Below are 47473 nucleotides of genomic sequence, written 5' to 3'. Positions count from 1 at the left end.
TCCAGCCCCCCCCCCCGCCCCCACCACCCTCACAGGAACAGAAGGAACTCGACCGGCAGCGCGCCGCGGCGGTGCTGAACAGCGCGGCGCGTGACGAACGCGACGTGCAGACGCGCCGGCAGCGGGACGGACGCCGGCGTGACGCGCCGGTGGGACGGGACTGGTGAGCATCACCGTCGGGGTCCTGCTGCAGATCGCCGTCTCGGCACAGGTGCCGGACACGATCCCTGCACGCGCGGCCGTGCCGTTCGTGCTGCGCGCCACGGTGCAGGGCAACACGGCGCCGCAGCTCAGCGCCCCCTCCGTGCCCGGCGCCACCATCCAGCTCGTCACCGACGTGACGCGGCTCGGCGGTGGGTTCGGGCAGGCGGTGGCGACGCGCGAGATGCGGTACGTGCTGCGGGCGACGGCCCCCGGCGTGCTGCAGTTCGGCGCGGTGGTGGCCACGCTCGGCACGCAGCGCGCAGCGAGCACCCCGAAGCAGGTGGTGGTGCTGCCGCCACCGACGAACGCCGTGCCCGCGATCGTCAGCCGGGCCGCGCTCACGCGGGCGACGCTGGTGAACTTCCACTCGCTCGTGACGCCCGACACCGTCTGGGCGGGCGAGCAGGTCACGCTGCAGGTGGGCGTGTTCATCGACGACGAACTGCGCGCACAGCTGCAGCGGAACCCGGAGTACATCGCGCCGTCGGTCGATGGTGCCGTCGCGTACGAACTGCCGGTGCTCAACGACGAGCTGCCCTCACGCGACGTGGACGGTGTGCGCTACCGACCGTTCGTGTTCGCGCGCGCGCTCTTCCCGCTGCGCGCCGGCGTGCTGCCGATCCCGCCCGCGCGCCTCGTCTACACGCTCGGCGGGGCGGGCACGATGTTCGGCCGCCAGGACCGCAAGGCTGCGGTGACGCCGGCCCGCAGCGTGGTGGTCCGTGAGCTGCCGGTCGCGGGCCGGCTGGCCTCGTTCGCGGGTGCCGTCGGCGTCTACACCGTCCGTGCGCAGCTCGAGCGACCCACCGGTCGCGTTGGTGATGCCGTGTTGCTCTCCGTGCGCGTGGACGGCACCGGGAACGTGAAGCTCCTGCCGCCGCCGGTGCTGGACATCCCGGGTGCGATCGTCAGCCCGTCGGGCGAGACGATCGCGGTGGACAGCAGTGACCTCATCGTGCGCGGCAGCAAGACGTTCCGCTACCTCGTCACCCCACGCACGGAAGGGTTGCTCGACCTCGGTGTCGTGCGGTACCCGTACTTCAACCCGGTGCAGGGCCGCTACGAGGAGGCGACCGCACCGGCGGGCGCACTGCGAGTGGCGGCAGGCGCGGCGCCCGAGGTGGATGACGAGGAGCCCGCCGCCGATGCGCTGCCGCTGCTGCGCTGGCAGGTGGTGGACGATCGCGATGTCACGGCGACCTGGTGGTATCGCGCGCTGGCCGTGGGGCTCGGGCTCCCCTGGCTTGCGCTCGTGGTGCGCCGCGCCTGGCACCGCGTTCGCCGCCGCCGCCACACCGGTGCATCGCGGGGGCCGCAGGCCGCAGGGCACGTCGCTGACGATGGCCTGGCCGGCCTCCGTCGACGCTACCTCGACGTGCTCGCGCCGATGGTGCTGCTGCGGCGCGATGAACCCTTCGAGGTGGTCGAGGTGGTGCGGCGCCTCCGCCGCGCAGGGGTCACGACCGACGCATCCGAGGCAGCGGGTGCGCTGCTCCTGCGACTCGACCTGCTCACATTCGGTCGCAGCGGCCCCATCGACGCGGCAGTGTTGCGTGACCTCGATCGCGAGGTGACGTCGGTGGCGGAGCAGCTCCGGCGCGAGATCTCGGCCTCGGGCCAGCGGCGCCTCGCTGCGATCTCCGGGGCGCTGCTGGTCGTGGCGCTGCTGCTGCCGGCCACCGGGCTGCATGCGCAGCCGTCGTCCTTCGCGAGCGGGCTCGCGGCCTACCGGCACCGGGATTTCGCGGCCGCCGTCGCGGCATTCGCGCGCGCCGCTGCGGACGAACCACGCAGTGTCGCGGCGTGGACGAACCTCGGCGCTGCGCACTGGATGCGCGCCGACACGGCAGGAGCGATCGTGGCCTGGCAGCGGAGCGTGCGACTGGCGCCGTCCGGCGGCCGTGCCCGCGAGTGGCTCGCACCGTACACCGCCGGCGGTGAGCTGCGCACCGCGATCGTGCCGGTGGCACCTGGCACGGCGTGGCTCGTGCTGCTCGGCGTTGGGGCGTTGCTCTCACTTGGTGGCGCGCTGTGGCGGTGGAGCAACCGGCGCATCTCGAATCGCGCGCTGCTGGGCGCCACGTTCGTGGTGTGCGGGTGCGCCCTCCTCTGCCTGGCCGCGGAACGGTCGGCCGAGGCCGCGGGGCTGGTGGTGATCCGTCGCGAGGTGGCGCTGCGTTCCGAACCCGCGCTCGCGGGCGAGACGGGCGCCCGCGCGCGGGGCGGTGAGCTCGCCACGGTGACGGATTCCAGCGAGACCTGGCGCCGACTCTCGCTCGCCGGGGGACGGTCGGGCTGGGTCGAGGTCGACGCGCTGCGCTCGCTCGCCGCGCGTGACGCGCGCGATGTCGCGCGTGCCGAGGCGCGGACGGCGGACGGGCCGGTTCCGTAGCACACCCGGACTAACTTTCCGGCATGTCCCGCATCGCCGTCCTTGCCTCCGCCGTCGCGGACCAGATCGCCGCCGGCGAAGTCGTCGAGCGGCCGGCGTCGATCGTGAAGGAACTGGTCGAGAACGCCCTCGATGCCGGCGCCACCGAGATCGGCGTGGAGGTCGAGGATGGAGGGCGAGGACTGATCCGGATCCGGGACGACGGCGTCGGCATGTCGCCAGCCGAGGCGGCGCTGGCTCTGGCGCGCCACGCCACGTCGAAGATCCGGGTGGCGGATGACCTCGTGGGCGTCGCCACGTTCGGCTTTCGCGGCGAGGCGCTGCCGGCGATCGCGTCCGTCTCGCACCTCGTGCTGGAGACGGCGGAAGCCGACGGCGAGGGCACGCGGGTGACCGTCTCGCAGGGCATCATGGGCGGGTCGGAAGCGGTCGCACGGCGCCGCGGCACGACGATCAGCGTCACCGAGCTGTTTCACGCGGTGCCCGCACGCCGGAAGTTCCTCAAGAGTGCGCGCGGCGAGTGGCGGGCGATCGCAGAGCTGCTGGCGACCATCGCGCTGGTGCGACGCGACGTGCGCATCACGGCGACGCACGACGGCAAGCTGGCGTTCACCGCGGTGCCGGCCCGGTCGTGGCGCGAGCGGCTTGCCGCCGTCTGGACCGGGATGGCGCCGGCCTCCCTGCTCGACGTGGATGACGTGCAGGGGCCCGTGCACGTGCGCGGCATGGTGGAACAGCCGTCCAGCGTGGGGCTCGCCGCGCGACGCGTCTTCCTGATGGTGAACGGTCGCGCCATCCGCGACCCCGGCCTGGTGCGCGCGGCGGAGGCAGCGTACCACTCCACCATCCCGGCCGGTGCACGCCCATCGCTGGCGCTCGACATCCGCCTGCCGGGTGATGCCGTCGACGTCAACGTGCATCCGGCGAAGGCGGAGGTGCGTTTCCACGATCGGTGGTCCATCGAGCGCGTGGTGGAGACCGCGGTGCGACGCGCACTCGGCGTGGCGGCTGCGGCGCCACTGCAACACGCGCGGTTCGGCGGAGAGCGGACCTGGGCCCCGTCGTCCCACACGCCCGACGTGGCGATGCTGCGTGCCACACCCGATGCGGCACCGTGGTTCGGCACCGCGGCGGACGATGGTGCGTCGGCGACGCCGGAGGCGGTGATCTCGCCGGCACCGGCTGGCGACGCGCCCGCCGACGTGGTGGAGATCCCGCCATTGCTGCAGCTGCGACGCACCTACCTGCTGTTCGAGCGCGAGGATGGCGTGGTCCTCATCGACCAGCACTCGGCGCACGAACGGGTGCTCTACGAGCGGCTGATGGTGAAGATGCAGGGCGGGGGCGCCGTCGTGCAGACACTGCTCTTCCCGCTCACGCTGCACCTCACGCCGGCCGAGGCCGACGCCTTCGAGGCGCACCGCGATGCCTTCGATGCGCTCGGATTCGGCATCGAGGGCTTCGGTGGACAGACACTGGTCGTGCAGAGCGTGCCGATGCCGCATCCCCGCTTCGATGCCGAGCGGGCGCTGCGCGAGACGCTCGCGTCGCTCGCCGGCGATCGCATCGCGAGCACGGCCACGCGGCACGAGCGCCTGGCCATGACCGTGGCCTGCAAGGCCGCGATCAAGGCAGGCGAACCGCTGTCGGCGGCGGAGATGCGTGCGCTCTATGCCGACCTCGCACGGACCACGCTGCCGGCGCACGACGTGCATGGCCGCGCGACCATCGTGCAGCTGAGCTGGGACGAGCTGGAGCGGCGGTTCGGGCGTGCGTGATGTCGCGATCATCTGCGGCCCGACCGCAGCGGGGAAGTCCGCGATCGCACTGGCGCTGGCGGCGCGCACCGGCGCGACGCTGCTCAGCGCCGACTCGCGCCAGGTCTACCGGCGATTCGACATCGGCACCGCCAAGCCGTCGGCCGCGGATGTTGCCGCCGTGCCGCATCGCGGCCTCGACCTGGTGGAACCCACGCAGCGCTACTCGGCGGCGGCGTGGGCGGCGGCGGCGCTCGGCTGGCTGGCCGAACCGGGGATCCGCCGCGACGGTGCGATCATCGTGGGTGGCACCGGCTTCTACCTGCATGCGCTGACCTCGCCGCTGTTCGAGGCGCCACCACTCGATCCGCAGCAGCGCGCCGCCGTGCTCGCGGCACTCGAGGCCGAGGCCACGGCAACGCTGCGCGAGCGCTGCCAGGTCATCGACCCGGCCCGCGCGCACCTCGGCCGCACGCAGCTCCTGCGGGCCATCGAGGTGTTCGAGCTCACCGGCCGTCCGCTCAGCGAGTGGCAGCGCGAGCGGGCGCGGCCGTCCCAGGTGCGCGCGCACTACCTGCTGGTCGATCCAGGCGACGTGCTGCGCGACCGGATCGCAGCCCGCGTGGCCGCGATGCTCGACGCCGGCTGGCTCACCGAGGTCGAGTCACTGGCTGCGGACGTGCCCGACGCCGCACCGGCCTGGAACGCCTGCGGCTACGCGCTGCTCCGTACCGCGCTGCGGGGCGGGATGCCGCTGCAGCAGGCGGTGGAGCGTACTATCATCGACACCCGGCAGTACGCCAAGCGGCAGCGCACCTGGTTCAGGCACCAACTGCCCGCCGAGCGCGTCACGCTGCTGGACCCCGGAGCGCCGGATGCGATCGGCCGCGCCATGTTGTGGCTGGAATCCGTTTCACGCCCGGAGCACCCGTGAAGATCGGCATCACCTGTTATCCCACGTACGGCGGCTCCGGGGCGATGGCCACCGAGCTTGGCATCGCGCTCGCCGCCCGCGGGCACGAGGTGCACTTCATCACCTATGCGCAGCCCTTCCGGCTGCCGGCGTTCCTGCCGCGGGTCTTCTTCCACGAGGTGGACGTGGGCCGGTACCCGCTCTTCGAGTACCCGCCGTACGACCTGGCCCTGGCGGTCCGCATGCACGAGGTGGTGCGCTCGGCGCACCTGGACGTGCTGCACTGCCACTATGCCATTCCCCACGCCACCAGCGCCTGGATCGCGCGCGAGATGCTGCGCGAGACCGGCGACGACGTGGCGCTCGTGACCACGCTGCACGGCACCGACATCACCATCGTCGGCCAGGACCCGTCGTACTGGGCCATCACGAAGTTCTCGATCGAGAAGTCCGATCGCATCACGGCCGTCTCGAAGGACCTGCAGCGTGAGACGGTCGACGCCTTCGGCTGCGCCGGCTGCGCGGTGGAGGTCATCCACAACTTCATCGACCCGGTGGTCTACGACCGCGCGCGGTACCCCGGGGCGCTCGGGGGCCTGGCCGCGGCGCCGGGCAAGGTGCTGATGCACATCAGCAACTTCCGCCCGGTGAAGCGCACGGTGGACGTGGTGCGCACCTTCGCGCACGTGGCGGACGCCATGCCGGCCACGCTGGTGATGGTCGGCGACGGCCCCGATCGCGGGCTGGCGCAGGACGAGGCACGCGCCCTCGGCATCGCCGACCGCGTCCAGTTTCTCGGACGCATCGACACCGTCGCGCCGCTGCTCGCCGGCGCGGACCTGTTCCTGCTGCCGTCGGAGAACGAGTCGTTCGGCCTCTCGGCGCTCGAGGCGCTGGCGTGCGGGGTGCCGGTGGTGGCCTCCGGGGCGGGCGGCATCCCGGAAGTCATCCAGGATGGGGTGACCGGCGCCCTCAGGCCGGTCGGCGACACCGCGGCGATGGGTGCCGCCGCCATCGACATCCTCCGGGACGACTCGCGCTGGGCGCGGATGAGCGCGGCGGCGGCGGCCGACGCGAGGGCCCGGTTCAGCGAGGATCGCATCATCGGCCAGTACGAGGCCACCTACGAGGATGCTCTGGCCGTCGCCGCGTCCCGCCGGCGCGCCAACGCGGGTGGGGCCTGAACGAGTGCCCTCTCCCGTGGGCCGCTAGTCTTCCCCGGGTGCCGCACGCTGCGGCATCACCCGGCGTCCTCCAGTCTTCCCAATGAACGTCTTCCAAGCACTCGTCCTCGGCATCCTGCAGGGCCTCGCGGAGTTCCTCCCGATCAGCTCGTCCGCACACCTCAGCCTCGCGCCGGTCATCTTCGGCTGGCAGGATCCCGGACTCGCCTTCGACGTCGCACTGCATCTCGGCACCCTGGCCGCCGTGCTCTGGTACTTCCGCGCCGAGTGGATCGCCCTCTGCAGGGCCGGCATCGAGATCCTGCGGACACGACGCGTGGAGGGTGAGGTCCAGTGGCGTGCCGTCTTCATCGTGATCGCCACCATCCCCGGTGCGATCGGCGGCCTGCTGCTCGAGGAGTATGCCGAGACCGTGTTCCGGGATCCGCGGCTGACCGCCGTGGCGCTGATCGTCATGGGCACGCTGCTCTGGGCCGCCGACCGGTTCGCGAAGCAGGAGCGCCCGCTGAGCGGCATCCGCTGGACGGACGCGCTGCTGATCGGGCTGGCCCAGGTCTGTGCGCTGATCCCCGGCGTGTCGCGCAGCGGCTCGACGATGACGGCGGGACGTGCGCTGGGCATCGATCGCACCGGCGCCGCGACCTTCAGCTTCCTGATGTCGATGCCGATCACCGCCGCCGCCGCGGTGCTGAAGGTGCCGGAGGCGGTGCGCGAGGGTGTGACGCTGCCGATCATCGTCGGCATCCTCGCCTCCGGGATCAGTGGCTGGCTCGCCATCTCGGTGCTGCTCAAGTACATCTCGACGCGGAGCTTCGGGATCTTCGCGCTCTACCGGTGGGTGCTCGGCATCGGGGTGCTGGTCCTGCTGTACTCGCGCAACGGGTGATGCCGGTCCCGGCGTCGCTCGCGTCGTACGATGGGGTTGCGTGCGACGTGATCCTGGGTCGGAGCGGCGCGACGTCGCTGCTGGTCGTGGACCGGTGTCGCAGCACGATGGATCTCTGCCACGCACTTGCCGCTGACGGCGCGCCGCACGGCAGCGTGGTGGTGGCAGGGGCTCAGGCCGCGGGCCGCGGACGCAGCGGAAAGGCATGGGTGTCCGGCGAGGCGGCGGGGGTCTGGGCGAGTGTGCTGCTTCGCCGGTCCGATGGAGCGCCCCCGGGCGTGTTGCCGCTGCGGGTGGGAATCGCACTCGCGGATGGACTCGAGCGGCTGGCCGACGTCCGCATCGGGCTCAAGTGGCCGAACGACCTGTTCGCTGGCGGCGGCAAGCTGGCCGGTGTGCTCACCGAGGCGCGGTGGCGTGGCGATTCGCTCGAGTGGATGGTGGTGGGCGTCGGCGTCAACGTCACCGCACCCACGCCGCACGGCGACGGTCTCGTCACGGCGAGCCTGGGCCCGCAGGTGACGCGGGCGGATGTGCTGGTGGCCGTGGTGCGCGCGGTGCTGGGTGCGGCGGCGCGAGACGGTGCGCTGGACGCCGCCGAACTGGCGACGTATGCGGCACGGGATGTCGCGACCGGTCGGCGGGTGTCGTCGCCGCTGGCGGGTGTCGTGGCCGGGATCACACCGTCGGGTGGCCTCCGGGTGCATGACGGTGCGGGGGAGTCTGTCGCCGTGGCGGGATCGCTGGTGTTCGTGGACAACACGGAGGGGTGATCGATGCTGCTCGTCGTCGACGTCGGGAACACCGAGACCACCATCGGCCTGGCCGATGCGCATCACGTGACCACGCACTGGCGTGTGGTGACGAGCACCGCGCGGACGCCGCATGAACACGCGGTGCTGCTGCGGTCCCTCCTCGCACTCGCCGAGGTGCCGCCGGCGGCCGTGACGGGTGCCGCAGTGGGCTCGGTGGTGCCGGCCGTTACGGCGGCTCTGCTCGAGGGGATCGCGATCGCCTTCGCGGTGGACGCCGTGACGGTGGATGCGACGAGCCCGTTGCCGATCACGCTCGACGTGGACGAGCCGCAGACCGTCGGCGCCGACCGCATCATCAACACGCTGGCCGCGAGCCGTCTCTATGACCGCGACTGCATCGTGGTGGACCTCGGCACGGCGACGACCTATGACTGCATCACGCGCGATGGCGTGTTCCTGGGCGGGGTGATCGCGCCGGGGGTCGTCACGTCGCTGGAGACGCTCACGCGCCGCACCTCCAAGCTGCCGGCGACGGAGTTGCGCACGCCGAAGCGGGTGATCGGGCGCCGGACGGAGGAGTGCATCCGCTCGGGGGTGGTCTACGGTGCGGTGGAGTCGATCAGCGGGATCGTGACGCGGATCCGCGCCGAGTGGCCCACGGCCCGCGAGCCGCTCGTGATCGGGACGGGTGGGCTGGCCGCGATGCTGGCGCCGATCTGTCCCGCGCTGGAGGTGGTGGACCCCGATCTGACGCTCCGCGGGCTGCTGCTGGCGTACCGGATCCTCCGGTCGGACGCGATCGAGTAGGTCGGGCGGCGCGCGTGCGGCCGGGGCCGGCGGGTTCGCGTCCGGCAACCGAGCACGGCCGCATCTCGTTGTCGTGTAACGACTTGCGGCGGTTGTCGGGTTCTCGTCCCGGAGGCAGTCCGCCGGCTTGACCTCTCGGTGGCGGTGACTAGGTTTCCGGCCTTAGCAGTCAACCACTGCGACTGCTAACAAAGCGCGCGTGCCCTGATCCGCGCGCTCATCCACTGTCACACGTCAGGTCTGGAGGAAGGACGATGACCACCAACAGTGCCATCGGCGCCAAGGTCACCCCGTTGGCCGATCGCGTTGTCGTGAAGCCGCTCGAAGAGGCGGAACAGATGCGCGGCGGTCTGTACATCCCCGACACGGCCAAGGAAAAGCCCCAGCAGGGCGAGATCGTCGCCGTTGGCCCGGGCAAGTACGAGGACGGCAAGCTGGCCCCGATGACTGTCAAGGTCGGCGACCGGGTGCTGTACGGGAAGTACAGCGGCACCGAAGTCACGATCGAAGGCGAGAATGTGCTCATTCTCCGCGAGTCGGATGTACTCGCGGTCCTCGCCTAATCGCCACACGAGGATAGAAACCGATGGCTGCCAAGGAACTGCATTTCAACGTGGACGCGCGCGCGGCCCTGAAGCGCGGCGTCGACCAGCTGGCTGACGCTGTCAAGGTGACCCTCGGCCCCAAGGGCCGGAACGTCGTCATCGACAAGAAGTTCGGCGCCCCGACCGTGACCAAGGACGGCGTCACCGTCGCCAAGGAGATCGAGCTCTCCGATCCGCTCGAGAACATGGGCGCGCAGATGGTGAAGGAAGTCGCGACGAAGACCAGCGACAACGCCGGCGACGGCACCACCACTGCCACCGTGCTGGCGCAGGCGATCTATCGCGAGGGCCTGAAGAACGTGACGGCCGGCGTGAACCCGATGGCCCTCAAGCGCGGCATCGACCGCGCCGTGACGGCCGTCGTCGAGGAGCTGAAGCGCATCTCCGTGCCCACCAACGGCAAGAAGGAGATCGCCCAGGTCGCGACCATCTCCGCGAACAACGACAAGGAGATCGGTGACCTGATCGCCGACGCGATGGAGAAGGTCGGCAAGGACGGCGTGATCACGGTCGAGGAGGCCAAGGGCCTCGAGACCACGCTCGAGACCGTGGACGGCATGCAGTTCGACCGCGGCTACGTCTCGCCGTACTTCGTCACGGATCCGGAGAAGATGGAGGCGGCCCTCGAGGACGCGTTCATCCTGATCCACGACAAGAAGATCAGCGCCATGAAGGAGCTCCTCCCGGTGCTCGAGAAGGTCGCCCAGACGGGCAAGCCGCTCATGATCATCGCCGAGGACATCGAGGGCGAGGCCCTCGCCACGCTGGTCGTCAACAAGCTCCGTGGCACGCTGAAGATCGCCGCCGTCAAGGCGCCGGGCTTCGGTGACCGCCGCAAGGCGATGCTGCAGGACATCGCGATCCTGACCGCCGGCAACGTCATCTCCGACGAAGTGGGCTTCAAGCTCGAGAACGCGACCCTCGCCGACCTCGGCCGCGCCAAGCGCGTCGTCATCGACAAGGACAACACGACCATCATCGATGGCGCTGGCGACAGCGAGAACATCAAGGGCCGTGAGAAGGAGATCCGCGCCGCGATCGAGAAGAGCACCTCCGATTACGACAAGGAGAAGCTCCAGGAGCGTCTGGCGAAGCTCTCCGGTGGCGTGGCCGTCGTGAATGTCGGCGCCGCAACGGAAGCCGAGATGAAGGAGAAGAAGGCCCGCGTCGAGGACGCGCTGCACGCCACGCGTGCCGCCGTCGAGGAAGGCATCGTCCCGGGCGGCGGTGTCGCCCTGATCCGTGCCCAGCGCGCGCTGGTCGGCCTCAAGTTCGACGATGCCGAGGAGAACATCGGCGTCGCGATCATCCGCCGTGCCATCGAGGAGCCGATCCGCATGATCGTCCAGAATGCCGGCGGTGAAGGCTCGATCGTCGTCGAGAAGGTGAAGGCCGCCGAGTCGAACACGTTCGGCTACAACGCCCTCACCGACACCTACGAGGACCTCGTGCAGGCCGGCGTCATCGACCCGACCAAGGTCACCCGGACCGCGCTGCAGAACGCCGCGTCGATCTCGGGCCTCCTGCTCACGACCGAGGCACTGATCGTCGAGAAGAAGGAAAATTCGCCGGCGCCGGCCGCTGGCGGGCCTGGTGGCGGCGGCATGGGCGGCATGTACTAGTCGTCCACGCTGGCGCAGTCACGAACGGGGCGGTGCATCTCACGATGCGCCGCCCCGCTTCGCGTTTCGGACGTGCTATTCGGGCGGCTGCGCGATCGCGGCCAGCTCGCGGTGCAGCGCCTGCAGTGCAGGCAAAGTGCCGGCCGCCAGCCCCGGCACCTGCGCCGCGAGGAACGCCGTCCGGCGCTCCAGCGTCTCGACGTCCGCCGTCGTGACCCAGAACTCCCCCCAGTCATCCTCGCCCTGGTCCTCGGCGAAGCCGGCCAGCCGGTCGGCCAGTGCCGCGAGGTCGAACATCGCGCCGCGGTCGGTGTCGTCGGCGCTGCCACGCCGCGCGGCACCCTGCCCGCGGAGCGCGCGCAGCGCGTCACGCAATGCCACGCTGCCGGCCGCCATGCGGGTGCGCCGCGTCGACGCCGTCACCGGCCTGCCGCGCGTGCTCAGCGGCGTGGTCCGGTGACACTTTCGTGCACCGCCGCCAGGCACCCACGCATCGCTGCCGTGAGCGTCACCTTGCGCCGGGCCATCACGCGCTCGGCCGTCTGCAGGAAGCGCTCGCGATCGTAGCGATCGCCGCGCGAGCCCCACGCGAAGGCGGGCACCACGCTCAGCACCACGTCGTCGCTGATCACGTTCGCGCCGGCACCGATCGAGCTGCCGGTGGTCAGGCGCGTCAGGATCCCGGTCTTGGCATGGTCGCCCAGGATCGAGCCGAGGAACTGCAGCCCGGTGTCCGCGCCCGCGAACGAGACGGTGCCGTATGTGTTCTTCAGGTTGGACGTGACGGTGCCGGCGCCGAGGTTCGTCCAGCGCCCGAGGTAGCTGTGCCCCACGAAGCCGTCGTGGCCCTTGTTCGCGTGGCCGCACATGATCGTGGTGGACATCTCGCCGTTCGCGCGGCAATGATCGCCGATCGAGACGGTCTGCCCGCTGCCCCCCATCCACTGCGAATGCCGGCCCAGCACGAACGGCCCGGCCAGTCGCGAGAAGCTGCGCACCAGCGTGTGCTCGCCGACCAGGATCGCCCCCTGCGTCGCATCGAGCACCACGAACGGCTCGATCACGGCGCTCTCCGCGATCCGCACCGGGTGCGAGCCGAGCACCCGAACGTCGGGGGGCAACGCGGCCGGCGCGGCCGACTCGTTCGCCAGGTGGAGCAGGTCGGCCCCCAGCATGGCCGGGAGCAGCCCGACCAGGTCCCACGGCTGCGTCAGCATCCAGCCGTCGATCGTGGTGGCCAGCCGGCCGGCGGCCACACCGGTGGCGCGGATCGCCCCCACCGTCGTGTTGCCGGCGAGCCGCGACGCGACCACGGTGCCGGCGTGTGTCCAGGTGTCGTGGGTCCCGTCGGCGACGGCCGCGAGCGAAGGCGCGAAGTGACTCAGCGCGACGATCGTTCCCGCGGCCAGCACCGTGTCGTCGGCCAGCACCGGCGCCGCCCCGGGCTCGTCGAAGCCGGCGAGTCGCCGCGCCGCCACCGTGCCGCTCACCGGCACGCCAAGGGCAGCCGCCCATCGCTCACGCACCAGGCACGCGCCGGCGCGAACCTCCGCCAGCGGCCGCGCGGTGCTCACCGGCGCGAGCAGGTCCGCCTCGGGCGCACCCGCCGCGTGGTCGAGCAGGACCAGCCTGGTCACTCGCGTGACCGCAGGCGGGCCGGAAGGGCGTCGATCAGCGTCTTCAGGTCGGCGGCGTGCTCCTGCGTCGTCACGACGGTAAGGCCGTCGATCGCCACCACCACGAGGTCGGAGACCCCGTACAGCACAACGCTCTGGTGGTCGGCGTGCACCACGTTGCCGGACGACATCACCGGGGTCACGTCGCCGTGGAGCGCGTTGCCGGCCGCGTCGCCCGGCCGCACGCGCCGGAGCGCGGCCCACGTGCCGACATCGTCCCACCCGAACGCGCCCGGCACCACGAACACGCGGTCGCTCCGCTCCAGCACCCCGACGTCCACGCTGATCGACTGCACCGCGCCGAAGAACCCCTCGAGCGTGCGCTCACCGCTGGCGCGGGACACCTCCGGGCAGTGCGTCTCGACCTCGGCAAGGAAGCGGGTGGCGCGCCAGACGAAGATACCGGAGTTCCAGAGGCAGCCGGCGGCGATCAGCTCGCGCGCGCGCACGCGGTCCGGCTTCTCGAGGAAACGCGACACGCGATACGCCACCTGGCCCGCCCGCTCGCCGGGCTCGATGTACCCGAAGCCGGGGTCAGGGCGCGTGGGCGTCACGCCGACGGTCACCAGGGCGTCGTTCGCCTCCGCCACGTTCGCGGCGCGCAGCAGGGCAGCGCGGAAGCCCTCCGGATCACCGATGGCCCAGTCGGCGTGCACGCTCAGCATGATCGCCGCCGGATCGCGCTCGGCGATGACGCGGGCCGCCCAGGCCAGCGCGGCGGCGGTGCCGGCGGGACGGGGTTCGCAGATCACGTTCGCGGCCGGCACCTCCGGCAGCAGCGCCGTGATCGCCGGCTCCAGCGTGGCATTCGTGAGGATCAGCATGCGCTCGCCGGGCACCAGGGGCAGCAGGCGATCCACCGCGTCGCGCAGCATGGGCTGGCCCGTGACCAGCGGCAGGAGCTGCTTCGGAAGGGCGGGCGTGCTGATGGGCCAGAATCGTGACCCGACGCCACCGGCAAGAATGACGGTCCAGAGCGACATGTGTGTGTGAGGGAGACAGTTGCTGCAGGGACGCTCCCCGTGGCCCCGAGGTATCAGGCCAGCGAGGCGATGTGCTGGCGCAGCCGGCGCAGGTCACCGAGGAGGATCGGCAGGGCCGCCGTGGGGCGGGCGAGCACGACCAGCAGGGCGTCCTCGCTCATCGCCGAGATGATGGCGATGGTGCCGGGGAACTCGAGCACGGCGGTCTGGAGCTGGCCGGCACGCGCCGCCTTGCCCAACGCGTCGGCGGCCGAGAACACCGCCGGCGAGTGCGCAGCGACCTGTTCGCCGTCCAGGTACGAGACGGTGTCACCATCGACGAGGAGGCCGTCGCGCCCCAGGACGATCGCCGCCTCGACGCCATCGCGGCGCCGCACGGCATCCACCAGATCACGGATACTTGCCATCGGGATGGTGTAGGGAAGGAGGAATTGGTCCAACTATCGGCGCCGCAATCGCTTGAACAGCCTCGCCCGAGCCGGTATTCTACCCTTCGCACCCTGCCGTGTCACCCCGCATCCAACCCTGCATGCCCCGCCTCTCCCGCGCGACGCTGTTCCTGGCGCTGACGCTGTGCGCCACCGTCGCCGCCGCCTGCGGGGATCCCTTCGCCGTCAAGGCGCCCTTCCAGACCGTCACCGACAGCTTCGCGATCTCGGCGCTGACCGGGACCCCGCCCACCGCCCGGGCACTCTGGCGCATCGGCCAGTTCACGCGGTACCGGCTGGACTCCGTCGGCGCCACGTTCGACCTCGGCTTCGATGTCGACGCCGCCGGCCGGATCACCGTCTATCCCGCCCGGACGATCGCCGTCCCGCCGCCCGGGACCGTCGTCACGCCGCCGCGGGTGGCGTTGCAGGCCTCGTCGGGCGCCTACGCCCAGGCCGACCGTGCCCCGGAGACCGGGTACACCGTGGACACCGCCGTCGTCGTCTCGCAGGGCCAGCTCGTCTTCGTGCGCAGCAACTCGGACTTCTGCCTGAACCAGGGCACCGGTGGCACCCTGCTGTTCGCGAAACTCGTCGTCGACAGCGTGAACACCACCACCCGCGTGCTGCACGTCCGCTCGACCATCCAGCCCAGCTGCAACTTCCGGTCGTTCGCGACCGGCGTCCCGACCTTCTGAGCCATGCACGATCTCCGGCTGGTCCGCGAGCAGATGTCCCTGCTGCGCGACGGGTTCGCCCGTCGCGGCTCGCTCGATGTCCTCGGCCCCATCCTCGACCGCCTCGACGGGCTCGAGAAGGAGCGGCGCGCGACGATCAACGCCGTCGAGGAGCGCAAGCAGGCGCGCAACGTCATCACGCAGGAGGTGGCGCGCCGCAAGCGCGCCGGCGAGGACGCCGAGGCGGAGATGGACGAGAGCCGGCGGCTCGGCGCCGAGATCGCGCGGCTCGAGGCCGACCTGACCGCCACCGAGAGCACGATCTCGGGCCTGATGCTGGAGCTGCCGAACATCCCGCACGAGTCGGTGCCCGATGGCGACGAGACGCACAACGCGGTGGTGCGCACGTGGGGCACGCCGCGTGAGGACGCGACGGTGCGGCCGCACTGGGACGTCGCCGGCGAGCTGGGGTTGCTCGACCTCGCGCGCGGCGCGAAGATCAGCGGCTCGGGCTTCATCGTGTACCGCGGTGCCGGCGCACGGCTGGTGCGCTCGCTGATCAACCTCATGCTCGACACCCACACCACGGAGCATGGCTACGAGGAGACGTGGGTGCCGCTGGTCGTGAACCGGGCGTCGATGACGGGTACCGGGCAGCTGCCGAAGTTCGAGGACGACATGTACGAGGTGCACGGTGAGGAGATGTTCCTCATCCCCACCGCCGAGGTGCCGGTCACGAACCTCTACCGCGACGAGCTGGTCGACGTCGCCGATCTCCCGCGCGCGCTCACGGCCTACAGCGCGTGCTTCCGCAAGGAGGCGGGGGCCGCCGGCAAGGACACGCGCGGGCTCCTGCGCGTGCACGAGTTCGACAAGGTCGAGATGGTGCGCTACTCCACGCCCGAGTCCTCGGACGAGCAGCTCGAGCTGCTCACGGGTCACGCCGAGGCGATCCTGCGCAAGCTGGAGCTGCCGTACCGCGTGCTGCTGCTGGCCGCCGGCGACACCGGCTTCTCGAGCCGCAAGACGTATGACCTCGAGGTCTGGGCCCCCGGCGTGGCGAAGTGGCTCGAGGTCTCGAGCTGCTCGAACTTCGGCGACTTCCAGGCGCGGCGCATGAACATCCGGTACCGCCCGGCTGCCGGCGAGAAGCCGCGCTTCGTGCACACGCTCAACGGGTCGGGGCTGGCCCTGCCGCGCATCATCGCGGCGCTGCTCGAGCACGGGCAGCAGCCGGACGGCAGCATCGCCATCCCGGCGGCGCTGCAGCCGTATCTGGGCACCGCACGGCTGGGCTGATGGGCGCGCGGCGCGTGGCGCCGGTGCTCTTCCTGGCCATCGGCGTCGTCGCGCTGCTGGTGTGGTGGCTGGTGTACACGCAGCGGGTGGTCACCGACCTGCGGCGCGAGGCGGCCCGTTCGAGCCAGATGTACGCGCGCGTCTACCAGGCGCTGAGCCAGGAAGGTGACGACGGCACCGCCGCGCTCCTCGACCTCTCGCGCTACATCCGGCAGGCCGGTGTGCCCGTCATCGTCACGAACGCCGATGGTGCGCCGACGGCCACCGTGAACCTGCCGTTCGAGGCCGCCGTCGAGTCGCCGAGGGTGCGCGAGTACGTGCGCGTGCTCGACCGCGCGAACGTGCCGATCAGCCAGCCGGGCGTGGGCACGGTGCACTTCGGCGACACGCCGCTGGTCGAGGGGCTGCGCGTGGTCCCGATCATCACGGTCGTGACACTGGGGTTGTTCCTGCTCGCCGGGACCTACGCCATCGTCACGCGCGGGCGTGCCGAGCGCGAGCGCGTCTTCGCCGGCATGGCCCGCGAGGCGGCGCACCAGCTCGGGACGCCGCTCACGGCGCTGGCCGGCTGGGTCGAGCTGCTCGACGAGCGCAAGGGCGACAGCGACACCACGATGCAGACCGCGGTCGGGCACATGCGCGGGGATCTCGACCGCCTCGAGCGGGTGGCGCACCGGTTCGAGCGCATCGGCCGGCCGGCGCAGCGCGACGCGGTGGACGTGCGTGAGATCGTCTTCCGCGTGGCCGCCTACTTCCGCGCCCGAGTCCCCACGCTCACGCACACGGTCGCCATCAGTGCCACGCTGCCCGATGACCCGCTGCGCGTGGAGGGGGACGCAGTGCTGCTGGAGTGGGCACTCGAGTCCCTCGTCCGCAATGCGATCGACGCCCTCGCGGGTCGTGGCGGGCGCGTGGACCTGGCCGTGGAGCCGCTGCCGGAGGGTGGGGCCCGGGTGCTCGTCGCGGACGACGGTCCCGGCGTGCCGCGTGAACTGCGCACCGAGATCTTCAAGGCCGGCTTCACCACCAAGCCGCGCGGGTGGGGCATCGGGCTCGCACTCGCGCGCCGTATCATCATGGACAACCACGGCGGCCGCCTCACGCTCCTGCCGACGGATCGGGGGGCGACCTTCGAGATTATGTTGGAGCGATGACCGAACCCACCGATTCGCCGCTCACCGGCCTGAACCGAGCCCAGTACGACGCGGTGATGCACACGCACGGGCCGCTGCTCGTGCTGGCCGGCGCAGGGTCCGGGAAGACACGCGTGCTGACGACCCGCATCGCGCGCCTCATCGAGGCCGAGCACGTCCCGCCACACCGGATCCTCGCGGTCACGTTCACCAACAAGGCCGCCGGCGAGATGCGCGACCGCATCGGCCGGCTGATCGGCGGCACCCCGCAGGGGATGTGGGTCGGCACCTTCCACGCCATCGGCGCCCGCCTCCTGCGGCGTGACGCCGACCGGGTGGGGCGCACGTCGCAGTTCACGATCTACGACGAGGATGACGCCCTCGGCGTGGTGAAGCGGCTGATGGAGGGCCTGCGGATCTCCACCAAGGAGTGGGCACCCAAGGCCATCCTCGGGCAGGTCTCGGACGCGAAGAACGCGCTGGTGGCACCGGCGGAGTACGCGCGGCTCGCGCGCGACCCGCTGTCGCAGGTGGTGGCGAAGGTCTATCCGCGCTACGACGACACGCTGCGCGCGCAGAACGCCGTCGGCTTCGATGACCTGCTCACCCTGCCGGTGCAGCTCCTCGAGGAGAACCCGGGCATCCTCGATGCGTACCGCGAGCGGTTCCGGTTCATCCTCGTCGACGAGTACCAGGACACGAACAAGGCGCAGTACAAGCTGATCTCGCTGCTCGCCGGCAGCGCGGGGAACGTGATGGTGGTGGGCGACGACGACCAGTCGATCTACGGCTGGCGTGGCGCCGACATCCGCAACATCCTGGACTTCGAGCGCGAGTTCGCCTCCGCCACGGTGGTGCGGCTCGAGGAGAACTACCGGTCCACGCCGGAGATCCTCGCGCTGGCCAACGTGGCCATTGCGCCGAACACGGAGCGGCGCGGCAAGACGCTGCGCGCCACGCGGCCGTCGGGCGTGCTGCCGCGCCGCGTGCGCTGCCTCGACGAGCGGGACGAGGCGGAGTACATCGCCGACGACATCGCGGATCGCCGCAGCCGGCGCACCGCCGACCTCCGCCAGGTCGCGATCCTCTACCGCACGAACTCGCAGAGCCGTGCCTTCGAGGATGCGATGCGGCGGCGCGGCTGGCCGTACCGCCTCATCGGTGCGGTGCGCTTCTACGACCGGCGCGAGATCCGCGACCTGATGGCGTACCTCAAGCTCATCGCGAATCCCGCCGACGACGAGGCGTTCCGGCGCGCCATCAGCGTGCCGCGCCGCGGCCTCGGTGACACCACCATCGAGCTGCTCGCCGCACAGGCGGCCGCCGCCGGGATCCCGCTACTGAAGGCCGCGGGCACGCCCACGCTGCTCGAGGGCCTGCGGACCGCCGCCCGCTCCGCGCTGGCGGAGTTCGCGTCGCTGCTCGGCGCGCTCCGCGAGATGGCCACCGAGTCGGCGGTGAACGAGGTGCTCGAGGCGCTGGTGGCCCGCATCGGCTACATCGACCTGCTGCGCGCGGAAGGGCAGGAGGGCCTCGACCGCATCGAGAACGTGCGCGAGCTGGTGAGCGGTGCCGCCGAGGCCCTCGCCGACGAGGATGGCGAGGTGGGCCTGACGCCGCTCGACCGGTTCCTGCAGAAGGCCATGCTGGTGGCGGGCGCCGATGCGCTCGACCCCACGGCGGATGCGATCACGATGATGACGCTGCACAACGCCAAGGGACTCGAGTATCCGGTGATCTACCTCACTGGCCTCGAGGACGGCCTCTTCCCGCTGGCGCGGGCCTACGACAACCCGTCGATGCTCGAGGAGGAGCGACGGCTGTTCTACGTCGGCATCACCCGCGCCGAGTCGGCGCTCGTGCTCTCGCACGCCGAGTCGCGCCGGCGCAACGGCGAGCTGATGGTCTCGCGGCCCTCGAGCTTCCTCGAGGCGTTGCCGCAGGCCCTGATGGAGACGGCCGTCACGCCGCGTGCGCGCAGCCAGGGCCGCAGCGCCTACGGCAGCGCGGGGGGCGAGGCCGGCGGCTGGGGCCGCAGCAGCAGTGGCGGCGCCGCCGGACGGTGGACGCCGCGCGAACCGAAGCCGGCGCCGATCGCCGATGCCGCCTTCGGCACCGTCACGGCCTCCGCCACCCGCTATACCGCCCGCCCCACCGCCTTCGACGACGCGCAGGCCGAGGCGGTGCAGGTGCTGCCGGGCGCACGGGTCCGGCATCGCAAGTTCGGCGTCGGCACGGTGGCCGAGGTCACCGGCGCGGGGCGCGACATGAAGGTGCGCATCGATTTCGATGACGAGGAGATCGGGCGCAAGACGCTCGTGGTGGCACAGGCGAATCTCGAACCGGAGCACGAATAGTGGCCGTATCTGACGCAGATGTCCTCCACGTCGCGGCGCTGGCGCGACTGTCGCTGCCCGCTGACAAGGTCCCGGGCCTCGTCCGCGAGCTGAACGGGATCCTCGGGCACATGGCCGTCCTCGAGACGGTGGACGTGTCGTCGGTCGGCGAGGAGACACGTGCCGCGATGCCGCGTCGTGACGATGCCGTCGGGCCGGTGCCGCTGGTGCGACCCCTCGCGTCCTTCGCCCCGGCCCCCCGCGACGGCTTCCTGCTCGTGCCGCGGCTCAGCACGCACAGCCAGCTCGGTGCCTCGGAGGGCGACGAGTGAGCGCGCCGGACGACGCACCGGATGCCGTCACCGCACTGGCCCGCGCGAACGCCGGCGCCAGGCTGAACGCCTTCGTCTCGCTCGCCACGGCGGCGGACGTGGCCGCGGCGGCCGCCGCCGCACCGGCCGGCGCCCTGCAGGGCGTGCCGGTGGTGGTCAAGGACAACATCGCGACCACCACCCTCACCACCAGCTGCGGATCGCGGATCCTCGAGGGGTGGGTGAGTCCGTACGAAGCCACTGCGGTGTCGAAGCTGCGGGCCGCCGGCGCGGTGATCATCGGCAAGTCGAACATGGACGAATTCGCGATGGGATCCTCCACCGAGAACTCGGCCTATGGCCCGACCCTCAATCCGCTCGATCACGCCCGCGTGCCCGGCGGCTCCAGCGGCGGATCGGCCGCGGCCGTGGCGGCGGGGATCTGCCGCATCTCGTACGGCTCGGAAACCGGCGGCTCCGTGCGCCAGCCTGCGGCGTTCTGCGGCATCGTCGGCGTGAAGCCGACGTACGGACGCGTCAGCCGCTTCGGCCTCGTGGCATTCGCCTCGTCACTCGACCACATCGGCGTCTTCGGGCGCACGGTCGACGACGCGGCCCTCGGGCTGGCCGTCATCGCCGGCCATGATCGCCAGGACGCCACGTCGGTCGAGACGCCCGTCGATGACTACCGGGCGGAGGCGGCACGGCCGCTGGCCGGTCTCGTCGTGGGTGTGCCGACCGAGTACTTCCCGGTCACACTCGACGAGCGGATCCGCGCACGCTGCCACCGCGCGATCGGCATCCTCCGCGAGCTCGGCGCCGAGGTGCGCCCGGTCTCGCTGCCGCACACTGACCTCGCGATCCCGGTGTACTACATCCTCGCCCCGGCCGAGGCCTCGTCCAACCTCGCCCGGTTCGATGGCGTGCGCTACGGACCACGCGCGGCGGCGGAGGACCTGCGCGGCATGTACGAGCGCACGCGCTCGGGCGGTTTCGGCCCGGAAGTCACGCGCCGGATCATCCTCGGCACCTACGTGCTCTCGCAGGGGCACTACGATGCCTACTACCGCAAGGCCATGCTCGTGCGGGAGAAGATCGCCCAGGACTTCGCAGCGGTCTTCGCCAGCGGGGTACACGTGCTGTTCACGCCGACGGCGCCGTCACCGGCCTTCGAGTTCGGCACCAAGAGCGACCCGCTCGAGATGTACCTGAGCGACATCTTCACCGCGACCGCGAACCTCGCGGGCGTGCCGGCCATGTCGCAGCCGATCGGCCTGGTGGACGGCATGCCGGTGGGGGGCCAGCTGCTCGCCGCACACTTCCGCGAGGCCGACATGTTCCGTGCGGCCTATGCGCTCGAGAAGGCCCTGGGATCGGAGGCATTGTCATGAGCACCGCCACCGCCGCGGACGTGACCGCCGGCTTCGAGATGGTCGTCGGCCTCGAGGTCCACGTGCAGCTCAAGACCGCCAGCAAGGCGTTCTGCGGCTGCTCGACGAACTTCGGCGCACCCCCGAATGCGAACACCTGCCCGGTGTGCCTGGCCCTGCCCGGGGCCCTCCCGGTGCTCAACGCCCGCGCCGTGGAGCTCGCGCTCCGCGTGGGCCTCGGCCTCGGCTTCACGATCAACGACCGATCCATCTTCGCACGGAAGAACTACTTCTATCCCGACCTACCGAAGGGCTACCAGATCTCCCAGCACGACCGGCCCATCGCTGAGCACGGCCACCTCGACATCGGACTCGTGGTGGATGGCGCGCCGCGCGTGATCGGCGTCACGCGGGCCCACATGGAGGAGGATGCGGGAAAGTCCATCCACGATCGCTACGATCGCGCCACCGCCGTGGACCTCAACCGGAGCGGCACGCCGCTGGTCGAGATCGTGAGTGAGCCCGACATGCGCTCACCGGAGGAGGCGGGTGCCTACCTGCGCACGCTGAAGCAGATCCTGCTCTACCTCGATGTCAGCGACTGCAACATGGAGGAGGGCAGCCTCCGCGTGGATGCCAACGTCAGCGCGCGCCCGTTCGGCCAGGTGACGCTCGGCACGAAGTGCGAGGTGAAGAACATGAACTCGTTCTCCGGCGTCGAGCGCGCGCTGGCCGCCGAGTTCCGCCGGCAGTGCGGCGTGCTGGCCGCGGGCGGCACGGTGCAACAGCAGACGTTGCTCTGGGATGGCGCCAACCAGGAGATCCGGCCTGCGCGCAGCAAGGAGGGGTCCAGCGACTATCGCTACTTCCCGGAACCCGACCTCCCGCCGCTCGTGATCACGGCCGCGGAACTGGAGCGCGTGCGCGCGTCGCTGCCGGAGCTGCCCGCGGCACGGCGTGCACGGTACGCCGCGATGAAGCTCTCGGACTATGACGTGCAGGAGCTCACCGCCGATCCCGCCACGGGACCGTACTTCGAGTCGGTGCTCGCGGTGCACCCCGATGCGAAGGCGGTCGCCAACTGGGTGAACGGGGAGGTGCGCGCGACGCTGAACGACACCGCGACGGCGTGGGATGCCGTGCCGGTCACGCCGGCCCGGCTCGGCGCACTCCTCGACCTGGTGCGGGACGGGGTGGTCGGCAGCAGCGCCGCCAAGAAGATCTACGGGATGCTGCTGTCGTCGGGTGACTCGCCGCGCGCCATCGCCGAGCGCGAAGGGCTGGTTCAGGTGCGGGATGACAACGCGCTGGCCGGCTGGGTGGACGAGGTGCTGGCGGAGCACCCCGCCGAGGCCGCGCGGTTCGCGGCGGGCGAGAAGAAGCTGCAGGGGTTGCTGGTCGGCCTGGTGATGAAGAAGTCGCAGGGCCGGGCCGACCCGAAGCTGGTGAATCAGTTGCTGTCGTCGCGCGCCGCGGGGTAGAGCGGGAGCTCGAGCTGCGTCGCGTGGCGCAGGGCACTGGCCGGGAGGCCGAAGTGACGCTCGGCCTCTTCACGCACGAACGGGTCACCGCCGCGCCGCATCGACACCCGACGCAGGCGCTTGGCCAGCCGCAAGGCCTCATCACCGCTGGGGTCGAACTGGTACGACTCCGAGCGATCGAGCCGGTCGAGCAGGTCCATCACGTAGTCGAATGACCGGACCAGGTGGACCTCGACCTCGGGGCGCGTCAGCCCCCAGCGGCTGTTCTCCGCCATGATGCGGTAGATGCGCTGCCAGCTCTCGCTGTCCGTCACGTGCACCATGCCGCGGAACAGCCGGCGGTTGGTGCTGGTGCTGAAGATCGTCGGGCTCAGGATGTCATCGAGGTGGGCATCCGCGCGGGAGTGGTCGAGCAGGATCACGTCGCGTGCGCGGCGCGCCGCGGCGTCGCCGAGGTGCGTCTCGAACCGGCTCTCCCAGTAGCTGTGCCCCAGCGCCGACGTGCTGCTGGTGACGGTCAGCTGCCGCGGCACGAAGAAGTTGTGCGCCACCACGTCGGCGGCCAGGTGCGAGAGGTAGCCAAGCGCGAAGGCACGCAGCGCCTCGTCACCGGCACGTTCATAGATCTCGAACCCGACGGCCCACGAGTGGCAGTGCCGTCCGGCCGGCGCGTACTTCTTCGCCATCGACGTGTCGGCGGCGATGCTGCCGTAGAGGAAGTCCTGCGGGAAGGTGCGCAGCAGCGCTGCGGTGCCGGCCGGCAGCAGGGCGAGCGACCGCAGCACGGCCTCGCCGAGGTGGATGTGCGTGCCAGGTGTCCAGGCGAGCAGGTCGGTCGGCGTGAGCGCGAGCCAGAGCAGGGTGAGTGCCAGGAGCCCGCCTCCCCGCACGACGTGCCGTCGGGCAGTGCGCCAGGTCACGCGCCGGAATCCCGGCGCAATCGGGGCCCGCCGCTGCGCGGGGCGTCAGGCTCGCGCCGTCCGCCGGTGTCGCGCGCGCGCTCACGCGCCTCGCCCCGGTCCCCGGCGTCATCCTCGTCCTCGTCATCCTCTTCGTCGTCGTCCTCTTCGTCCTCGTCCTCGTCGTCCTCGTCGTCAAAGTCCTCGTCGTCCTCGTCGTCCTCGTCGTCGTCCTCGTCGAAGTCGTCGATGGCCTCGTCCTCGTCCAGTTCCTCGTCGAGTGCGTCGTCGTCCTCGTCCTCGGGGGCGAGGTCGCCCCTCGCATCCGCAGCCTCCTCGTCCTCCTCGCCATCGTCGCCGACGGCGTAACGCCCGTGTTGCGGAAATGACCGGTCGTCCACGACATCGAGGCGGCGGGATTCCTCGTCGGCCTCGTCGTCCTGGTCGGCGAATGCCGCCTCCAGCGCGGCAAGGCGCGCGAGGATGTCGGCCTCCTCGGCCTGGAGCGCGGTCCGTTCGCCCGTGTCACGCGTGGCACGCCCGGTGCGCGGCGCGCGGCGCCCCGGGCGCGCGAACAGGCTCGAAGCGAGGCTGCCGGCACCGGCGCGCACGCCACGCATCATCCCCGTCGCCGACCCCACGACTGCCTGTGCCTCGTCCTGCACGGCGTCCACCAGAGTGCCGATCTGCGCGAGGCGCGACTCGCCGGCCACGATGGCATCACGCACCGCGTCATCCACGACGGCGATCGTTCCCGACAGGCGATGCAGGTCCTTCCGCGCCTCCGTCGTGACCTCCGACAGCTGCGTCGCGATCTGGTTCAGGTTGCGCACCAGGGGCAGCACTTCGTCGGTGAGCCCCTTCATGCTGCCACCCAGCCGCGATTCCGCTCCTTTCAGCGCCCGGGCCATGCCCAGCAAGGCCACTGCGATCCCGAGCAGCAGGAGCGTCACGACGATGCTCAGGACCCCGCTCGCGACGCTGTACCACGGAGTCGGGACGTCGACGGGCCGCACCAGGAGGGTGTCGGCCACCAGCGCGAGGAATGGGATCATCATCATGCAGGAAACTACCCGCCGGCGGAGGTGCGGCGCACCCCTGTGGCTTGACCTGCCGCCATGAGTCCGGCACCTTCACGCCCTTCACTGACCCCCCGTTCGGGAGCGTATGCATGGCAGGATTGCGGTATGTCGTGGAAGGCGGACATCAACTGTCGGGAACCATCACCCCCGCCGGCAACAAGAACGCGGCATTGCCGATCGTCGCCGCGGCGCTGTTGACCGAGGACGAGGTGATCCTCGAGAACGTGCCGCACATCCGCGACATCGAGACGCTCGTGCTCCTGCTGCGCTCGGTCGGTGCCGAGGCGGAGTGGACAGGCCCCAACACGCTGAAGATCCGCGCCCGGGACATCCATCCGGCCACCCTCGACCCGGTGCTCTGCGAGAAGATCCGCGCGTCGATCCTGCTCGCCGGTCCGCTGCTCGCGCGCTGCGGCAGTGTCACGCTCCCGCCGCCGGGTGGCGACGTCATCGGCCGGCGCCGGCTCGACACCCACTTCTTCGCGTTCGAACAGCTCGGCGCGACCTTCACGGCCGGCGAGCAGTTCGAGCTGCGTGCACGCGAGCTGCGCGGCCGCGACATCTTCCTCGACGAGCCCAGCGTCACCGGCACCGAGAACGCGATGTGCGCCGCCGCACTCGCGAAGGGCACCACGATCTTCCGCAACGCCGCCAGCGAGCCGCACGTGCAGGACCTGGCCCACTTCCTGGTGGGGATGGGCGCGCAGATCGAGGGCATCGGCACCAACACGCTCACGGTGCACGGCGTGGAGCGCCTGCACGGCTGCACCCATCGCATCGGACCCGATCACATCGAGGTCGGCAGCTTCATCGGGCTCGCCGCCGTGACCCGCTCCGAGCTGCGCATCGCGGACGCCGGCGTGGAACACCTGCGCTCGATCCTGCTCGGCTTCGAGCGGCTCGGGATCAGCTGCCGGATCGACGGGCGCGACCTCATCGTGCCGGCCGAGCAGTCCCGCCGCATCCGCGACGACCTCGGCGGACACGTCCCGAAGCTCGAGGACCAGCCGTGGCCGGCATTCCCGGCCGACGTGATGTCGATCGCGATCGTCACGGCGACGCAGTGTGACGGCATGATCCTCATGCACGAGAAGATGTTCGAGTCGCGCATGTTCTTCGTCGACAAGCTGATCTCGATGGGCGCGCGCATCGTGCTCTGCGACCCGCACCGGGCCCTCGTCTCGGGGCCGTCGCCGCTGCGCGCCGGCAACGTGGAAAGTCCCGACATCCGGGCCGGCATGGCCATGCTGCTGGCCGCGCTCTGCGCCACGGGCACGAGCACGATCATGAACGTGGGCCAGATCGAGCGCGGCTACGAGCGCATCGACGAGCGCCTGAACGCCCTTGGCGCGCGGATCACGCGCATCGAGGAGTGACCCTCCCCGAACGCCTCGTCATCCCCGACTTCGAGGAGTGGGGGATGACGGCGTTCACCACCGCGCGCGCCGCCGGAAGCTACGGCACTCACGCCGAGGAGCCGGTCTCGGCGGTGCTGGGACGCTGGCACGCCCTCGTCGGCGCAGTCGCCGCGCTCGGGGCCCCGCAGTTCGCGACCGCGGCCCAGGTGCATGGGGACCGGATCGTCGCGCACGGGAGCGGCTGGGAGGGCTGGCTGCGCGCACCGGCGGCGGACGGGCATGCCTGGCTCCATCGCGGCGTGGCGGCGGCCGTGACGGTGGCCGACTGCGTGCCGGTCTTCATCGGGCACCCGAGCGGGGCGGGGGCGCTGCTCCATTCCGGGTGGCGGGGGACGGTGGCCGGCATCACCGAGCAGGCCATTGCCTGGTTCGCGGGCCAGGGCCTCGCGCCCGGCGCGCTGCGGGTGCACCTCGGTCCGTCCATCTGCGGCGCGTGTTACGAAGTCAGCCCGGACGTCTACGCCCAGTTGACGGGCTCGACCGTTCAGCTGCCGACGCGGGTTGATCTCCGGGCGCTGATCGCGGACCGCTGCCGACGCCTCGGGGTCAGGGAGGTGGCGACCAGTGCCTGGTGCACCCGTTGCGCTCCAGCGGCGCTGTTCTCGCACCGCGGCGGCGACCCGGGTCGCCAGCTCGGGGTGCTGATCACCCCCGCCACACGCAAGTGACTGCCGGGCCGCAGCTTGAACGGGCCGGTGCGCCGGGTTATGATCCCTGAGCAATTCGGTACTGCACTGTGAAGTGTGGGGGCCTCCCCGCACTTTTTTGTTTCTGCCTGCTCGTTTGTTCCTGAAAGATCGCGTGTGAGAGGTCGGATCGTGGCGGCACCCATCGCAGCAGCTGTGCAGCAGGTCGTCGAGTCGGCAGTGACGCAGGCGGGCTTCGAGCTCTTCTCGCTCACTGGCGGCGGCACCCGTAACCGGCCGTTGCTCGAGGTGCGCATCGACCGCCCTGACGGCGCCAAGGTCACCATCGACGATTGCGCCGCTGTCTCCCGCGCGATCGAGGCCGTGCTCGATGGGAGCGGACTGGTCGCTGAGACGTACAGGTTGGAAGTGTCGTCACCGGGCATGGATCGCCCGCTGCGGCATGCTGCCGACTGGCGGCGCTTCGCGGGGCGGCGGGTCGCCGTCACGAGTGGCGCCCTCACGGGCAGCCGGGTCGAGGGCCTGCTGGTCGGGATCGACGAGGGGGCCGGCGTCGAGACGGGGATCGTGAAGGATGACCAGGGAACGGAACATCGGGTGGCACTCGCCGACGTGAAAAGCGCGCGGCTGGTTGTCACCTGGAATCGATAGCAGGAAGAGGCGATCGCGATGGATATTCTGAACGCAATCAAGGAACTCACCAACTCCAAGCAGATGGATCGCGAGGAGCTGCGTGCGCTGTTGCAGGATGGCATTCTCGCCGCGCTCGGCCGCAAGTACGGCCCGACCGTGGATGCGGAGGTCGAGATCGACGAGACGAAGGGCGAGATCCGCATCGTGCGCCTGCGCACGGTGTCGGCCGAGGTCACCGATCCGGTCCGCGAAGTCACGCTCGAGGAAGCCCGCTTCCTCGACGAGAGCTTCGAGGTCGGCGACGTGATGGAGACGCCCATCGAGTTCGCCGAGTTCGGCCGCACCGCGGTGCAGGCGGCGAAGCAGCGCATCCTGCAGCGCGTGCGTGAGGGCGAGCGCACCAAGATCAAGGACGAGTTCTCGGGTCGCGTCGGCGACCTCTTCTCGGGGGAGGTGCAGCAGATCGAGCGCGGCAAGCTCGTGCTCATGCTGAACCGCCACCGTGAGGCGGAGGCGATCATCCCGTACCGCGAGCAGAATCATCGCGAGCATTACCATCAGGGCGAGACGATCCGCGCCGTGCTGAAGAAGGTCGAGGACACGCCGAAGGGCCCGCGCCTCGTGTTCAGCCGGTCTGATCCCCTGTTCGTGCAGGCCCTGTTCAAGCTCGAGGTGCCGGAGATCCAGCAGTCGGTGGTCGAGATCCGCGCCGCGGCGCGTGAAGTCGGCAGCCGCACGAAGATCGCCGTGTTCTCGCGCGACGACGCGATCGACCCGGTCGGCGCCTGCGTGGGCCTGAAGGGCGCACGCGTCCAGGCCGTGGTGAACGAGCTGGGCGGCGAGCGCATCGACATCGTGCCCTGGTCCGCCGACCCGGAGCGCTTTGCCAAGCTGGCGCTCGCGCCGGCGAAGGTGGCACGCGTGTTCAGCGACCCGGCGACCAAGACCATCCAGGCCGTGGTGGACGAGGACCAGCTCTCGCTGGCGATCGGGCGGAATGGCCAGAACGTGCGCCTGGCGTCCGAGCTCACGGGGTGGAAGATCGACCTGTACTCGAGCCGGGAGTGGGTCGAGCGCACCGAGGGCGGGCCCGGCTTCGCGCCGCTCCCCGAGGAGCCGGTGGCCGACGTGCCGCTGTCGGCCCTCGAGGGGCTGTCGATGGCCACCGTCGCCGTGCTTGAGGCGGGCGGGTATCGCACGCTCAACGATATTATTGATCTCGAGCGCACCGACTTCCTGAAGCTCCCGGGGATCGCGCCCGCCGAGGCGGACCGGATCATGGGCATCCTCGACGAGCTCACCACCGATGACGCCACCGAGGAGGGTGGCGCAGCGGAAGGGGCTGAGGCCTGAACGACGACGCCGGACGGCGCAAGCTGCTCGCGTTGCTGGGGCTGGGCTACAGGGGACGGCTGGTGGTGGTCGGGGTCGAGCAGGTGCGTGTGGCGGTGAGGAAGGGCACGGTCCGACTGGCGGTCGTGGCGCAGGATGCGTCCCGGCACAGCAAGGAGAAGGTCGTGCCGCTGTTGCGGGCGAAGGGCGTCGACATCATCGAGGTGCTGTCGGCGGACGAGTTGGGCGCCGCGTTCGGGCGCGAGCAGACTGCAGCGGTCGGCATCACCGACGCAGGGTTGGCGCGGGGCGTTCGAGCCATCGGGCTCGACACCGGGCGCTCGGAGTGACTTTCGGAGGCTGGGTTTGAGCAAGTTGCGCGTGGTGGATATGGCTGGCGAATTCGAGATCAACGTGGACGAGGTCATCGCCATGTTGCGCTCGATGGATGTGCCGGTCCTGAGCCCGCAGAGCGGGCTGACCGATGACCAGGTGTCGCGGATCCGGGCGCGGTGGGAGCGCGAGAAGCGCGCCCGCCAGGCCAAGGCCGCCGCACCTGCGCCGGCGGCTGCGCGTCGCCGGAAGGGCGCAGCGGCCCCCGCTGCCGAGCCTGCCACGCCAGCCCCCGCCGTTGCGGCCGAAACCACCGACGGCCACGAGCACGGCGCGCCGGCGGTACGTCGCCGCAAGGCCGCCGATGTCGCGGCCCAGCAGGCCATCCATGACGCGGCTGCCGCAGCCGAGGCCGAGGCGGTGTCCGCCGCCGAAGCGGTGCAGCAGCAGGCGGCCGCCGCTGCCGCAGCACAGGCGCCAGCCCCGCCGGCCGAACCCGTCACCTACTCGTCGGAACCCGACGAGCCCGGGCAGCACGAGGCGGCGTACATCGCCCCCGTCGCGTCACCGACCCCTGAGTCGGCGCCGTCGCAGCTGCGACCGGCACCGGTCGCCAGTGCGTCGCCGTCCCAGCCGATGCCGGTCCCGTACGCCAGTGCCTCGCCGAGCGGCGCGCAGGGCGGACCGCCCTCGCGACCGCCGCTCCGTCCAGCGTCCGCCGGCCTGCCGGATCGCCCGCGCGCCGCCGGCGCCGGACTGCCCCCGCGCGGTCGTCCGGGCCAGGGCGGCAGCTTCGGTGGACCCCGCCCGATCGCCTCGGCCACGCCGTCCTTCGGCGGGCCGGCCGTACGCCCGCCCGGCGGTGGCGCGCCGCGCCCCGGCGGCGGTGCCCCCGGTGCCGGTGGACCGCCGCGTGCCGGCGGTGACCCGCGTCGCGGTGGCGGCAAGAAGGGCAAGCGCGGCTCGGTCGACCAGGCCGCCGTCGATGCGAACATCTCGAAGACGATGAGCGCCCTGCGCGGCCCGGCACGTCGCGGCCGCCGCTTCGATGACTCCGCGTCGCGTGAGGAGCTGGAGGCGTTCCGTGCCGCCGCGGCCGAGCGTGAGCGGACCACCGTGCGCGTCAACGAGTTCATCACCGTCTCCGAGCTGGCCCAGATCCTCAAGGTGCCGGCCACCGAGATCGTCGGTTTCGCGTTCAAGCACCTCGGGTTGATGGTCACCATCAACCAGCGCCTCGACTTCGACCAGATCGAGCTGATCGCCGGCGAGTTCGGCTTCCAGGCCGTGAAGGAGGAGGAATACGCGGTCGAGGAGGAAGCCGACAAGATCATCGACGCCGCCGAGGACCTCGTCTCGCGCCCGCCGGTCGTCACCATCATGGGGCACGTCGACCACGGCAAGACGTCGCTGCTCGACTACATCCGCAAGGCCAACGTGGTCGCCGGCGAGGCGGGCGGCATCACCCAGCACATCGGCGCCTACCACGTCACGCTGGCCGGTGGCAAGACGATCACGTTCCTCGACACGCCGGGCCACGAGGCCTTCACGGCCATGCGTGCGCGCGGTGCGCAGGTCACCGACATCGTCGTGCTGGTCGTCGCGGCCGACGACAAGGTCATGCCGCAGACCATCGAGGCGATCTCGCACGCCCGGAACGCCGGCGTGCCACTCGTCGTCGCGATCAACAAGATCGACGCACCGGGCGCGGATGCGGCCAAGGTGCGCCAGGACCTGCTGCAGCAGAACGTCATCCTCGAGGACTTCGGCGGCACCGTCCTGGCCAGCGACATCTCGGCCAAGAAGGGCACCAACGTCGACCAGCTCCTCGACCAGATCCTGCTGCAGTCGGAGATCCTCGACCTCAAGGCCAACCCGGCGCGCCGTGCGCAGGGTGCCGTGGTCGAGGCCCAGCTCGACCCGGGCAAGGGGCCGGTCGCCACGGTCCTGATCCAGAATGGGACCGTGCGCGTCGGCGACGACTTCATCTGCGGCGTCTTCTCGGGGCGCGTCCGTGCGCTGCTCGACGAGCGTGGCAAGATCGTGAAGTCCGCCGGCCCGGCGATCCCGGTGCAGGTGCTCGGCATGACCGGCGTCCCGATGGCCGGCGACCAGTTCGTCGTGGTCGAGGATGCCGCCGAGGCGCGCGAGATCGCGCAGCGGCGCGAGCGCCTGGAGCGCGAGGCCCGCAGCCGTCGCACCACCAAGTCGTCGGTGTCGCTGGCGGACTTCATGGCGGCCGCGAACTCGGGCGAGAAGCGCACGCTCAAGATGCTGATCAAGGCCGACCAGGGCGGCCCGGCGGAGGCACTCGCCGACGCCCTCCAGCAGCTGTCGAATGCCGAGGTCCAGGTCGAGGTCATCTCGCGCGGCGTCGGTGCCATCTCCGAGAGCGACATCCTGCTCGCGAAGGCGGCCGGTGCCATCATCGTCGGCTTCCACGTGCGCCCGGACAACAAGGCGCGTTCGGCGGCCGAGCGCGAGGGCGTGGACATCAAGCTGTACCGGATCATCTACGAGGCCGTCTCCGACGTGAAGTCCGCGCTCGAGGGCATGCTCCGGCCGGAACAGCGCGAGGTCATCTACGGCGAGGCCGAGGTGCGCGAGGTCTTCAAGGTGCCGAAGCTCGGCGCCATCGCCGGCTGCATCGTCCGCAGCGGCATGATGAACCGGCAGGGCAAGATGCGCGTGATCCGGGACGGGGTCGAGGTGTACGAAGGCAGCATCTCGTCGCTCCGGCGCTTCAAGGACGACGTGAAGGAAGTGAAGGAGGGGTACGAGTGCGGCATCGCGATCGAGAACTTCAACGACATCAAGGTCGGCGACGTGCTCGAGTGCTTCCGCACCGAGGAAATCGCGCGCACGCTCTGAGGCGCTGAATCCTTTGCGTGGCCCCCTCGGTGCTCGTGCACTGCGGGGGCCACTGCGTCAGGGACCCGCACGCGCGGGTGACCGCGCACAGGAGAGTTCCATGGCCGGCAACGAACGCCGCCCCGACCGGGTGGCCGCAGCGATAAAGGAAGAGGTGGCACGCGTGCTCTCGCGCGACGTGCAGGACCCGCGGATCACGGGCGCCTTCGTCACCGTCACCGGGTGCGAGGTGTCCCGCGACCTCCGCACGGCGAAGGTATACGTCAGCATCCTTGGCGATGACGACGCGAAACTGCGCGCGCGCGAGGGGCTCGGTGACCTCGCGCCGCAGCTCCGTGGGCCGATCGGGCGCGCCCTGCGGCTGCGCGCCGCCCCCGAGATCTTCTTCAAGGTGGACGAGAGCGTGGCCTACGCCGCACGGATCGAGACGTTGCTCGCGCAGATCAAGACGAGCGGGCCCGACGGGGCCGCAGCCGACGCGCCCGTCGAGACCACCAGCGCCGGTGACGATGACGACCGCGGCGACTGACGGGCTCCTCCTCCTCGACAAACCCGCCGGCATCTCCTCGCATGACGCCGTGCTCGCCGCCCGCCGGGCGCTGCACGAGAAGCGCATCGGCCACGCCGGCACGCTGGACCCGTTCGCGACCGGGCTGCTTGTGCTCCTCACCGGCCGCGCCACCCGCCTGCTGCCGTACCTGCCGGGTGAGCCGAAGGTGTACGAGGCCACCATCCAGTTCGGCCGCGAGACCGACACCGAGGACCTGCTGGGTGCCGTGACGCGCGAGGCGCCGCCACCGTCCGAGGCCGCCGTGCGGGCGGCGCTCCCGGCGCTCACCGGCGTGATCCAGCAGGTGCCGCCAGCCTACTCGGCCAAGCGCATCGACGGACAGCGCGCGTACGAGGCGGCGCGCGCCGGCGTCATGCTCGACCTCAAGCCCGTCAGCATCACCGTCCACTCGTGGGACCTGCTGGCGTGGCATGGCGACCGTTGTGACGTGCGGATCGTGTGCGGGGGAGGGACCTACGTCCGCTCGCTGGCCCGTGACCTGGCCCGCGCCGTGGGCAGTGCCGCCCACCTGTCTGCGCTGCGGCGCGTGGCAGCCGGTGCGTTCGCGGTCAGGGACGCACAGGCCGTGCTCGCGCTGCGAGACACACCGCCGCAACTCCGGCCGCCCCTCGACGCGGTCCCGCACCTGCCCCAGGTGCCACTCACGCACGACGAGGTGCACCGCATCCGGCGTGGCCTCGACATCGCGATCACTGCCGTGCCCGATCGCCCGGTCACGCATGTCGCACTCGTGTCGGCTGACCATGGCGGTCTCGTCGCGCTGGGTGAGCGCATCGGCGACCGCTGGCAGCCGCGCGTCGTGATGCGTGATGCCTGACGTCGCGGCGGGGTGCGGGCTGCCGGACACGGTGCACGCCAGCGCCGTGACGGTCGGCACGTTCGATGGCGTGCATCGCGGCCACTTCGATGTGTTGCAGCGGCTGGTGGCCACGGCGCGCGCCGGCGGCATGGCCAGCGTGCTGGTGACCTTCGCGCCGCACCCCACGGAGATCGTGCGCCCCGACGCCGTGCCGCTGCTGCTGACACCGGGGCTGGAGAAGCTCGAGGCGCTCGCGACCATCGGGATCGACTATTGCGCGGTGATGCCGTTCACCCGTCGCCTGTCGGCCCTCACGGCGGCCGAGTTCGTGCGGCTCGTGCTCCGGCCGCGCTTCCGCATGGCGTCGCTCCTCGTCGGCCACGACCACGGATTCGGGCGTGACCGGGCCGGCGGGCGCGACCAGTTGATGGCGCTGGGCGCCGCCGATGGCTTCGCGGTGGAGCAGGTCGCCCCGGTGTCGCTCCCGGACGGGACCGTGGTGTCGTCGTCCGGCATCCGGTCGGCCATCCGGGACCGCGACCTGGAGGCCGCCCGACGGGGGCTGGGGCGCCGGTACTCACTCACCGGCGTCGTCCGGCGTGGCGACCAGCGGGGACGGCTGATCGGCTTCCCCACGATCAACCTCGGGGAGCCAGACCCCCGCAAGCTCCTCCCGCCTGCCGGCGTCTATGCGGCGGTGGTCCAGACACCGGCCGGCGCGCACGGCGCGATGGTCAACCTGGGCAGCCGGCCCACCGTGTCCGACGCCAGGCTCACGGTCGAGGCGAACCTGTTCGAGTTCTCCGGGGACCTCTACGGCGCCCCGGTGCGGGTGGACCTGGTGGCCCCGATCCGGCCGATCCGGCGCTTCGCCGGCATCGCGGAACTGACCGGCCAGCTTGCCGCAGATCGTGAAGCAGCCCGGACTGCGTTGACCCGGTTCGCCTGAACCGGCTAGCTTAACCGGCTATCTGTATACCGTACGCCCCTTCCTTCTTCCGCTGCAGGGCATGAACAGTCTGCGGTCCCGCCTCCTGCTGATCGCCGCCGCCATCGGGCTTTCGGTCTTCGCCCTCTTCCCGCGCGCCACCACGGTGCGCGAGACGAAGCCTGACGGCACGTCCGTCAACACGATCAAGCGCCAGTTCCCGCTGAAGTACGGTCTCGACCTCCAGGGCGGCATGCACATGGCGCTCGAGATCGACGAGAGCAAGGGAACCGTGGCCGACAAGAAGGACGCGCTTGGCCGCGCCCTGAAGACGGTGCGCAACCGCATCGACCAGTTCGGCGTGTCCGAGCCGGTGGTGCAGCAGGCCGGCGACGATCGCATCATCGTCGAGCTGCCCGGCATCGACGACCAGCAGCGCGCGCAGGACGTGGTACAGCAGTCCGCGTTCCTGCAGTTCCAGATCACCGACGAGAGCAACGCCCTCGACAAGTCGCTGCCGCGCATGGATGCGGCGGTGCGCAGTCGCCGGCTGGATGTTGCGAGTGCGCCGGCGGGCACCACACCGGCGGCTGGGCCCTCGGCCGCGGCGCCGCTGAGTGGCCTGCTGAGCGGCGACACCGCGAAGAAGGCGACCACCGACACGGCCAAGGCGCCGGCACCGGACAGCGTCGCGAAGGACGCCAACGGCCCGATCACGAAGATGATCCAGGCCGGCGGCTTCCCGGGCCAGTACTACGTCCGCGAGAGCGACGTGCCGGCGCTCACGCGCTACCTCGCCGACACCGTCGTGCAGGCCGCGATCGCACCGGGCAAGGTCATCCGGTTCGGTGCCGACACGATCAGCGCACCGGGCCAGCCCACCGTTCGCGCGCTCTATGTGCTGGACGCCAAGCCGATCATCACCGGCGAGTACCTCACCGACGCGAAGCCGAACAACAACCCGCTCGAGGGTGGCTACATCGTCGAGTTCGAGTTCAACTCGGAAGGCGGGCGGATCTTCCGGCGTGAGACCGGCAAGCACGTGAAGGACAACATGGCCGTCGTGCTCGACGACCGCGTGATGACTGCGCCCACGATCAACAGTGCGATCGGCCGCAACGGCCAGATCACGCTCGGCGGCGCCGGGCTGCAGGAGGCGCAGGACCTCGCGCTGGTGCTGCGGGCCGGCGCGCTGCCGGTGCCGCTCAAGGTGGCCGAGATCCGGAACATCGGCGCCAGCCTCGGGCAGGACTCGATCGACAAGGGCAAGCTGGCCTTCGGCATTGCGATCCTGATGGTGATCGTGATCATGGTCGGCTACTACCGCTTCAGCGGGGCCATCGCCGTCGTTGCGCTCGCGCTGTACGTGTTCTTCACGCTGGCCGCGCTGGCGGCGTTCGGCGCCACGCTCACGCTGCCCGGCCTGGCCGGCCTCGTGCTCGGCGTCGGCATCGCGGTGGACGCGAACGTGCTGATCTTCGAGCGCATCCGCGAGGAGATGGACCGCGGCAAGTCGGCCCGCCTGTCCATCGAGGAAGGCTTCAAGCACGCGCTGAGCGCGATCGTCGACACCAGTGTCGCCACGATCCTCTCGGGTGCGGTGCTCTACCAGTACGGCACGGGACCGGTGCGCGGCTTCGCCGTGACGCTGGTGGTGGGTGTCGCCGCCTCGCTGTTCACGGCCATCTTCGTGACGCGGACCCTTCTCCTTGTCTGGCTCGACCGCACCGGCGGCACGAAGCCCCTGAGCATCTGATGCTGCGAATCTTTCACAACACCAAGTACGACTTCATCAAGTGGTGGAAGGTCGCCGCCATCGCCACCGGCGTCTTCATGCTGATCGGCGTGGCGTCCTTCGCCATCACCGGCCCGCTGAACAAGTCGGTGGAGTTCACCGGCGGGACGCTGGTCCAGCTGAAGTTCACGCAGTCGGGTGACGCGGCGAAGATCCGCGCGGCCCTCGATGCCGCCGGGATCCGCGGCGCCGAGGTGCAGCAGTACGGCGCCGCCGACGAGTTCACCGTGCGGGCCCAGGACAAGGCGCTCGTCGCCTCGCAGGCCGCCGGTGCCGAGAAGGTCGAGGACCAGATCCGCGCCGCGCTCTCGAAGTCGCTCGGCGCCGACACCTACAAGGTCGTCCGCACGGAGTCGATCGGGCCGAAAGTGGGCGAGGAACTGAGCCGCAACGCCATCATCGCGATGGTGCTCGTCTCGCTCGCCACGCTCATCTACCTCGCCTTCCGCTTCGAGTGGCGCTTCGGCGTGGCTGCGGTCGTGGCAACGCTGCACGACACGATCGTCACCCTCGCGTTCATCAAGCTCCTGCACCTCGAGGTCTCGCTGACGGTGGTGGCGGCGATCCTCACGCTGCTCGGCTACTCGATGAACGACACGATCATCATCTTCGACCGCGTCCGCGAGAACCTCAAGACGTCCGGCAAGACGGCACTCTACGACGTCCTGAACCGGTCGATCAACGACACGCTGCCGCGCTCGATCATGACGCACGCGACGACGTTTGCCGCCTCGCTGGCGCTGCTCCTGTTCGCGGGCGAGGTCATCCGCCCGTTCGCATGGGTGATGACGTTCGGCATCTTCGTCGCGACGTTCAGCTCCATCTACGTCGCCGGCCCGGTGCTGCTCTGGATCGAGCAGAAGTTCCCGCGGAAGTCCACCGCCGGTGCCGCACCGCGCGCGGCGGATGCGGCGGCCAAGCGTCCGGGCGCCGTCGCCACCCGGTGACGCACCGGCGTCCCGCGCTGCACCGACAGACCGCCGCCCTGCGCGGCGGTCTTGTCGTTCGGGCCACCGCGGCATGCTGATCGACAGCCACGCCCACCTCGCCGGCGATCGCTTCGACGCCGACCGCGCAGCCGTCCTCGAGCGGGCGTGGGCGGCCGGCCTCACGCACGTCGTCGTGATCGGCGAGACCACGCCCGCGGCGCGCGACCTGGCGCGCTCCGATCCCGCCCGCCTCTCCTTCACGGCCGGCGTACATCCCCACGAGGCGCAGCAATTCGATGCGGCGCGCGACCTGCCACAACTCCGCGCCCTCGTCGCCGACGGCGCGGTGGCCATCGGGGAATGCGGCCTCGACTACCACTACGACCACAGCCCCCGTGAACTGCAGCAGCAGGCCTTTCAGGCGCAGCTCGACCTCGCCGCCGCGTGTGGCCTGCCAGTCGTGGTCCACACGCGGGACGCCGAGGACGACACCGCGCGCCTGCTGACCGCGGCCGCAGCGCGTGGTGTCTCTGGCGTGCTCCACTGCTACACTGGGTCGGCTGGGCTCGCGCGCGTCGCCATCGATGCCGGCTGGTTCGTGTCCATCAGCGGGATCGCCACGTTCCGGAACTGGGAACGGGACGATGTGGTGCGGATGATCCCCGACGCGCAGCTGCTGGTCGAGACCGACGCGCCGTACCTCGCGCCGGTGCCGTTCCGCGGTCGCCGCAACGAGCCGGCGTTCCTGCCAGGGACGGTGGCGCGACTTGCCGAGGTGCGTGGCACGACCGCGGCAGAGATGGCCACCCTGACCGCGAGCAATGCGGTGCGCTTCTTCCGGCTGCCCACCACGCCCTGAGTCGTCCCGCCGCGGCGGATTCGCACACGACGGGCCGGTCCCGCCACCGATGCAGCGGGTGGTGCGACCATGCAGATTCCACACCTCGAATCGGCACGGCGGCAGGGTTTCAGCGGGCTCGGGCTCGTGGTATCATGCCCCGGCACAGGTGGCCCGTCGCCGCCCGCGCGCACCGATCCGGCTGCGCCGGTCGCACCGCCGGAGATCGTCCCCGCACCATTCCTCCCGAGGATCCGTCGTGACCAAGCGTGTCATCAGTACCCCGGCCGCACCTGCCGCGATCGGCCCGTACTCCCAGGCCATCGCGGTCGGCGGCCTGCTCTTCACGGCCGGACAGATTGCACTCGACCCGGCCACGATGACGGTCGTGCCCGGCGACGTGTCGGCGCAGACGGAGCAGGTGATGAAGAACCTCGCCGCGATCTGCGCCGAGGCCGGCGCATCACTGCAGCAGGTGGTGAAGACCACCGTTTTCCTGCAGGACATGAGCGACTTCCAGGCGATGAACGAGGTGTACGCACGGCACTTCGGCGAGAACCGGCCCGCCCGCAGCACGGTGGCCGTGCGCGGACTGCCACGCGACGTGCGCGTGGAGATCGAGGCGATCGTGAGCCTGCCTGGCGCCTGAGTGGTGCCGTCCGGAGGGTCGGCGCGCACCGTGACCGGGAGCCTCGCACGCGGCATCCTGTGCTGTGGCGCGCTCCTCGTGCTGGCGTCGCACGTGGCGCAGGCGCAGCGGCAACTGCCCCCTCCCGGCGCTGTCCGCGACTCCGCCCCGCGTGACACCGCCGTCAGGCGCGCCCCCCGCCGCCTCCCCAACAGCATTCCCGACTCGCTGCTGCGGCCGCCGATCACGCCGAAGGCCGCGTTCCTGCGCTCGCTGCTGGTGCCGGGATGGGGGCAGGGCGGGCTGCGGCGCACCACCGCCGCCACGCTCTTCTCGACGGCGGAGGCCGGTGCGGTCTACATGGTGATGAAGTCGCGGGCCGACCTGCGCCGCGCCCGGGCGCTCGAGACACTGGACTCCATCGCCGTGGGTGATCCCTCGCTCGGTGAAGCGGTGACACGCATCCCTGCCGTGCCACAGACCCTCGTCAATGCCCGCCGCCTGCACCTCGAGGACTGGATCGCGGTGCTGATCTTCAACCACGTCCTCGCTGGCGCAGACGCTTACGTCGCCGCCAACCTCTGGGACCTGCCCGCGCGCGTCTCCATCCGGCATGCCCCGGGGGGCGGCACCATCAGCGCGTCGTGGCGCTGGTGAACGACGCGCCCGTCGGTGTGTTCGACTCCGGCATCGGCGGCCTGACGGTGGCGGCCGCGATCCTGTCGGCGCTCCCCGCCGAGCGCGTGGTCTACGTGGGCGACACCGCACGGGTGCCCTACGGCCCGAAGAGCCCGGAGACCGTGATCCGCTACAGCCGCGAGATCGCGGGCTGGCTGGTCGGGCAGGGGGTGAAGGCGATCGTCATCGCGTGCAACACCGCCACGGCACACGCCCTCGAGCGGCTGCAGGCGGAGTGTGCCGTGCCGGTCATCGGCGTGGTGCAGCCGGGGGCACGGGCCGCGGTCGCGGCTACGCGCAACGGCCGGATCGGCGTGATCGGCACCACCGGCACCATCACCTCGGGGGCGTACACGCGCGCCATCGCGGCGCTCGCGCCGCACGCCGTCGTCACGGGATGCGCGTGTCCATTGTTCGTGCCGCTGGTGGAGGAGGGGTGGCTCGACCACCCGGCGACGCAGCTCATCGCCGCGACCTGCCTCGCGCCGGTGCGCGATGCGGGCGTCGACACGCTGGTCCTCGGCTGCACACACTATCCGCTGCTGGCCCCGGTGATCGCGTCGGTCATGGGGCCGGGCGTCACGCTCGTGGACTCCGCCGCACAGACCGCCATCGCACTGCGCGACGTCCTCCGCGAGCGCGGACTCGCCGCGTCAGCTGGCGCTGCTGCGACCGCGCATCGCTTCGTCGTGACCGATGCGCCCGACACCTTCCGCCGCGTCGGGCAGCGCTTCATCGGCCCCGTGCTGGACATGGTCGAGACACAGGTCTTCGCCTGACGCGGAATACGCGAACAGCGCCACGCGCGCCGGTGTCACCACCAGGTACCGCGGCACCGCACCCCAGCCGCCGGGATTGGCGTACACGCCGCCATGCGGTGCGCGCGTGAGCCCGGCCACGTGCGAATGGCCGTAGACCACGAGGTTCGGCCCCCCGGGCTCCGCCATCCGGCCCAGCGCCACGTTCCGCAGGCCCACGCCATCGTCCTCCGCGCTGTGCACGCGGCTCGCCTCCGAGGTGCCGAGGGCGAGGCGCGTGCCAAGGTCGGGATGCAGCAGCCGGAACGCCCAGACGGAGAGCGGATGTCGCAGGATCGGCTTGATGCGCAGGTAGCCACGGTCGGCCTCGCCGCGCAGGCCGTCACCATGCTCCACCAGCATGTCCCAGCCCCCGATTCGGGTGCGCAATGGCGCCGTCTGGAACGTCACCCCCACCTGCGTGCGCAGGACCTCGCCGCCCCAGCAGTCATGGTTCCCGGCGATCCAGGTGATCGCCATGCCGGACGCGCGCAGCTCCGACAGTGCGCCGAGCACCGGCAGGGCGAATGACGGGACCGAGCGGCGCCACTCGAACCAGAAGTCGAGGATGTCGCCGTTGAGGACCAGCGCGCCGGGCTGGCCGCGGAGCCGGCGCAGGAAGCCGAGGAGTGCATCGGTCGTCTCGGGCGCCGCCGCACCGACGTGGCAGTCCGAGAGGATGTAGCATGGAGTGACGGTCACGCGGGGAGATTTAGTCCGCCGCGCCGGCTTTGACAAAATCCGCCGGGGTCATCCAACTTCGCCGCGACCCACCCGTGTCCTTCCACCCGACGCCACCCGTGCCTGCCGCCACGCCGTCCCCCGCTTGTGAAGTCGAGTTCCGCGTCCGCTATGCGGAAACCGACCAGATGGGCGTTGTCTATCACTCGAACTACCTCGTGTGGTGCGAGGTCGGCCGCACGGAGCTGATCCGGCAGCTCGGGCGCCCGTACGCAGAGATCGAGCGGCTGGGCGTGGGCCTCGCCGTCTCCGACGCCTCGCTCCGCTTCCACGCCCCGGCGCGCTACGATGACCTGGTGCGGGTCACCACCACGCTCGGTGAGGTGCGATCGCGCACCGTCGAGTTCCGGTACGTGATCTCGCACGCGGAACGCGGCACACGGCTCGTGACCGCCAGCACCGTGCTGGTCGGGGTCGACCGGGATGGGCGCATCGCCAGGCTGCCCGCGGAGCTGCGCCGCATGCTGGGGCTGGACGATGCGTGACCGGTGCCGCGCGGTGCTGCTCGTGGTCGCACTGTCGGCCACCCATGCCGCGCCGGCCCACGCGCAGCGCGCCACCCTCGACCCGGGCACGGCGGCTGCCTGGGCGGCGCTGCTCGAGGTGCATGACACGCGGCGCGTCGACACCGCGGTGATCGATGTGGCGCTCGCGTCGCACACCGTCGCGCTGCGCGCCGCCGCGCTCCGGGTCGTCGGGATGAACCGCATCGAGGCACGCTATCCGGCGCTGCGCGGCCTGCTGCACTCCGCACGCGACACGCAGGTCGTGCGCGACGCGGCCTTCGCGCTGGGGCTTGCGGCGGATGCTGGCGCGTGCGGGCCACTCACCGATGCGCTGGCGTCGGGACGCGGCGGGGAGGCCGCCGCCTGGGCCCTCGGCGAGCTCGGTGCGCAGTGCGGCGGCTTCGCCGCGCTGCTGGCCGCCGCGCGACCACCAGCCGTTCGCGCGGCGCTGCTGCGGGTGGCGGGGAAGTGGGACCCGTTTCCCGATTCCATCGTGGCCGCGGCATTCGCGGCCGCCCGCTCGCACGACGAGCGCTGGGCGGCGCTGTACGCCCTCGCACGTGCCCGCCGCAACGCCGGCGGGGCGCTGGCGTTGCGGGCGTCGCGCGATGCGGCTCCCGACATCCGCGAGCTCGCCGCGCGCCTCCTCGCTGCGCCGCTGCACGGGGATGCTGCATCCCCGGCGCGCGCACGGCTCGTCGCCCTGCTCCGTGATCCCGCTCCGCATGTGCGGGTCGCAGCCGTGCGTGCGCTTGCCACCTACGGCGCCCTCGCCGCCGCACCGCTGGCGCTGGCGTGGCGACTGGAGCGTGACGTGAACGTGCGCGTCACCATGGCGCAGGCGGCCGGTGGGGTGGCTGGCGCCGACGCGGCACCATGGATCGAGTGGTGGCGTGACGACACGACCCACATGGTGCGAACAAGCCTGCTCGCGAGTGCCTGGCAGGCCGGTGCGATCGAGCGCCTCGAGCGAGGCGCCGGGAGCGCACTCTCGGCCGACCCTGATCCGCGGATCCGCGTCGCGATGATCGAGGGTGCCGCGTCCACACGCCCGGCACTGCATGCCGCCATGTTCACACGCGGCGCAACGGATGCACACGCAGCGGTTCGCGCGGCGTCGGTTGGCGCGCTCGCGGCGCTTCCGGCACCGGTGCGCGACTCCGTGGGGTGGGCGCGCATCGAGGCTGCGGCGGCGTCGGATCCCGACCCCGGGGTTCGGCAGGCGATCACCGACGCACGGGTGCGCGGCGCACGCGCCACCGATGTGGGCTTCGCGCTCGCGGGCTACGCCCGTGCCCTCGCCGACTCCGTGCCCGACGCGCGCGAGTCGGCACTCGCCCTCATCGCTGCGGCCTGGCGTCGCGACAGCGCGCAGTTCGGCGATTCGGCCGTGACGGCGCTGGCCGCGCTCGCACCGGATGCGGATGTGCTGCTGCGGCGCCGCGTCGAGGCAGTCACGCCGCTGCGCCACTGGCGGCTCGCGCCGACAAGCGGTGCATCACCAGCGTCGTATCGACGGATCGTGCACGACGTGATCGCGCCGAGCCTGGCTGGCCGGCCACCGCAACTCGTGCTCGACACCGAGCGCGGTGCGGTCCGGATCCGGCTGGACGGGGTACAGGCTCCCATGACCGCCGCCCACCTAAGCGCCCTCGCCCGGCGCGGGTACTTCACCGGCCAGCGCTTCCACCGCGTCGTGCCGGCATTCGTCGCGCAGGGCGGCGACCCGCGCGGCGACGGCTCCGGTGGCCCGGGCTATGCGATCAGGGACGAACTGAACCGGTCGCCGTACCGTCGCGGTGCCGTCGGCATGGCACTCGCGGGCCCCGACACCGGTGGCTCGCAGTTCTTCCTCACCCTCGCACCACAGCCCCACCTCGATGGCCATTACACCGTGTTCGGGCAGGTCATCGCCGGCCAGCGTGCGATGGACGCGCTGGTGCAGGGTGACGCGTTGCGCTCCATGACCCCGCTGCCCTGATGACACCTGCCCACCGCCGCTCCCGGCTCGCCGGCATGCTGGGGACCGCGCTGCTGCTGCTGCCGGCATGCACCACGCCACGCCTTGCACCGCTGCCCAACGCCACGCCACCCGCCGCCCAGTCACGACCGCTCCCGGTCGTCGAGCTGCCGCCACACCGCCAGCGCATCGTCTTCAGCTGGCGCCTTCAGGAAGCGGAGCTCGAGATCCGCGGGGAGGGCGCGGCGCGGATCGCGGCTCCCGATTCCGCCCGCGTGGACCTCTTCGTGGCCGGTGGCCTCGGCAGCGGTGCGGCCTGGGTGATCGGTGACCAGATGCGCCTGGACGCGCCGGATGCCCTCCGCCGCGTCCTGCCGCCACCGGCGTTCCTGTGGGCGGCGCTGGGGCGCTTCGCCATCCCGCCCGGTCGCGACACCCTCGTCGCCTGGAGCGACAGCGCCGTCACCGCCGATATCGGCCCTGAGCCGCGCTGGCGCCTCGCGCTGCGCGGGCGGCGCATCACGCGCCTCGAGCGGGCGCAGGGTGACCGGGTCATCGACCGCCTCGAACGCCGCGACGACGGGTCGCTAGTTTACTTCCATGCGCCGACCCGCCGGCAGCTCACACTCACGATCACGCGGGTGGACTCCGTCGCACCATTCGATGCCTCGATCTGGCGGCCATAGGCGCCTCGCCGCGCTGCTTTCCGTGGGCCTGCTGGCCATCGCCGCCCCGGGCCTCGGCGGCTGCATGTACGGCTTCGCGGGCGGGGGCCTTCCGGCCACGGTGCGCTCCGTCGCCATCATCCCGTTCGAGAACCAGACGCCCTCCGCCGAGCTGCAGCAGGAGTTCATGTCGCGGCTCCGTCGCGAGCTGCGCGCCCGCCTCGGTGTCCGCGAGGCCGCCGAGGCGCAGGCCAGTGCCGTCGTCCGCGGCACGATCACGCGTTACGAACCGGACATCCCGATCGCCTTCTCTGCGGACCGGACGCAATCGGTGGCCGCTCGCCGGAAACTGATGCTTACGGTCGATATTGAGATCTATGACCAGGTGGCGGGGCGTGTCCTGTGGGCACGCAAGGGCATGGCGGCCGAGGGCGAGTACGCCGAGCGCGCCGAAGCCGAGGGCCGCCGCCTGGCGATCGTGAAGCTGGTCAACGACGTCATAGAGGGAGCCCAGTCTCAATGGTGATGCGCCGTGGCAGCGGGTCTGGTGGATGCCTCGTCTGGGTCGCCATCTTGGCTGCGGCGGTGGTGTTCGGCTGGCCGGCGGCCCGCGTCTACATCCGCGTCTACGAGTACGAGGATGCCCTGCGGCAGACACTGCTCCACGCGAAGGCTGACGATGACGAGGGCCTGCGCGCCCGGATGCGTGCCGCCGCCGATTCCATCGGCGAGCTGCCGGATGACGCGTACGACGTGACAGTCGAGCGCCGCGAGGGCGTGATCCGCCTCCGCGCGACCTACACCGACACGATCCGCTTCCCGGTGCGTCCACGCGCGGTCACGCACCGCTTCAGCGTGGAGCGCGCCGAGTGACGCCTCGCGCGCCGCTCGACGACATCCGCTCCTGGCAGGACGCCCGCCGCTGGCGGCTGGCGCAGCCGGGTCGCGTGGTCTTCACGAACGGCGTCTTCGACCTGCTCCACCCCGGCCACATCGACGTGCTGCACGGCGCCCGCGCCTGCGGCGACGCGCTGGTCGTCGGGATCAACAGCGACGCATCGGTGCGCCGGCTCAAGGGGCCGGAGCGTCCCGTGCGCAGTGCGGCCGAGCGCGCCTACGTGCTGGCGGCGCTGGACGCCGTCGACTGCGTCGTCGTCTTCGACGAGGACACCCCGCTCGAGCTCGTGCGCCTGCTGGAGCCCGATGTGATCGTGAAGGGGGGCGACTATGATCCCTCCACCGTCGTCGGCGCCGCCGAGACACGCGCCCGCGGTGGCGAGGTCGTGATCATCCCGCTCACCCCCGGGCACTCCACGACGGCCACCATCGCCAAACTCCGCTCCGGTTCCCCCGATGCCTGAACTCTTCCGGTCGTACGACCGGCAGCTCCACGAGATGCGCCCCGTCACGATCGAGCGCGCCGTCACGCCGTATGCAGAGGGATCGTGCCTGATCACCTTCGGCGAAACCCGGGTGCTCTGCACGGCCACGGTCGAGGAAGGCGTGCCCGGCTGGCGAAAGGGCAGCCGGCAGGGCTGGCTCACCGCCGAATACGCCATGCTGCCGCGTGCCACGCGGACGCGCACGTCGCGGGAGCGCGGGCAGGTCGGCGGCCGCACGCAGGAGATCCAGCGGCTCATCGGGCGCAGCGTGCGTGCGATGCTGAGCGGGTTCGACTTCGGTGAGCGGACCATCAAGGTCGACTGTGACGTGCTGCTCGCGGACGGCGGCACCCGTACCGCCGCGATCACCGGCGCCTGCGTCGCCGTGACCGATGCCTTCGGCTGGCTCGTCGCGCAGGGCAGTCTCGAGGTGTCGCCGGTGATCCACCACGTGGCGGCCGTCAGCGTCGGTGTGGTGGATGGCCTCCCCGTGCTCGACCTCGACTATCCCGAGGATGTGCGCGCCGGTGTGGACATGAACGTCGTGATGGTGGATGCGGCACGGTTCGTCGAGGTGCAGGGGACCGGGGAGCACGCGACCTTCGATCGGGCGGAGCTCGATGCGCTGCTGGCGCTCGCCTCGTCGGGTATCGCCGCGCTCGATGCCGCGCAGCGCAAGGCGCTCGCCGCACCCAGGGGCTGAGCATGACGGCGTGGGTGATCGCCACGCGCAGCCGGGGAAAGCTCGCGGAACTCGTGCCGATGCTGGCGGCGCACGGCATCAGCGCGATCGGGCTGGCGGATGCCGGCCTGAGCGAGTCGGCGGCGGAGGCGGGCATCGAGGTGTTCGACAGCTTCGAGGCGAATGCCGTGGCGAAGGCCCGCCACTTCGCCGCGCGCACCGGACAGCCGTGCCTCGCCGATGACTCCGGCCTCTGCATCGATGCGTTGGGCGGGTTGCCGGGCGTGCGGAGCCGGCGGTTTGCGCGTGATGCGGGGTGGCGCGTGCCGGTCGGCGTCGGCGAGGACGCGGCGAATGCGGAGGCGATGCTCGACGCGTGCTGGAACAGTGGCTGGGCTCCACCGTGGGCGGCGCACTTCGCCTGTGCGGCGGCCTTCGCGGACGGTACGCGCGTGGTGGTCACGACCGGCCGGAGTGCGGGCACGATCATCCCGGAGCGCGCGGGTGACGGCGGCTTCGGCTACGATCCGTGGTTCATGAGTGCCGATCTCGGATGCACCTTTGCGCAGGCGTCGACTGCGGCGAAGGCGCAGGTCAGCCACCGCGCGCGTGCCGTGGCGGCCGTGTTGGCGCAGCTGTGCTGATGGGAATGCTGGCACGCCGGTTGACGACCATGGGCGGATTGGTTACTCTCGGGGCTCGTGCGGGGCGTAGCGTAGTCCGGTAGCGCGCCTGCTTTGGGAGCAGGAGGTCGCCGGTTCGAATCCGGCCGCCCCGACCTGATTGCTCCGCACGAGCACCTGACGTGCGGCACCGTGAAGCGCCAGTAGCTCAGTTGGATAGAGCGGCAGCCTTCTAAGCTGCGGGTCGGGGGTTCGATTCCCTCCTGGCGCATGTGGCAGCAGTCGCAGGTCGTTCGCTCCGATAGCTCAATGGTAGAGCAGCTGACTCTTAATCAGTAGGTTGTAGGTTCGAGTCCTACTCGGAGCATGCAGCGGCGGTCATCCCCGGATGACCGCCGCTTTTTTTGTGCGCGTGTGGGCATGACGCGGGGCAGGTCGCATCGCGCAACCAATTGCGTCGGTGGTGTGGGCGATGGCGGCGGAATGGGGGCTGCGGCAGGGGGCTCGGGTCTGTGGTCGAGCGGTGCGTGCTGGGGGTTGCAGAAATCGTGGGAATCGCCTACTTTCGCATCCCCTCGTGAAAGGGGCCGGACGAGGTCGCGAGAGCGAGCAAGGCGAAATTTCACGAGCGGGCTTGACGGGAGCTGCAGGACCGGGTATCCTTCAAGACTCCCGGCGAAACGCCGGAACTGCTGATTGAAAATTGAATCGAGAACAATGGATGTGCGAGGCGATCTCGTTTGAGCGACGGCGTGCAGAGCGCAGCGCGAGAGATTGAACTCTGATGTAAATGATTCCGGACCGTCTCATGATGGTCCAGCAATGGGAGTTGTGAGCGGTTCGCGAGAGCTGGTTGAATTCTTCTTGGAGAGTTTGATCCTGGCTCAGGACGAACGCTGGCGGCGTGCTTAACACAT

General features: G+C 71.1%; 45 protein-coding genes and 3 tRNA genes. 42 read left to right on the top strand and 6 right to left on the bottom strand.

Annotation, left to right across the window (positions count from 1 at the left end; all coding sequences use genetic code 11):
• Positions 1-163 precede the first annotated feature (163 nt).
• The 9 genes from IT355_19775 to groL all read left to right on the top strand — a co-directional run bounded on the left by IT355_19775 (position 164) and on the right by groL (position 11125).
• The gene (locus IT355_19775; GenBank protein MCC7055521.1) at positions 164-2596 is read left to right on the top strand and encodes a BatD family protein; all 2433 of its coding nucleotides are present in this window, start codon (positions 164-166) and stop codon (positions 2594-2596) included.
• 23 nt (positions 2597-2619) lie between these two features.
• Positions 2620-4374, top strand: coding sequence for a DNA mismatch repair endonuclease MutL (gene mutL / locus IT355_19770; protein ID MCC7055520.1), 1755 nt, complete (start codon positions 2620-2622; stop codon positions 4372-4374).
• Complete coding sequence (gene miaA / locus IT355_19765) at positions 4367-5287, top strand: tRNA (adenosine(37)-N6)-dimethylallyltransferase MiaA (GenBank protein ID MCC7055519.1); 921 nt, start codon at positions 4367-4369, stop codon at positions 5285-5287. The genes mutL and miaA overlap by 8 nt, the downstream gene beginning before the upstream one ends.
• Positions 5284-6450 carry an N-acetyl-alpha-D-glucosaminyl L-malate synthase BshA gene (gene bshA, locus IT355_19760; protein ID MCC7055518.1) on the top strand — a complete coding sequence of 389 codons (1167 nt, stop codon included), beginning with the start codon at positions 5284-5286 and terminating at the stop codon, positions 6448-6450. Before miaA ends, bshA begins: the two co-directional genes overlap by 4 nt.
• Before the next feature lie 82 nt (positions 6451-6532).
• Positions 6533-7336, top strand: coding sequence for an undecaprenyl-diphosphatase UppP (gene uppP, locus IT355_19755; protein ID MCC7055517.1), 804 nt, complete (start codon positions 6533-6535; stop codon positions 7334-7336).
• Entirely contained in the window at positions 7336-8109 is a 774-nt protein-coding gene (locus IT355_19750; protein ID MCC7055516.1) for a biotin--[acetyl-CoA-carboxylase] ligase, read from the top strand. The genes uppP and IT355_19750 overlap by 1 nt, the downstream gene beginning before the upstream one ends.
• 3 nt (positions 8110-8112) lie before the next feature.
• Positions 8113-8898, top strand: a complete 786-nt coding sequence (locus IT355_19745) for a type III pantothenate kinase (protein MCC7055515.1) — start codon at positions 8113-8115, stop codon at positions 8896-8898.
• A 254-nt stretch (positions 8899-9152) separates the two neighbouring features.
• Positions 9153-9461 (top strand): co-chaperone GroES, encoded by a 309-nt coding sequence (locus tag IT355_19740; protein MCC7055514.1) that lies wholly within the window; start codon positions 9153-9155, stop codon positions 9459-9461.
• A gap of 23 nt (positions 9462-9484) precedes the next feature.
• Positions 9485-11125 (top strand): chaperonin GroEL, encoded by a 1641-nt coding sequence (groL, locus tag IT355_19735; protein MCC7055513.1) that lies wholly within the window; start codon positions 9485-9487, stop codon positions 11123-11125.
• A gap of 75 nt (positions 11126-11200) precedes the next feature.
• Here the strand turns inward: groL and IT355_19730 are convergent, their stop codons facing one another.
• The 4 genes from IT355_19730 to IT355_19715 are packed head-to-tail and all read right to left on the bottom strand — an operon-like array spanning position 11201 to position 14191.
• Positions 11201-11548: a hypothetical protein gene (locus IT355_19730; GenBank protein MCC7055512.1), complete on the bottom strand. Its 348-nt coding sequence runs from the start codon at positions 11546-11548 to the stop codon at positions 11201-11203.
• A 17-nt stretch (positions 11549-11565) separates the two neighbouring features.
• A complete protein-coding gene (locus tag IT355_19725) occupies positions 11566-12762 on the bottom strand; it encodes a hypothetical protein (protein ID MCC7055511.1) in 1197 nt (398 codons plus the stop codon).
• Entirely contained in the window at positions 12759-13784 is a 1026-nt protein-coding gene (locus IT355_19720; protein ID MCC7055510.1) for a mannose-1-phosphate guanylyltransferase, read from the bottom strand. The genes IT355_19725 and IT355_19720 overlap by 4 nt, the downstream gene beginning before the upstream one ends.
• Positions 13785-13837: 53 nt before the next feature.
• Complete coding sequence (locus IT355_19715; GenBank protein ID MCC7055509.1) at positions 13838-14191, bottom strand: roadblock/LC7 domain-containing protein; 354 nt, start codon at positions 14189-14191, stop codon at positions 13838-13840.
• A 122-nt stretch (positions 14192-14313) separates the two neighbouring features.
• On the opposite strand from IT355_19715, the gene IT355_19710 reads away from it, so the two are divergent.
• Genes IT355_19710 through gatB form a run of 7 tightly spaced genes read left to right on the top strand, consistent with a single transcriptional unit; the run spans position 14314 to position 22819 of the window.
• Positions 14314-14910 (top strand): hypothetical protein, encoded by a 597-nt coding sequence (locus tag IT355_19710; GenBank protein MCC7055508.1) that lies wholly within the window; start codon positions 14314-14316, stop codon positions 14908-14910.
• Positions 14911-14913: 3 nt separating this feature from the next.
• Positions 14914-16188, top strand: a complete 1275-nt coding sequence (gene serS / locus IT355_19705) for a serine--tRNA ligase (GenBank protein ID MCC7055507.1) — start codon at positions 14914-14916, stop codon at positions 16186-16188.
• Positions 16188-17342: a HAMP domain-containing histidine kinase gene (locus IT355_19700; GenBank protein MCC7055506.1), complete on the top strand. Its 1155-nt coding sequence runs from the start codon at positions 16188-16190 to the stop codon at positions 17340-17342. The genes serS and IT355_19700 overlap by 1 nt, the downstream gene beginning before the upstream one ends.
• Complete coding sequence (locus IT355_19695; GenBank protein ID MCC7055505.1) at positions 17339-19678, top strand: UvrD-helicase domain-containing protein; 2340 nt, start codon at positions 17339-17341, stop codon at positions 19676-19678. Before IT355_19700 ends, IT355_19695 begins: the two co-directional genes overlap by 4 nt.
• Positions 19678-19989, top strand: a complete 312-nt coding sequence (locus tag IT355_19690; protein ID MCC7055504.1) for an aspartyl/glutamyl-tRNA amidotransferase subunit C — start codon at positions 19678-19680, stop codon at positions 19987-19989. The genes IT355_19695 and IT355_19690 overlap by 1 nt, the downstream gene beginning before the upstream one ends.
• Positions 19986-21359 carry an Asp-tRNA(Asn)/Glu-tRNA(Gln) amidotransferase subunit GatA gene (gene gatA / locus IT355_19685; protein MCC7055503.1) on the top strand — a complete coding sequence of 458 codons (1374 nt, stop codon included), beginning with the start codon at positions 19986-19988 and terminating at the stop codon, positions 21357-21359. Before IT355_19690 ends, gatA begins: the two co-directional genes overlap by 4 nt.
• Positions 21360-21379: 20 nt before the next feature.
• Positions 21380-22819, top strand: a complete 1440-nt coding sequence (gene gatB / locus IT355_19680) for an Asp-tRNA(Asn)/Glu-tRNA(Gln) amidotransferase subunit GatB (protein MCC7055502.1) — start codon at positions 21380-21382, stop codon at positions 22817-22819.
• Here the strand turns inward: gatB and IT355_19675 are convergent.
• Positions 22789-23739 carry a zinc dependent phospholipase C family protein gene (locus tag IT355_19675; protein ID MCC7055501.1) on the bottom strand — a complete coding sequence of 317 codons (951 nt, stop codon included), beginning with the start codon at positions 23737-23739 and terminating at the stop codon, positions 22789-22791. The two genes, gatB and IT355_19675, sit on opposite strands and share 31 nt — an antisense overlap.
• Complete coding sequence (locus IT355_19670) at positions 23736-24779, bottom strand: hypothetical protein (GenBank protein MCC7055500.1); 1044 nt, start codon at positions 24777-24779, stop codon at positions 23736-23738. Before IT355_19670 ends, IT355_19675 begins: the two co-directional genes overlap by 4 nt.
• Before the next feature lie 110 nt (positions 24780-24889).
• Here IT355_19670 and murA point away from each other — a divergent pair, with 110 nt between their 5' ends.
• The 26 genes from murA to IT355_19540 all read left to right on the top strand — a co-directional run bounded on the left by murA (position 24890) and on the right by IT355_19540 (position 46923).
• Positions 24890-26176: a UDP-N-acetylglucosamine 1-carboxyvinyltransferase gene (murA, locus tag IT355_19665; protein MCC7055499.1), complete on the top strand. Its 1287-nt coding sequence runs from the start codon at positions 24890-24892 to the stop codon at positions 26174-26176.
• Positions 26173-26886 (top strand): polyphenol oxidase family protein, encoded by a 714-nt coding sequence (locus IT355_19660; protein ID MCC7055498.1) that lies wholly within the window; start codon positions 26173-26175, stop codon positions 26884-26886. The genes murA and IT355_19660 overlap by 4 nt, the downstream gene beginning before the upstream one ends.
• 150 nt (positions 26887-27036) lie before the next feature.
• The gene (locus tag IT355_19655; protein MCC7055497.1) at positions 27037-27516 is read left to right on the top strand and encodes a ribosome maturation factor RimP; all 480 of its coding nucleotides are present in this window, start codon (positions 27037-27039) and stop codon (positions 27514-27516) included.
• An 18-nt stretch (positions 27517-27534) separates the two neighbouring features.
• On the top strand, positions 27535-28851 hold the full coding sequence (gene nusA, locus IT355_19650; protein ID MCC7055496.1) for a transcription termination factor NusA: 1317 nt from the start codon (positions 27535-27537) through the stop codon (positions 28849-28851).
• 62 nt (positions 28852-28913) lie between these two features.
• The gene (locus tag IT355_19645; GenBank protein ID MCC7055495.1) at positions 28914-29180 is read left to right on the top strand and encodes a ribosomal L7Ae/L30e/S12e/Gadd45 family protein; all 267 of its coding nucleotides are present in this window, start codon (positions 28914-28916) and stop codon (positions 29178-29180) included.
• 16 nt (positions 29181-29196) lie between these two features.
• Positions 29197-32034 (top strand): translation initiation factor IF-2, encoded by a 2838-nt coding sequence (gene infB / locus IT355_19640; GenBank protein ID MCC7055494.1) that lies wholly within the window; start codon positions 29197-29199, stop codon positions 32032-32034.
• Positions 32035-32134: 100 nt separating this feature from the next.
• A complete protein-coding gene (gene rbfA, locus IT355_19635) occupies positions 32135-32563 on the top strand; it encodes a 30S ribosome-binding factor RbfA (GenBank protein ID MCC7055493.1) in 429 nt (142 codons plus the stop codon).
• Positions 32538-33422, top strand: coding sequence for a tRNA pseudouridine(55) synthase TruB (gene truB, locus IT355_19630; protein MCC7055492.1), 885 nt, complete (start codon positions 32538-32540; stop codon positions 33420-33422). The genes rbfA and truB overlap by 26 nt, the downstream gene beginning before the upstream one ends.
• Entirely contained in the window at positions 33415-34353 is a 939-nt protein-coding gene (ribF, locus tag IT355_19625) for a riboflavin biosynthesis protein RibF (protein ID MCC7055491.1), read from the top strand. Before truB ends, ribF begins: the two co-directional genes overlap by 8 nt.
• Positions 34354-34414: 61 nt before the next feature.
• The gene (gene secD / locus IT355_19620; protein ID MCC7055490.1) at positions 34415-36088 is read left to right on the top strand and encodes a protein translocase subunit SecD; all 1674 of its coding nucleotides are present in this window, start codon (positions 34415-34417) and stop codon (positions 36086-36088) included.
• Positions 36088-37074 (top strand): protein translocase subunit SecF, encoded by a 987-nt coding sequence (secF, locus tag IT355_19615; protein MCC7055489.1) that lies wholly within the window; start codon positions 36088-36090, stop codon positions 37072-37074. Before secD ends, secF begins: the two co-directional genes overlap by 1 nt.
• A 73-nt stretch (positions 37075-37147) precedes the next feature.
• Positions 37148-37915, top strand: coding sequence for a TatD family hydrolase (locus IT355_19610; protein MCC7055488.1), 768 nt, complete (start codon positions 37148-37150; stop codon positions 37913-37915).
• Positions 37916-37964: 49 nt separating this feature from the next.
• Positions 37965-38543: a RidA family protein gene (locus tag IT355_19605; GenBank protein ID MCC7055487.1), complete on the top strand. Its 579-nt coding sequence runs from the start codon at positions 37965-37967 to the stop codon at positions 38541-38543.
• Between the two features lie 30 nt (positions 38544-38573).
• The gene (locus IT355_19600; protein MCC7055486.1) at positions 38574-39179 is read left to right on the top strand and encodes a hypothetical protein; all 606 of its coding nucleotides are present in this window, start codon (positions 38574-38576) and stop codon (positions 39177-39179) included.
• Complete coding sequence (locus IT355_19595) at positions 39176-39979, top strand: glutamate racemase (GenBank protein MCC7055485.1); 804 nt, start codon at positions 39176-39178, stop codon at positions 39977-39979. Before IT355_19600 ends, IT355_19595 begins: the two co-directional genes overlap by 4 nt.
• Before the next feature lie 887 nt (positions 39980-40866).
• Positions 40867-41223 carry an acyl-CoA thioesterase gene (locus IT355_19590; GenBank protein MCC7055484.1) on the top strand — a complete coding sequence of 119 codons (357 nt, stop codon included), beginning with the start codon at positions 40867-40869 and terminating at the stop codon, positions 41221-41223.
• Positions 41216-43225, top strand: a complete 2010-nt coding sequence (locus IT355_19585; protein MCC7055483.1) for a peptidylprolyl isomerase — start codon at positions 41216-41218, stop codon at positions 43223-43225. Before IT355_19590 ends, IT355_19585 begins: the two co-directional genes overlap by 8 nt.
• On the top strand, positions 43225-43890 hold the full coding sequence (locus IT355_19580) for a hypothetical protein (GenBank protein MCC7055482.1): 666 nt from the start codon (positions 43225-43227) through the stop codon (positions 43888-43890). Before IT355_19585 ends, IT355_19580 begins: the two co-directional genes overlap by 1 nt.
• Positions 43891-43912: 22 nt before the next feature.
• On the top strand, positions 43913-44395 hold the full coding sequence (locus tag IT355_19575; protein MCC7055481.1) for a hypothetical protein: 483 nt from the start codon (positions 43913-43915) through the stop codon (positions 44393-44395).
• Positions 44389-44742, top strand: coding sequence for a hypothetical protein (locus IT355_19570; GenBank protein MCC7055480.1), 354 nt, complete (start codon positions 44389-44391; stop codon positions 44740-44742). Before IT355_19575 ends, IT355_19570 begins: the two co-directional genes overlap by 7 nt.
• Complete coding sequence (gene rfaE2 / locus IT355_19565) at positions 44739-45230, top strand: D-glycero-beta-D-manno-heptose 1-phosphate adenylyltransferase (GenBank protein ID MCC7055479.1); 492 nt, start codon at positions 44739-44741, stop codon at positions 45228-45230. Before IT355_19570 ends, rfaE2 begins: the two co-directional genes overlap by 4 nt.
• Positions 45223-45954, top strand: a complete 732-nt coding sequence (gene rph / locus IT355_19560; GenBank protein MCC7055478.1) for a ribonuclease PH — start codon at positions 45223-45225, stop codon at positions 45952-45954. Before rfaE2 ends, rph begins: the two co-directional genes overlap by 8 nt.
• Before the next feature lie 2 nt (positions 45955-45956).
• On the top strand, positions 45957-46577 hold the full coding sequence (locus IT355_19555; protein MCC7055477.1) for a non-canonical purine NTP pyrophosphatase: 621 nt from the start codon (positions 45957-45959) through the stop codon (positions 46575-46577).
• 60 nt (positions 46578-46637) lie between these two features.
• A tRNA-Pro gene (locus tag IT355_19550) sits at positions 46638-46711 on the top strand.
• A gap of 42 nt (positions 46712-46753) precedes the next feature.
• Positions 46754-46827: transfer RNA gene (locus IT355_19545), tRNA-Arg, on the top strand.
• A gap of 24 nt (positions 46828-46851) precedes the next feature.
• Positions 46852-46923: transfer RNA gene (locus tag IT355_19540), tRNA-Lys, on the top strand.
• The last annotated feature ends 550 nt before the right edge of the window (positions 46924-47473 follow it).

Source organism: Gemmatimonadaceae bacterium (assembly GCA_020851035.1).
Classification (GTDB): domain Bacteria; phylum Gemmatimonadota; class Gemmatimonadetes; order Gemmatimonadales; family Gemmatimonadaceae; genus JACMLX01.
This window is presented reverse-complemented; position numbering and strand designations above follow the sequence as displayed.

Bases quoted from the DNA above. Each gene is read 5' to 3' on its own strand.
- IT355_19555 (MCC7055477.1), top strand. From the start codon at position 45,957: ATGACGGCGTGGGTGATCGCCACGCGCAGCCGGGGAAAGCTCGCGGAA.
- IT355_19745 (MCC7055515.1), top strand. From the start codon at position 8,113: ATGCTGCTCGTCGTCGACGTCGGGAACACCGAGACCACCATCGGCCTG.
- IT355_19670 (MCC7055500.1), bottom strand. From the start codon at position 24,779: ATGATGATGATCCCATTCCTCGCGCTGGTGGCCGACACCCTCCTGGTG.
- IT355_19580 (MCC7055482.1), top strand. From the start codon at position 43,225: ATGACACCTGCCCACCGCCGCTCCCGGCTCGCCGGCATGCTGGGGACC.
- IT355_19570 (MCC7055480.1), top strand. From the start codon at position 44,389: ATGGTGATGCGCCGTGGCAGCGGGTCTGGTGGATGCCTCGTCTGGGTC.
- IT355_19740 (MCC7055514.1), top strand. From the start codon at position 9,153: ATGACCACCAACAGTGCCATCGGCGCCAAGGTCACCCCGTTGGCCGAT.
- mutL (MCC7055520.1), top strand. From the start codon at position 2,620: ATGTCCCGCATCGCCGTCCTTGCCTCCGCCGTCGCGGACCAGATCGCC.
- secF (MCC7055489.1), top strand. From the start codon at position 36,088: ATGCTGCGAATCTTTCACAACACCAAGTACGACTTCATCAAGTGGTGG.
- IT355_19710 (MCC7055508.1), top strand. From the start codon at position 14,314: ATGCCCCGCCTCTCCCGCGCGACGCTGTTCCTGGCGCTGACGCTGTGC.
- IT355_19590 (MCC7055484.1), top strand. From the start codon at position 40,867: ATGGGCGTTGTCTATCACTCGAACTACCTCGTGTGGTGCGAGGTCGGC.
- rbfA (MCC7055493.1), top strand. From the start codon at position 32,135: ATGGCCGGCAACGAACGCCGCCCCGACCGGGTGGCCGCAGCGATAAAG.
- IT355_19700 (MCC7055506.1), top strand. From the start codon at position 16,188: ATGGGCGCGCGGCGCGTGGCGCCGGTGCTCTTCCTGGCCATCGGCGTC.
- uppP (MCC7055517.1), top strand. From the start codon at position 6,533: ATGAACGTCTTCCAAGCACTCGTCCTCGGCATCCTGCAGGGCCTCGCG.
- serS (MCC7055507.1), top strand. From the start codon at position 14,914: ATGCACGATCTCCGGCTGGTCCGCGAGCAGATGTCCCTGCTGCGCGAC.
- ribF (MCC7055491.1), top strand. From the start codon at position 33,415: ATGCCTGACGTCGCGGCGGGGTGCGGGCTGCCGGACACGGTGCACGCC.
- IT355_19605 (MCC7055487.1), top strand. From the start codon at position 37,965: ATGCAGCGGGTGGTGCGACCATGCAGATTCCACACCTCGAATCGGCAC.
- IT355_19720 (MCC7055510.1), bottom strand. From the start codon at position 13,784: ATGTCGCTCTGGACCGTCATTCTTGCCGGTGGCGTCGGGTCACGATTC.
- nusA (MCC7055496.1), top strand. From the start codon at position 27,535: ATGGATATTCTGAACGCAATCAAGGAACTCACCAACTCCAAGCAGATG.
- secD (MCC7055490.1), top strand. From the start codon at position 34,415: ATGAACAGTCTGCGGTCCCGCCTCCTGCTGATCGCCGCCGCCATCGGG.
- IT355_19610 (MCC7055488.1), top strand. From the start codon at position 37,148: ATGCTGATCGACAGCCACGCCCACCTCGCCGGCGATCGCTTCGACGCC.
- rph (MCC7055478.1), top strand. From the start codon at position 45,223: ATGCCTGAACTCTTCCGGTCGTACGACCGGCAGCTCCACGAGATGCGC.
- IT355_19750 (MCC7055516.1), top strand. From the start codon at position 7,336: ATGCCGGTCCCGGCGTCGCTCGCGTCGTACGATGGGGTTGCGTGCGAC.
- murA (MCC7055499.1), top strand. From the start codon at position 24,890: ATGGCAGGATTGCGGTATGTCGTGGAAGGCGGACATCAACTGTCGGGA.
- IT355_19585 (MCC7055483.1), top strand. From the start codon at position 41,216: ATGCGTGACCGGTGCCGCGCGGTGCTGCTCGTGGTCGCACTGTCGGCC.
- IT355_19695 (MCC7055505.1), top strand. From the start codon at position 17,339: ATGACCGAACCCACCGATTCGCCGCTCACCGGCCTGAACCGAGCCCAG.
- IT355_19715 (MCC7055509.1), bottom strand. From the start codon at position 14,191: ATGGCAAGTATCCGTGATCTGGTGGATGCCGTGCGGCGCCGCGATGGC.
- groL (MCC7055513.1), top strand. From the start codon at position 9,485: ATGGCTGCCAAGGAACTGCATTTCAACGTGGACGCGCGCGCGGCCCTG.